General features: G+C 72.4%; 46 protein-coding genes, 1 rRNA gene and 3 pseudogenes (1 of these 50 cut by a window edge). 13 read left to right on the top strand and 37 right to left on the bottom strand.

Annotation, left to right across the window (positions count from 1 at the left end):
• A protein-coding gene (locus tag ABZZ20_RS30035) for a DUF1684 domain-containing protein (RefSeq protein ID WP_356874940.1) crosses the window boundary here: on the bottom strand, nt 1-545 show its 5' portion. Its footprint begins 454 nt before the window's first position; the window shows 545 of its 999 coding nt (coding positions 1-545); the start codon lies at nt 543-545; its stop codon lies off the left edge, out of view.
• A 77-nt stretch (nt 546-622) separates the two neighbouring features.
• Nucleotides 623-1924, bottom strand: a complete 1302-nt coding sequence (locus ABZZ20_RS30030) for a DUF5685 family protein (RefSeq protein WP_356874938.1) — start codon at nt 1922-1924, stop codon at nt 623-625.
• A gap of 282 nt (nt 1925-2206) precedes the next feature.
• Between ABZZ20_RS30030 and sepF the strand changes: the two genes are divergently transcribed.
• Nucleotides 2207-2656, top strand: a complete 450-nt coding sequence (gene sepF / locus ABZZ20_RS30025; protein WP_356874936.1) for a cell division protein SepF — start codon at nt 2207-2209, stop codon at nt 2654-2656.
• 9 nt (nt 2657-2665) lie between these two features.
• Here the strand turns inward: sepF and ABZZ20_RS30020 are convergent, their stop codons facing one another.
• Both ABZZ20_RS30020 and ABZZ20_RS30015 read right to left on the bottom strand, forming a co-directional pair.
• Complete coding sequence (locus tag ABZZ20_RS30020; RefSeq protein ID WP_356874934.1) at nt 2666-3871, bottom strand: acyl-CoA dehydrogenase family protein; 1206 nt, start codon at nt 3869-3871, stop codon at nt 2666-2668.
• Between the two features lie 143 nt (nt 3872-4014).
• Entirely contained in the window at nt 4015-5799 is a 1785-nt protein-coding gene (locus tag ABZZ20_RS30015; RefSeq protein WP_356874933.1) for an MFS transporter, read from the bottom strand.
• A gap of 295 nt (nt 5800-6094) precedes the next feature.
• Between ABZZ20_RS30015 and ABZZ20_RS30010 the strand changes: the two genes are divergently transcribed.
• Together ABZZ20_RS30010 and ABZZ20_RS30005 are read left to right on the top strand one after the other, a co-directional pair.
• Nucleotides 6095-7204 carry a glycosyltransferase family 39 protein gene (locus tag ABZZ20_RS30010; RefSeq protein ID WP_356874931.1) on the top strand — a complete coding sequence of 370 codons (1110 nt, stop codon included), beginning with the start codon at nt 6095-6097 and terminating at the stop codon, nt 7202-7204.
• A 260-nt stretch (nt 7205-7464) separates the two neighbouring features.
• Complete coding sequence (locus ABZZ20_RS30005) at nt 7465-8544, top strand: phosphatase PAP2 family protein (protein ID WP_356874929.1); 1080 nt, start codon at nt 7465-7467, stop codon at nt 8542-8544.
• 438 nt (nt 8545-8982) lie between these two features.
• Here ABZZ20_RS30005 and ABZZ20_RS30000 read toward each other — a convergent pair whose 3' ends face one another.
• Both ABZZ20_RS30000 and ABZZ20_RS29995 read right to left on the bottom strand, forming a co-directional pair.
• A complete protein-coding gene (locus tag ABZZ20_RS30000; RefSeq protein ID WP_356874927.1) occupies nt 8983-9948 on the bottom strand; it encodes a YafY family protein in 966 nt (321 codons plus the stop codon).
• Between the two features lie 471 nt (nt 9949-10419).
• Nucleotides 10420-11004 (bottom strand): annotated as a pseudogene (locus tag ABZZ20_RS29995) (transglycosylase family protein); the annotation flags it as partial.
• Nucleotides 11005-11310: 306 nt separating this feature from the next.
• On the opposite strand from ABZZ20_RS29995, the gene ABZZ20_RS29990 reads away from it, so the two are divergent.
• Together ABZZ20_RS29990 and ABZZ20_RS29985 are read left to right on the top strand one after the other, a co-directional pair.
• Entirely contained in the window at nt 11311-12114 is an 804-nt protein-coding gene (locus tag ABZZ20_RS29990) for a hypothetical protein (RefSeq protein WP_356874962.1), read from the top strand.
• Nucleotides 12115-12361: 247 nt separating this feature from the next.
• A complete protein-coding gene (locus ABZZ20_RS29985; RefSeq protein WP_356874926.1) occupies nt 12362-12832 on the top strand; it encodes a hypothetical protein in 471 nt (156 codons plus the stop codon).
• A gap of 27 nt (nt 12833-12859) precedes the next feature.
• On the opposite strand, the gene der is transcribed toward ABZZ20_RS29985, so the two are convergent.
• From der to ABZZ20_RS29965, 4 genes and pseudogenes are all read right to left on the bottom strand, one after another.
• Nucleotides 12860-14320 (bottom strand): ribosome biogenesis GTPase Der, encoded by a 1461-nt coding sequence (gene der / locus ABZZ20_RS29980; RefSeq protein ID WP_356874924.1) that lies wholly within the window; start codon nt 14318-14320, stop codon nt 12860-12862.
• 75 nt (nt 14321-14395) lie between these two features.
• Nucleotides 14396-14983 carry a lysophospholipid acyltransferase family protein gene (locus tag ABZZ20_RS29975; RefSeq protein ID WP_356874960.1) on the bottom strand — a complete coding sequence of 196 codons (588 nt, stop codon included), beginning with the start codon at nt 14981-14983 and terminating at the stop codon, nt 14396-14398.
• Nucleotides 14984-15183: 200 nt separating this feature from the next.
• Nucleotides 15184-15870 (bottom strand): annotated as a pseudogene (gene cmk / locus ABZZ20_RS29970) ((d)CMP kinase); the annotation flags it as partial.
• Between the two features lie 139 nt (nt 15871-16009).
• On the bottom strand, nt 16010-17098 hold the full coding sequence (locus ABZZ20_RS29965) for a prephenate dehydrogenase (RefSeq protein WP_356874922.1): 1089 nt from the start codon (nt 17096-17098) through the stop codon (nt 16010-16012).
• 218 nt (nt 17099-17316) lie between these two features.
• Here ABZZ20_RS29965 and ABZZ20_RS29960 point away from each other — a divergent pair, with 218 nt between their 5' ends.
• The 3 genes from ABZZ20_RS29960 to ABZZ20_RS29950 all read left to right on the top strand — a co-directional run bounded on the left by ABZZ20_RS29960 (nt 17317) and on the right by ABZZ20_RS29950 (nt 18983).
• Nucleotides 17317-17658 (top strand): DUF952 domain-containing protein, encoded by a 342-nt coding sequence (locus ABZZ20_RS29960; protein ID WP_356874920.1) that lies wholly within the window; start codon nt 17317-17319, stop codon nt 17656-17658.
• An 85-nt stretch (nt 17659-17743) separates the two neighbouring features.
• Nucleotides 17744-18241, top strand: a complete 498-nt coding sequence (locus tag ABZZ20_RS29955; protein WP_356874918.1) for a Rieske (2Fe-2S) protein — start codon at nt 17744-17746, stop codon at nt 18239-18241.
• A gap of 28 nt (nt 18242-18269) precedes the next feature.
• Complete coding sequence (locus ABZZ20_RS29950; protein WP_356874916.1) at nt 18270-18983, top strand: nucleotidyltransferase domain-containing protein; 714 nt, start codon at nt 18270-18272, stop codon at nt 18981-18983.
• Nucleotides 18984-19114: 131 nt separating this feature from the next.
• Here the strand turns inward: ABZZ20_RS29950 and ABZZ20_RS29945 are convergent, their stop codons facing one another.
• From ABZZ20_RS29945 to ABZZ20_RS29885, 13 genes are all read right to left on the bottom strand, one after another.
• The gene (locus ABZZ20_RS29945) at nt 19115-20137 is read right to left on the bottom strand and encodes an ADP-ribosylglycohydrolase family protein (protein WP_356874914.1); all 1023 of its coding nucleotides are present in this window, start codon (nt 20135-20137) and stop codon (nt 19115-19117) included.
• Nucleotides 20134-20865, bottom strand: a complete 732-nt coding sequence (locus tag ABZZ20_RS29940; protein WP_356874912.1) for an NUDIX domain-containing protein — start codon at nt 20863-20865, stop codon at nt 20134-20136. Before ABZZ20_RS29940 ends, ABZZ20_RS29945 begins: the two co-directional genes overlap by 4 nt.
• A complete protein-coding gene (locus tag ABZZ20_RS29935; protein WP_356874910.1) occupies nt 20862-21959 on the bottom strand; it encodes an AAA family ATPase in 1098 nt (365 codons plus the stop codon). The genes ABZZ20_RS29940 and ABZZ20_RS29935 overlap by 4 nt, the downstream gene beginning before the upstream one ends.
• A complete protein-coding gene (gene pnuC / locus ABZZ20_RS29930) occupies nt 21956-22552 on the bottom strand; it encodes a nicotinamide riboside transporter PnuC (protein ID WP_356874908.1) in 597 nt (198 codons plus the stop codon). Before pnuC ends, ABZZ20_RS29935 begins: the two co-directional genes overlap by 4 nt.
• A gap of 121 nt (nt 22553-22673) precedes the next feature.
• Nucleotides 22674-23873 (bottom strand): pseudouridine synthase, encoded by a 1200-nt coding sequence (locus ABZZ20_RS29925; protein ID WP_356874906.1) that lies wholly within the window; start codon nt 23871-23873, stop codon nt 22674-22676.
• The gene (gene scpB / locus ABZZ20_RS29920; RefSeq protein ID WP_356874904.1) at nt 23873-24502 is read right to left on the bottom strand and encodes an SMC-Scp complex subunit ScpB; all 630 of its coding nucleotides are present in this window, start codon (nt 24500-24502) and stop codon (nt 23873-23875) included. Before scpB ends, ABZZ20_RS29925 begins: the two co-directional genes overlap by 1 nt.
• The gene (locus tag ABZZ20_RS29915) at nt 24499-25545 is read right to left on the bottom strand and encodes a segregation/condensation protein A (protein ID WP_356874902.1); all 1047 of its coding nucleotides are present in this window, start codon (nt 25543-25545) and stop codon (nt 24499-24501) included. The genes scpB and ABZZ20_RS29915 overlap by 4 nt, the downstream gene beginning before the upstream one ends.
• Before the next feature lie 871 nt (nt 25546-26416).
• Complete coding sequence (locus ABZZ20_RS29910) at nt 26417-26917, bottom strand: hypothetical protein (RefSeq protein ID WP_356874900.1); 501 nt, start codon at nt 26915-26917, stop codon at nt 26417-26419.
• Nucleotides 26902-27939: a ParA family protein gene (locus ABZZ20_RS29905; protein WP_356874898.1), complete on the bottom strand. Its 1038-nt coding sequence runs from the start codon at nt 27937-27939 to the stop codon at nt 26902-26904. Before ABZZ20_RS29905 ends, ABZZ20_RS29910 begins: the two co-directional genes overlap by 16 nt.
• A gap of 448 nt (nt 27940-28387) precedes the next feature.
• Nucleotides 28388-29503 (bottom strand): alanine dehydrogenase, encoded by a 1116-nt coding sequence (ald, locus tag ABZZ20_RS29900; RefSeq protein ID WP_356874896.1) that lies wholly within the window; start codon nt 29501-29503, stop codon nt 28388-28390.
• Nucleotides 29504-29655: 152 nt separating this feature from the next.
• Nucleotides 29656-31701 (bottom strand): tetratricopeptide repeat protein, encoded by a 2046-nt coding sequence (locus tag ABZZ20_RS29895; protein ID WP_356874894.1) that lies wholly within the window; start codon nt 31699-31701, stop codon nt 29656-29658.
• A gap of 187 nt (nt 31702-31888) precedes the next feature.
• Nucleotides 31889-32518 carry an NUDIX hydrolase gene (locus ABZZ20_RS29890; RefSeq protein WP_356874892.1) on the bottom strand — a complete coding sequence of 210 codons (630 nt, stop codon included), beginning with the start codon at nt 32516-32518 and terminating at the stop codon, nt 31889-31891.
• 76 nt (nt 32519-32594) lie between these two features.
• The gene (locus ABZZ20_RS29885; protein ID WP_356874890.1) at nt 32595-34232 is read right to left on the bottom strand and encodes a CTP synthase; all 1638 of its coding nucleotides are present in this window, start codon (nt 34230-34232) and stop codon (nt 32595-32597) included.
• 497 nt (nt 34233-34729) lie between these two features.
• On the opposite strand from ABZZ20_RS29885, the gene ABZZ20_RS29880 reads away from it, so the two are divergent.
• Both ABZZ20_RS29880 and ABZZ20_RS29875 read left to right on the top strand, forming a co-directional pair.
• The gene (locus tag ABZZ20_RS29880; protein WP_356874888.1) at nt 34730-36535 is read left to right on the top strand and encodes a glycoside hydrolase family 15 protein; all 1806 of its coding nucleotides are present in this window, start codon (nt 34730-34732) and stop codon (nt 36533-36535) included.
• Between the two features lie 107 nt (nt 36536-36642).
• Entirely contained in the window at nt 36643-38025 is a 1383-nt protein-coding gene (locus ABZZ20_RS29875) for an FAD-binding oxidoreductase (RefSeq protein WP_356874886.1), read from the top strand.
• Between the two features lie 9 nt (nt 38026-38034).
• Here ABZZ20_RS29875 and ABZZ20_RS29870 read toward each other — a convergent pair whose 3' ends face one another.
• Both ABZZ20_RS29870 and ABZZ20_RS29865 read right to left on the bottom strand, forming a co-directional pair.
• A complete protein-coding gene (locus ABZZ20_RS29870; protein WP_356874884.1) occupies nt 38035-39660 on the bottom strand; it encodes an FAD-dependent oxidoreductase in 1626 nt (541 codons plus the stop codon).
• 15 nt (nt 39661-39675) lie between these two features.
• Entirely contained in the window at nt 39676-41244 is a 1569-nt protein-coding gene (locus tag ABZZ20_RS29865) for an APC family permease (RefSeq protein WP_356874882.1), read from the bottom strand.
• Between the two features lie 183 nt (nt 41245-41427).
• Between ABZZ20_RS29865 and ABZZ20_RS29860 the strand changes: the two genes are divergently transcribed.
• Nucleotides 41428-43050, top strand: a complete 1623-nt coding sequence (locus ABZZ20_RS29860; protein ID WP_356874880.1) for a PucR family transcriptional regulator — start codon at nt 41428-41430, stop codon at nt 43048-43050.
• Nucleotides 43051-43094: 44 nt separating this feature from the next.
• Here the strand turns inward: ABZZ20_RS29860 and ABZZ20_RS29855 are convergent, their stop codons facing one another.
• The 5 genes from ABZZ20_RS29855 to ABZZ20_RS29835 all read right to left on the bottom strand — a co-directional run bounded on the left by ABZZ20_RS29855 (nt 43095) and on the right by ABZZ20_RS29835 (nt 48353).
• Nucleotides 43095-44216 (bottom strand): glycosyltransferase family 4 protein, encoded by a 1122-nt coding sequence (locus ABZZ20_RS29855; RefSeq protein ID WP_356874878.1) that lies wholly within the window; start codon nt 44214-44216, stop codon nt 43095-43097.
• Between the two features lie 266 nt (nt 44217-44482).
• Nucleotides 44483-46246 carry a DNA repair protein RecN gene (gene recN, locus ABZZ20_RS29850; RefSeq protein WP_356874876.1) on the bottom strand — a complete coding sequence of 588 codons (1764 nt, stop codon included), beginning with the start codon at nt 46244-46246 and terminating at the stop codon, nt 44483-44485.
• Between the two features lie 37 nt (nt 46247-46283).
• A complete protein-coding gene (locus ABZZ20_RS29845; protein WP_356874875.1) occupies nt 46284-47231 on the bottom strand; it encodes an NAD kinase in 948 nt (315 codons plus the stop codon).
• Nucleotides 47228-48043 (bottom strand): TlyA family RNA methyltransferase, encoded by an 816-nt coding sequence (locus ABZZ20_RS29840; protein ID WP_356874873.1) that lies wholly within the window; start codon nt 48041-48043, stop codon nt 47228-47230. Before ABZZ20_RS29840 ends, ABZZ20_RS29845 begins: the two co-directional genes overlap by 4 nt.
• Before the next feature lie 7 nt (nt 48044-48050).
• Entirely contained in the window at nt 48051-48353 is a 303-nt protein-coding gene (locus tag ABZZ20_RS29835; protein WP_356874871.1) for a hypothetical protein, read from the bottom strand.
• A gap of 65 nt (nt 48354-48418) precedes the next feature.
• Between ABZZ20_RS29835 and ABZZ20_RS29830 the strand changes: the two genes are divergently transcribed.
• Nucleotides 48419-48766, top strand: a complete 348-nt coding sequence (locus tag ABZZ20_RS29830) for an SCP2 sterol-binding domain-containing protein (RefSeq protein ID WP_356874869.1) — start codon at nt 48419-48421, stop codon at nt 48764-48766.
• Between the two features lie 33 nt (nt 48767-48799).
• Here ABZZ20_RS29830 and ABZZ20_RS29825 read toward each other — a convergent pair whose 3' ends face one another.
• The 4 genes from ABZZ20_RS29825 to ABZZ20_RS29810 are packed head-to-tail and all read right to left on the bottom strand — an operon-like array spanning nt 48800 to nt 52836.
• Nucleotides 48800-49663: an ABC transporter ATP-binding protein gene (locus ABZZ20_RS29825; RefSeq protein WP_356874867.1), complete on the bottom strand. Its 864-nt coding sequence runs from the start codon at nt 49661-49663 to the stop codon at nt 48800-48802.
• The gene (locus ABZZ20_RS29820) at nt 49660-50721 is read right to left on the bottom strand and encodes an iron chelate uptake ABC transporter family permease subunit (protein ID WP_356874865.1); all 1062 of its coding nucleotides are present in this window, start codon (nt 50719-50721) and stop codon (nt 49660-49662) included. The genes ABZZ20_RS29825 and ABZZ20_RS29820 overlap by 4 nt, the downstream gene beginning before the upstream one ends.
• Nucleotides 50718-51764 (bottom strand): iron chelate uptake ABC transporter family permease subunit, encoded by a 1047-nt coding sequence (locus tag ABZZ20_RS29815; RefSeq protein ID WP_356874863.1) that lies wholly within the window; start codon nt 51762-51764, stop codon nt 50718-50720. The genes ABZZ20_RS29820 and ABZZ20_RS29815 overlap by 4 nt, the downstream gene beginning before the upstream one ends.
• Nucleotides 51765-51801: 37 nt before the next feature.
• Nucleotides 51802-52836, bottom strand: coding sequence for an HAD-IIA family hydrolase (locus ABZZ20_RS29810; RefSeq protein ID WP_356874861.1), 1035 nt, complete (start codon nt 52834-52836; stop codon nt 51802-51804).
• A 109-nt stretch (nt 52837-52945) separates the two neighbouring features.
• Here ABZZ20_RS29810 and ABZZ20_RS29805 point away from each other — a divergent pair, with 109 nt between their 5' ends.
• Nucleotides 52946-54217 (top strand): DUF1015 domain-containing protein, encoded by a 1272-nt coding sequence (locus ABZZ20_RS29805; protein WP_356874859.1) that lies wholly within the window; start codon nt 52946-52948, stop codon nt 54215-54217.
• 76 nt (nt 54218-54293) lie between these two features.
• On the opposite strand, the gene ABZZ20_RS29800 is transcribed toward ABZZ20_RS29805, so the two are convergent.
• The 3 genes and pseudogenes from ABZZ20_RS29800 to rrf form a co-directional block, all read right to left on the bottom strand.
• A complete protein-coding gene (locus tag ABZZ20_RS29800; protein WP_356874958.1) occupies nt 54294-55175 on the bottom strand; it encodes a tetratricopeptide repeat protein in 882 nt (293 codons plus the stop codon).
• A 138-nt stretch (nt 55176-55313) separates the two neighbouring features.
• Nucleotides 55314-55889, bottom strand: a pseudogene (locus ABZZ20_RS29795) (RNA helicase); the annotation flags it as partial.
• An 895-nt stretch (nt 55890-56784) separates the two neighbouring features.
• Nucleotides 56785-56875 (bottom strand): 5S ribosomal RNA (gene rrf, locus ABZZ20_RS29790); the annotation flags it as partial.

Genomic DNA, 56875 nt, shown 5'->3' with positions numbered 1-56875 from the left:
CCCGGCTCGCTGCCGGGGCCGAGCTCGCGCTCGCCCCCGTCGGCGTTCGCGACCTGGACGATCCGGTCCTCGCCGTACGGGCCGCGGAGCCCCGGCAGCGCGAAGTCCGGGTCGTACGGGACCACCTCGATGCCGGCGAAGGTCAGGCGCGCCTCGGCAGCGGGGTCGAAGGCCCGTACCGCACGCTCCCCCTCGCGCCGGATCACAAGGATCCGGACGTCCCCGGCAGCGGCGAGCCGGGAGTGCGCGGGCGGAGCCTCGTGGGCGGCCAGGACGGCGTCACCGGCGAACGGCTCACCGTCGGGGCTGGGGCCGTCCTCGGCGAAGGCGGTCAGGACCACCCCGGCCTCGGTGGGGCGCCGGCGCCCCGGAACGGCCGGAATTCGCTCTTCCGAGTGATCGGAGATCCTGGGGGTCCCCGCGGACGAAGTCCGGGGAAGGGTGCCGACGAGGGAGAGGGGGCCGCAGGGGGCGGGCACGACCGCCACCCGGTGCTCGTGCCGTTTCCGCCAGGCGGACTTCGGATCATCTGCGTCATCGCTCATGCCGCTCACCCCTTCCACACGGACCCGGGCGGGAACCTTCCTGTAAGCCGTCCGGACCATGGAGAACTGAAAGGGCTTCAGCAGTCGCAGCCGCAGTCGCAGCCGTCGCAGCAGCAGCCGTCGCAATTGCAGCAGTCGCAGCCGCTGCAGTCGGGACAGCAATTGCCGCAGTCGCAGGCTTCGCACCAGGCGTCCCGCTTCTTGCGGGACCACGGGCCCTCGTGCTCGGCGCAACACAACTGGCAGGTGCAGAACAGGCCGAGGGCCACCGCGCAGCCCGCGAGCAACCCGCGGCGCGGCTTCTGCGGAGGCAGGCCGCCACCGGGACCCCCGGGCGGGCCGGGTATCCAGGGGCCGCCGGGCCCGCCCGCACCGCCGCCGTACGGGTTGCCCCCCTGAGGGTCCCCGCCCTGATCCCCGTACGGGGAGCCGCCGTACGGGGAACCCTGGCCCGGGCCGTAGCCCTGCGGCGGAGCCCCGAAGCCGCCCTGCCCGGCGGCGTTCGTGCCCACGTGCCCGCAGCCGGTGACCCCGAAGGCCCGGTCGACCGAGGTCCTCAGTTCGTGCACCAGCAGCCGGTGGGCAAGCCCCGCGTCCGCGAACTCGACCTCGCGCAGCGCCAGCCTGATGCCGTGCAGGGCGTCGTCACACAGCCGCCGGGCCTCGGCGAGCGGGGTTCCGGTGGCCGTCAGCGGGTTCCAGGCGCCCGCCGCAGCGTCCGCAGCCCGGTCCTCCACGGCGTCCAGCAGGTGTGCGAGTCGCCCGAAGTAGCGCCCCGCCTCGGCGAGCGCGGTGGCGTTGCCTGGCCGTCCGGCCAGCTGCGCGGTATGGGCGAAGGCGGCGGCCGTCGCGGTCTCCGTGGGCTCGGTGACCACGAGCACCGAGGTGCCGGGACCGGCCAACGTCTCGATCCCGGCCTGCCGGTCCACGGCGTCCACGAGGACCGCCGTGTCGAAGCCGAGCGAGGCCCCGGTGCGGGCGCCGGCGCGGTCCCAGCCACGGGCCACCTTGCGCGCGGCGGCGGCGATCGGCGCACGGGCCAACAGCCCGTCCCGGTCCGCCACGTGGTCCCGTACCTTCGCCGAGGCGAGCACGAGCGAGACGGCAGCCGCCAGTCGCGCGCCCTCGCCCTTGGCCACCGCGGCCGTCCGCATCCCGCGCAGCGGACAGGGGCCGGCGGTACGCCGGGAGCCGGGAGCCGGTCCCGACTGAGCCTCCGTCAGAACGGAGACGAGCAGACCGTCGTAGTTGGTGACGATCCGGGCGAACTGCCCGTGGTCCCCGCGAAGTGCCAGGCACAGCCCGCAGAGATGGGCCATCCACTCCGCCTTGAACCGCTCCCCCAGCCGGTGCGTGCAGGGTCTGACGATGCCGAACAAACTGGTCCCCCGTGTGTCATGCGCGTGCGTGGGAGGCATCGTATCGAGCCGGATCGTTCACCCGTACGTCCCCATCTGCCACCCGGACGGCGGCTGCGGTCGTATTTTCACTCAGACAGCAGTGGTATCCACCAGGAACCTTGACGGGGCAACGGATGTTCTGCACCAGTACCGTCACGAAACCCCTGCGCGGCGACTATCCACTTGGCGCGTTGTCAGCATCATGGACGACCATAGGGGCAGCGGAGAGAAGACAACCGACCGCGATGAAAGGAGGCGTCCATGGGTTCGGTACGCAAGGCGAGTGCCTGGTTGGGTCTCGTGGAGGACAACGACGACGAGCGTTACTACGACGACGACTACGCGGAGGCCGCCCAGGGTTCCGTCTCGGGACCGGGCGACCAGTGGGTCACCGACCCCCGGGTCAGGGTCGCGTCGGACTCGGCCGTCGAGCAGGGCCGACGTATCGCGACCGTCACCCCGGACGGCTTCCGTGACGCGCGCGGCATCGGCGAGCTGTTCCGCGAGGGCGTCCCGGTGATCGTGAACCTGTCGTCCATGGACCCGGCCGACGCCAAGCGCGTGGTCGACTTCGCGGCCGGCCTGACTTTCGGCCTGCGCGGTTCTATCGAACGGGTGGCGACCAGGGTCTTCCTGTTGACCCCGGCCGACACCCAGATCGTGAACGGCGAGCCCGCCGGCCGCTCGCGCGACTTCTTCAACCAGAGCTGAGCAGGGCGATCACCGGAAGGCGTCGAGCCCGGTGAGCGCCTTGCCCAGCACCAACTGGTGCATCTCGACGGTGCCCTCGTAAGTGAGCACCGATTCCAGGTTGGTGGCGTGCCGCATGACGGGGTATTCCAGGGAGATCCCGTTGGCGCCGAGGATGGTCCGCGCGGTGCGGCAGATCTCGATGGCCTCGCGGACGTTGTTCAGCTTGCCGAAACTGATCTGCTCCGGCCGCAGGGTGCCCGCGTCCATCCGCCGGCCCAGGTGGTGGGCGAGCAGAATGCCCTTGTGGAGTTCCAGTGCCATGTCGGCGAGCTTGGCCTGAGTGAGCTGGAAGCCGCCGATGGGCTTGCCGAACTGCTCCCGCGTCCGCGCGTAGTCGAGCGCGGCCTCGAAGCTGGCGCGCGCCGCTCCCATGGACCCCCACACGATCCCGTACCGCGCGTGGCTGAGGCAGCCCAGCGGACCCTTGAGCCCGGTGACGCCCGGAAGCACCGCGTCCGCGGGCAGTCGTACGTCGTCCATGACCAGCTCGCTGGTGACCGAGGCGCGCAGCGACCACTTGTGCTTGATCTCGGGCGCCGAGAAACCCGCGGCATCGGTGGGTACGGCGAAGCCGCGGATCCCTTCGTCGGTCTGCGCCCACACCACGGCGACGGACGCCACGCTGCCGTTGGTGATCCACATCTTGCGACCGTTCAGCACCCAGTCGGCGCCGTCGCGCTTCGCGTACGTCCGCATGGCAGCGGGGTCGGACCCGACGTCGGGCTCGGTCAGCCCGAAGCAGCCGATCAGCTCGCCGGCCGCCATGCCGGGGAGCCAGCGCTGCTTCTGCTCCTCGGAGCCGTACTTCCAGATCGCGTACATGGCGAGCGACCCCTGCACGGAGACGAGGGACCGGATGCCGGAGTCGGCGGCCTCCAGCTCCAGGCAGGCGAGCCCGTACTGCACGGCACTGGCGCCGGCGCAGCCGTACCCCTGGAGGGACATCCCGAGCGCCCCCAGCGCGCCGAGCTCGCGGGCGAGCTCCCGGATGCCGGGCAGCTCGCCGCTCTCGTACCAGTCGGCGACGTACGGGAGCACGCGGTCCGCGGCCCAGTCGCGGACGGTGTCGCGGATGGCGAGGTCCTCGGGGGCGAGGAGCTCGTCGAGCCCGAGCGGATCGGTGGGTACGAAGGGCGTTCTCGACGCGGACACGAAGGGCCTCCCGGCGCGCATGAAGTCATGGCTAGCGCTGCTAGTTTGTCCCGGCCTCCGCCCGTGGTCCACCCCCGCCCTCACGGGCCCCACCGCATTCGGGACCCGCGGTAGCTGGGGAGGGCCCTGGAGCCGGCCCCGACCAGGGCGCCGCACACGTGCGGTCAGCCGGCGCGGCCGGGGACCGCCGTGTCGCGGTCCGGCGTCATCGCCGCGGCCGGGATGCGGAGAGCGTCCGGGCCCGCCTGCGCGGGGAGCCGTACGGGCTCGGTTCCGCCCTCGGCGGAGTCCTGGCACTCCATGACCCGCGGCAACTTCAGCGCCATCAGGGCCCCCGCCAGCAGCAGCCCGGCGCTGACCACGAGCGTGACGTGCAGCCCGTGCACGAACGAGTGCCGCGCCGCGGCGTACAGCGACTCCCCCGCGGCGCCCCCGAGGGAAGCCGCGATCTGGTACGCCTCGCCCAGGGAGTTCGCGGCGCCCGCCGCGTCCGAGGACGACACGCCGGGCACATGCAGGAGCCCCGGCGCATAGGCCGCGTTCATGACGCTGCCGAGCAGCGCGATGCCCATCCCCGCGCCCAGCTGGTACGAGGTCTCGCCTATGGAGGCGGCCCCACCCGCCGTGTCCGCCGGAGCCTCGCTCAGCATCGACTCGTACGCCGCGAACAGCGTGGTCTGCAGCCCGAAGCCGAGCAGGATGAACCCGACCGTGAGCAGGAGGGGCCGGTCGTGCTGCCCCATGAACGTCAGCAGCAGCACGGCGAAGGCCGTCAGCACGAACCCCAGCGACACCATCGTGCGCGGCCCGATCCGGGCCAGCGTGTACGACCCGGTGGCTCCGGCGGCCATGGCCGCGAAGGTGAGCGGCAGCAGCCGCAGCCCCGTTTCCAGCGGGCTGAGGTGCAGGACGAGCTGGAGGTACTGGACCGCGATCAGTTCGAGCCCGACCAGCGCCAGCATGGCGAGGACGATGCACCCGACGGACGTGGAGAAGGCGGCGCGCGAGAACATCCGCATGTCGATGAGCGGGTGCGTGCGCCGCCTCTGCCGCCGTACGAAAAGGACCAGCAGCGCCGCGCCGAACAGCAGCGGCACCAACGCCTCGGGGTCGAGGAGCACGCGTTCCGCGCCGATCCGCTTGACCCCGAGGACCACGCCGAGCACACCGCCGGCGGCCATCAGCGCGCCGAGCACGTCCCAGGGTCCGTCGCAGGCTCCCTTGGACTCCGGCAGCAGCCAGCGCCCGAGCGGCAGGATCAGGGCCATCAGCGGGATGTTGATCAGGAAGACCGAGCCCCACCAGAAGTGCTGGACCAGGAAACCGCCGAGGACCGGCCCACTGGCCGCGCCGATGGCTGCCACGGCGGTCCAGATCCCGATGGCGAGGGCCCGCTCGCGCCGGTCCGGGAAGACCTGCCGCAGGATCGACAGGGTGGCGGGCATGATCATCGCACCGCCGATGCCGAGCAGGGCGCGGGCGGCGATGAGGACCTGGGCGTTGTCGGCGAGGGCGGCCAGCGCGGAGGCCGCGCCGAAGAGCCCGTAGCCGAGCAGGAGTATGCGGCGGCGGCCGACCCGGTCGCCGAGGGTGCCGAAGAGGATCAGCAGGGACGCACAGACCAGCGGGTAGGCATCGACGATCCACAGCAGTTCGATCGAGCCGGGGCGCAGGTCCTCGGTGACGGAGGGGACGGCGACGTGCAGGATCGTCGCGTCCAGCGCGACGAGGACCAGGCTGACGCAGAGCACCGCGAGGACGACCCAGCGGTTGGCCCCGCCAGAGATGGCGTGCAGCCTCCCCCGGACTCCGTCCGGGGACGTTCCCTGCCGGAGGGACGACGTCTCGGTGACGGCGGTGCCGCGCTCTGCGGTCCCGCGGTCAGCGGTCCTGCGGTCGGCGGTCCTGCGGTCGGCGGTCCTGCGGTCGGCCGCGTTCGTCCCCGACATGCATGTACCTCCCAGATGATCGCTCGCACTCGGCGGACCAGCGTGGTGCGGAGCCACGGTGGTGGTGCGCCGCGGCGTCCTACGGGGTCCGGCATCGACACGCGAGTGAAGGGTCAGCGTACGCGAGTTCGCTTGTCAGACACGTGGTCAAGCTCTCATCGCGGCGGCGACCGCGGTGTGGTGTGCGCCACTCGACCCACCCCGCCCTCCCCCACCCTTCCCCCGCGTACACGCACGGTCACGACCCGTGGTTCTGCACCGGAGGCACGCCCCGGCGCCACCGATAATCATGCCCGTGGAAGATCTTGGATTTCGCCGGGCCGCGCCCGCCCTGGCCGTCTTCGCAACGGTCCGGCTCCTCGGGCTGACCGTGCTCGCGGCCTGGGGGGCAGTGGTCGGCAGCAGCCCGCACACGCTGCTGTCGGCGCGCTGGGACTCGCTCTGGTACGCCCGCATCGCCGCGGAGGGCTACGGGTACGAGGTGGCCCTCCCGAACGGGGACGTCCACTCGAACCTGGCCTTCTTCCCGCTGCTGCCCTGGCTGGAGCGGCTGGTCGCAGCGCCGACCGGGCTGTCGTACGGCTCCGCGGGCCTGGTGGTCTCGGCAGTGGCCGGGCTCGCGGCGGCCTGGGGGATCTTCGCGATCGGCGATCACCTCTACGGGCGCCGAGCAGGCGTGTTCGCCGTCGGAGTCTGGGCCGCGCTGCCCGTCGGCATCGTGCAGTCCATGGCGTACAGCGAGTCGCTGTTCACGGCACTGGCCGCATGGGCCCTGTACGCGACCCTGCGCGGCCGGTGGCTGACGGCCGGTCTGCTCGCGGCCGGGGCGGGTCTGACCCGCCCGGTCGGCGCCGCGGTCGTGGCCGCGGTGTGGGTGGCGGCGGCCCTGGCCGGGCGGCGCGGGGAACGGTCCTGGCGGATGGCGGCAGGGGCCGCACTGGCCCCGATGGGGGCGGCGGCGTACGTCCTGTGGGTCGGGGCGCGGACCGGTGGCGGGCTGCTCGGCTACCTGGACGTGCAGGGCGGTTGGGGCAACGGCTTCGACGGCGGCTGGGCCTTCGCCCGGTTCGTCGGGGCGAAGCTGGCCTCGTCCGCCGTCCTGGCCGGGGTCGGGCTCGTCGCGGGTGTCGTCCTGGTGCTGTGGCTGTACTGGCTGTGCCTGCGGCAGCGGCAGCCGGCCGCCCTGCTGGTGTACTGCGGGATCGTCGTGGCGCTGGCGCTGTGCGCGTCGGGGTACTTCGGCTCCAAACCCCGGCTGCTGCTGCCAGCGTTCCCCCTGCTGCTCCCGGCGGCGGTGGCGCTGGCCCGGTCGCGGACGGGGCGAGCGGTCGTGGTGCTGGGGGCGGTGGCACTGGCCTCGGCGACGTACGGGGCCTTCTGGCTGAACGGTTCGGGGCCCCCGTAGCGGCCGGAGTCGGATCGGTCCGGCACCCGGATCACGGAATGGATCATTCCGATCCATGTTTGAGCAAAGTAATTGAGCTGTACCGATAAAGCACCGCTAAGTGTGCGAAACAATGGCCAGGCCAATGGATCAATACGGCTCCAACTAATGCTGAAATCCGGCGAATTAAGTCCCGCGTGAGACCAACTCCACATCACATGGTCATCACAAACCGCGCGATTCGACCGGGCCGCCCATCGGCGCGCGGTAACGTCGATTGAGTGCGTACCGACCAAATCCTGACCCGTCTGGAGCGGGTCTTCGCCCGGCTGGACCGGGAACCAGAGCGACCGGCTCATCTGCAAACGCCGCAGATGAGCCGGCACCGCGTCGTGCTCCTCGGATCGACCCTCGCGTTCTACCTCGCGATCGTGGTGGCCGTCCTGACCACGTCCTGGCTCGTCCGCCTGGACTGGCAGGTCATGTTCTTCCGCCCCTACGAACAGTGGCCGCAGCTGCACGCCTTCCTCGACTACCTCGTGGTCCTGGGCCAGCGCGGACCCACCGCGGTCATGGTCGCCGCATGGCTCGGCTGGCGCTCCTGGCGGCAGCACACCCTCCGCCCGCTGATCACCCTCGGCGTGGCGCTGCTGCTGCTCAACATCACCGTCGGCGCCGTCAAGCTCGGCCTCGGCCGGCTCGGCCCGCACTACGCCACCCGCATCGGCTCCGCCGAACTCTTCGCCGGCGGCGATATATTTCCTTCCGGCCACACCGCCAATGCCGTCGTGACCTGGGGAATCCTGGCCTACCTGGCCTCCACCACGGTCACCCGGCGGGTGCTGTCCGTGGTGTCCGCCGTCGTCTCCCTGAGCGTCGGTGCCACCACCGTGTACCTCGGCACCCACTGGGTCAGCGACGTGCTGCTCGGCTGGTCCGCGGGCCTGCTGATCATGCTGGCGCTGCCCTGGTTCGAGCCGCTGATCGCCGGCGCCGAAGCACGGGTCTTCGAGCTGCGCGAGCGGCTGCGCCGCCGCCTGGAAGTCGGGAACGTCCCCGCGCCGGTCGCCGGTGTGCTCACCCCGTTGCTCTCCGCGGGCGGCAAGTGGCAGCTCGTACCCGCCGCCCGGACCGTCGACCCCGAGGAGCCCGCCGCCCCGCCCGCCGCGGCGACCACGCCGGCAACCACCGGCCCCGGGCACACCCCGGCGTCCCGGCCCGCCGCACACCTGTCCGGCCGACCGCATCTGATCAGGTCCGAGCGGACCCCGGTCACGCCCGTCGGCAGCCGCCGTCCGGCCCACACCGAGCGGCCCGCCACCGCGGCACGGGCCGCGGCCCGGCCGGCCACCGGCGGCTGAGCCGCAGCTTCCCGTACGGGACGTCGCGGGGCGGTACGCACCACCTCACCCCGCACCATCGAGGCGGGCCGGGTCACCACCCGGCCCGCCTCGGTCGTTTCCCGGTCCTTCCGATGCCCTGGCCCCCGGCACACCTGGCACCCCTGGCCCCTGGCCCCTGGCCCCTGCCCCCTGGTCGTGCGGAGGACCGGAACGTCAGCGACGCGCCCGGACGTTCGTCCGTACCGGGTCACACTTGTGTCACGGAATGTCGACAGTCCTTCGGCCGCGGCGACTTCGCCCGAACCCGCGCGGAAGTACGTCCGCGCCATTCTTTTTCCGGCCCGCGACACGCCCGTCGGACATCGTCTTTCGCATTCCGTCCGGAAGCCCCGGAATTCGTCCCGCGGATTGCCGTGACCCACCCGGTACGGCCGGGGTGAACACCCCTCAGTTTCCTTACATCTTCTCCACGGCCCGTCCCAGAAGGTCCCTGGCCGCTCTGATCCGGTCCGTCAGCTCCGGCGGCTCGATCACTTCGAACTCACAGCCGAGCAGCATGACGTGAATGACCAGGACATCGAGGTTCACGGCGCCGGTGTGCAGCAGGCAGCTCTCCGCGTCGATCGGCTCCAGGACCCCGTCGGTCGGCCCCACGACCCGGGCCGCCGCCTCCGCCGACACCTTCAGTCTCAGCACCGCCTTGGCCGCGTACGCACCCTGCGCCACGCCGCGCGACACGTACGCGGCGAGGTCGTCGGCCGGGGGCGGGCGCGGGGTGAAGCGCGGCCCGTGCGGCGGTCTGGGCTCGATCCGGTCGGCGCGGAAGGTCCGCCAGTCCTCCCGGTCCACGTCCCAGGCGACGAGGTACCAGCGCCGCTCGGTGCACACCAGCCGGTGCGGCTCCACCACGCGGCGGCTGAGACTGCCCTCGTGGTCCCGGTACCCGAAGCGCAGCCGCTCGCTGTCCCGGCACGCGGCGGCGAGCTCGGTCAGCACGGAGGGGTCCACGGTGGCCCGGCCCGGCCCGCGCAGCATCGGCACGGTGAACTCGTTGAGCGCCGACACCCGCCGCCGCAGCCGCCCCGGCAGCACCTGCTCCAGCTTGGCCAGTGCCCGTACGGAGGCCTCACCGATCCCCTCGACGCCATTGCCCGCGGCGGTCCGCAGGCCCACCGCGACGGCGACGGCCTCGTCATCGTCGAGCAGCAGCGGCGGCAACTCGGCCCCGGCGCCCAGCTGGTATCCGCCGCCTGTCCCGGGACTGGCGTTCACCGGGTAACCGAGCTCCCGCAGCCGGTCCACATCGCGCCGCACCGTCCTCGGGGTCACGCCGAGGCGCTCGGCGAGATCCGCCCCGGTCCATTCGCGGTGGGCCTGCAACAAGGACAACAGGCGCAGCAGTCGTGCGGAGGTCTCCAGCATGCCGAGCAGTCTGCCAGCGCGGACGCGGCGTCCGGCAGCCGGTCGTTCACGGTCCGCTCCCCGCTCCCCGCTCCCGGCCGCGCCGCCCCCGCCTTCCGGCCGACGGGCCGCAGCCCGAACCCTGGGAAACACGGACGAGGGAGGCGGGGCCCGCTGGGACCCCACGCAGACCCGCCCGCGCCGGCCGGACGGCTCGGTCACCGCGGCGGACGCGGCCCACCCGCCGAACCGAACAGCACGCCCGCCAGGCCGGACGGCCTACCCACCAGGGCAGCCGCGCTGAGCCGACGGGCCGGCCGATCTACCCGCCGGAACAGGCGGCTTGGCCACCGAGCCGGACGGCTTGGTCGTCGGGCCGGGCGGCCTGCCCGCCAGGGCGGGTGGCTTGGTCGTCGGGCCGGGCGGAGCCCCCGGACCAGACGGCCTGGCCGGCGGGGTCGATGGCGGGGGCGGCGGGTTGGGTGAGGCGGGCAAGGCCAGCAGCATGCCGGCCACGAGTGCTTGCGGCTGCGACCCGATCACCGCACGATTCGCCTCGTACAGCGCCTGCCATCCGCCCGCCACCCGGCGCCGCCGGGCGATCGAGTCCAGCGTGTCCCCGGGCCGGACCACGTGCATGCGCCCCTCCAGCCCGTACCGCTTCGAGCACACCGGCCAGGCGTCCCACCCCTGGGACCCGAGCACGTCCTCCGCCACCCGGATCTGCTGTTCCCGGCTCGCCAGGTCGGCCCGTGCCGCGAACCCCAGGCCTCCGTACTCCTCCCACGTCGGCTGCCAGAACTGCAGCCCGCCGTAGAAGCCGTTGCCGGTGTTGACCGCCCAACGTCCACTGCTCTCGCAGTCGGCCACGCAGTCCCAGGGCCACTCCCCGCCCGGCCCGCAGTCCCCCGGCCCGTCCCCGATGACCCCCGACGAGCCGGGATGCGCCGTCCCCGCGGGCCCGGGCGCGGGGGGCGGTGGGGCCGCGCCGGCCCCCGACGGGAGTACGAGGACGAGAGCCAGCGCGGCGGCGGCAGCGACCGGAATGATGGCCTGCCGGATCCGGAAGTCGGGCATCGGATCACGCTAAGCAGCCCCGCCGCGTCCGCTACGACCGCCACGCGGATCGTCCCCCGCCGCACCCGGCCGGCCGAGCCGCCGCCCCGCCCGAAACGGCCACGACCGACCACCAACTGAGCACAACCAGAAAACAGTTCACAGGAAAACAAAGCCGCGGTGCGACCGTTCACTCCTCCGGAGGCCCGGTTCGATTGCGTTCCCTCCAACGGCGTGACCCCAGCAGCCGATCGCCCGTTGAGCCCGGCGAGCCGGGAACCGCCCGGCCCCCGCTCGCCTAGTCCGAGGAGCCACCCCGTGCCCCGCATGCTCGACGTCAGTGATGAGGTCCGTGCCGAGATCGGTGACGAAGAAGCCGAGAGGCTGCTCACCGGCGACGACGCACCGCGCAGCTACGACTGCACCTCCTGCCGCACTCCCGGGGACCCCGAGACCGACCGCACCAGCACGGTGCTGTTCGTCGGCGAGGAGACCGCCGTTCTGGCCTTCGCCCACGCCGGCTGCATCCCCTCCCAGGTCGTGAGCGTCTCCGAGGAGCAGTTGCAGGGCGCCGTCCGCAGCATCACCGGCGACGGCCCCGCCCCGGCCCCCGGAGTATCGTCCGTCGCCGCCCCGCAGAACGTGCCCGGCGGCCAGGCGGTCCTCGGCATCACCAGCGGCTTGGTCCTGATCGGCGGCGAGCTGCACCCCGCCCTCGTGGTCGAGCCGACCGCGCCGATCGCCCGTCCGGGCACCAGCGGCCCCGGTGACGACTTCCTGCCGCTCCTCATCGAGCAGGGGTTCATCCCGGTCACCGACACCGGCGAGCTGCCCTCCCCGCTCGCCGGCTGGTCGGTGCTGCTGGCCGCGGGCCAGTTGCACGCCGTACTGCAGCCCGGCGCCGAGGGCGGTCAGGTCGCCTGGTGGCAGGCGCACCAGGCCCTCTCGGTCACCGACGGCTGGCGGGCCGCCGTCAACAAGACCCAGCGCGTCCTGGTCTACGCCGCCCCGGTCGGCTCCATCGGCCAGCAGCCCCGTGAGGACCTGCTCCGCGACGCCCTGGACAGGGCCGCCGCCGGCGGCAAGCTCGTGGCGGCCTCCATGCCGCTGGCGGGCACTTCCGGCGCCTGACACCGGCGCCTGACACCGGCGGGTGTCCCGGAACGGCCGCGCGCGCCCCTCACGGGGCGGCGCGGCCGTCCGTCGGTGGGGGTGCCCCAGCGGTTGCGCCGGGGGTGCGCGGTTCGTCCCGCGCACCCCCGGCGATCTGCGTTTTCTCCCCCTTCGCCCGCATCCGCAGGGCGCTGGGTTCGTTGGCTGATACGTGCATTCATACGACCCCTCCCGCGCCCTTGCCCACGCAAGCACCGGCTCCCCGATGCTCCCCGTACAGGACCGGGAGAGCGTTCCGGCAGCCGTCTCGCACACCCCGATCTACGACGCGCTCTACTCGGAGTACCTGCGCTCCTTCCGGACCCTGCCGGGCGACCGCACGGGCGAGGAGGACCTCGGCTTCACGGCGTTCTCGTACGGGGGCGCGTACATGGGCGGCGGCTCCCCGTACGGCAGTGGAGGCGGCAGCTCGTACGGCACGGGCGGCTCCGAGTACGGGGGCGGCTCGTACGGCAGCGGCTGGAACGGCTCCGCGTGGCAGACCGACCCGTGGCCGGCCTCGTACGCCCCGCCGCCGCAGGCGCCGCAGCCCGCGTACGCGTACGCGTACGCGGGGACGGCGGCGGCCGGCAGCGGCGACCACGGCGGCTCCGACTACGCCAACGGGCGGCAGTACCAGACCGGGATGCACCACATCCCGGCGGCCCTGCCGCCCGCTCCGCGCCGGGGCTACTGACCCCGGACCACCGCTGCTCCTTCGCAGCTACTTCTTCTTGTGCTGCGCGCCGCGCTTCTCACGCACCCGCACGGAGATGTGGATCGGGGTGCCCTCGAAGCCGAACTCCTCGCGCAGGCGGCGCTCGATGAAGCGCCGGTAGCCGTGCTCCAGGAAGCCGGAGGCGAAGAGGACGAACCGCGGCGGCTTGCTCCCCGCCTGGGTGCCGAACAGGATGCGGGGCTGCTTGCCGCCGCGGATCGGGTGCGGGTGGGCCGCGACGACCTCGCCGAGGAAGGCGTTCAGCCGGCCGGTGGGGACGCGAGTCTCCCAGCCCGCGAGGGCGGTCTCGATCGCCGGAACCAGCTTTTCCATGTGGCGTCCGGTCAGCGCCGAGACGTTGACGCGGGGGGCCCAGGCGACCTGCTGCATCTCGGTCTCGATCTCGCGTTCGAGGTAGTAGCGGCGCTCCTCGTCGAGCTCGTCCCACTTGTTGTACGCGATCACGATCGCGCGGCCCGCCTCGACGGCCATGGTGATGATGCGCTGGTCCTGGACGCTGATCTTCTCGGTCGTGTCGATCAGGATGACCGCGACCTCCGCCTTCTCGACGGCGGCGGCCGTGCGCAGCGAAGCGTAGTAGTCCGAGCCCGTCTGGAGGTGGACCTTCTTGCGGATGCCGGCGGTGTCGACGAACTTCCAGGTGACGCCGCCGAGCTCGATCAGCTCGTCGACCGGGTCGCGGGTGGTGCCGGCCAGCTCGTTGACGACGACCCGCTCCTCCTTCGCGACCTTGTTCAGCAGGGAGGACTTGCCGACGTTCGGGCGGCCGATGAGCGCGATGCGGCGCGGCCCGCCGACGGGGGTGCCGCCGAAGGTCTGCTCGGGCGCCTCCGGGAGGGCCTCGAGAACGGCGTCGAGCATGTCGCCCGTGCCGCGGCCGTGCAGCGAGGAGACCGGGTGCGGCATACCGAGGCCGAGCGACCACAGGGCGGCGGCGTCGGACTCGCCGCTCTGGCCGTCGACCTTGTTGGCGCACAGGACGACGGGCTTGCCCGCCTTGCGCAGGAGTTTGACGACGGCCTCGTCCGTGTCGGTGGCGCCGACCTTGGCGTCCACGACGAAGACGACCGCGTCGGCGGTCTCGATGGCGTACTCGGCCTGGGCGGCGACGGAAGCGTCGAGGCCGAGGACGTCCTGCTCCCAGCCGCCGGTGTCGACGACCTTGAAGCGGCGGCCGGCCCACTCGGCCTCGTAGGAAACGCGGTCGCGGGTGACGCCGGGCTTGTCCTCGACGACCGCCTCGCGGCGGCCGATGATCCGGTTCACCAGGGTCGACTTTCCGACGTTGGGACGCCCGACGACGGCAAGCACGGGCAACGGCCCGTGGCCCGCCTCCGCGATCGCGCCCTCGACGTCCTCGACGTCGAAGCCTTCCTCCGCGGCGAGCTCCATGAACTCCGCGTACTCGGCATCGCCGAGCGCTCCGTGGTCGTGCTGGTCGTTCATGAAGTCCGTTCCTCGTCGTTCGTGGTGATCGGTGGTCCCCGCGCAGCGCGGTTCCACTACTAGGTCAAGTCTCGCTCAGCGCCCGGTGAGGCGCTTGGCGTCGGCCAGGTGGGCGGTCAGCCTGCTCTGTATGCGGACGGTGGCCTCGTCCAGGGCGGTACGGGTCCGGCGGCCGGTTCCGTCGCCCGCGTCGAAGGCCGAGCCGAAGACGACGTCGACCTTGCTCTTGAAGGGCGGCAGACCCCGTACCAGTCGTCCTCGGCTCTCGGTGCTGCCCAGCACGGCCACGGGTACGACGGGCGCGCCGCTGCGGACCGCGAAGTAGGCGAGACCCGCACGCAGTGAGGCGAAGTCGCCCTCGCCCCGGGTGCCCTCGGGGAAGATCCCCAGGGCTCCGCCGTTCTCCAGCACCGCGAGCGCCTTCGTGATCGCGCCCCGGTCCGCGCCGGCGCGGTCGACCTTGACCTGGCCGATCCCCTTCAGGAAGGGGCCGAGCGGGCCGACGTACGCCTCCTTCTTGATCAGGAAGTGCAGGGGCCGGGGTGTGGTGCCCATGACCATGGGGCCGTCGATGTTGTGCGCGTGATTCACGGCGAGGATGACCGGCCCCGAGGCGGGCACGCGCCAGGCGCCCAGTACGCGCGGCTTCCACAGCCCGTACATGAGGCCTATGCCGATCCGCCGGCCGACCGCCGCACCCTTGAGGGAGGGCGTGTCGCTCACTTGCTCGCCGCCCGCTTCTCGGTGCCCTCGGCCGCGCTGCGCCGCTCCTCGATACCGGTCGCGCTGCGCCTCGGCTCCGCTTCGGCCGGGTGCCCCTCACTCGTTCCTCGCTCGGAACCCCCGACCTGCGCTGCATCTCGGCTGCGCCGCTCCTCGACGAGGGTCACGACGCACTCGATGACCTGGTCGAGCGTCAGCTCGGTCGTGTCGACCTCGACGGCGTCGTCGGCCTTGGCGAGCGGGGAGGTCTTGCGGCCGGAGTCGGCCGCGTCCCGCTTGATCAGGGCTTCCTTGGTGGCCGCGAGGTCGGTGGCCTCCTTGCCGCGCAGCTCACCGTTACGACGGGCGGCGCGGGCCTCGGCGGACGCGGTCAGGAAGATCTTGAGGTCGGCGTCGGGCAGGACGGTGGTGCCGATGTCCCGCCCCTCGACGACGATCCCGCCGTCCGCCTCGGCCGCGATGCTGCGCTGCAGCTCGGTGATCCGGGTGCGCACCTCGGGGACGGCGCTGACGGCGCTGACCTTGGAGGTGACCTCCTTGGTGCGGATGGGACCGGAGGCGTCCAGCCCGTCGACCGTGATGGTCGGGGCGGCCGGGTCGGTACCGGAGACGATGCCGGGCTTGCCCGCGGCCACGGCGATGGCGTGCGGGTCGTCGGTGTCGACCCCGTTGGTGATCATCCACCAGGTGATGGCCCGGTACTGGGCACCGGTGTCCAGGTAGCGCAGCCCGAGCTTGGCGGCCACGGCCTTGGAGGTGCTGGACTTGCCCGTGCCGGAGGGACCGTCGATGGCGACGATCACGGCGGACGGAGCTGCGGTTTCCACGGTGCGGGCACCTTCCTGGTTGCGCGTACGTGTCCGGGCGCGCCAAAGCGCCCCTCCCCAAGGTTACCGGCCCCCGGCACGGGCGCTGCCCAGTGCCGGGGAGCAGGCGGCAGCAGCGGGGCGGCGGCCCGCTGTCGGCCTACTGCTGGCGCAGTGCCCAGCCCCGCTCGCGGAGCTCCGCCGTCAGGCCGGCCGCGGCCCTCGGCTCGACCATCAGCTGCACCAGACCGGCCTGCTGGCCCGTGGCGTGCTCGATCCGGACGTCCTCGATGTTGACCCCGGCCCGCCCGGCGTCGGCGAAGATCCGCGCGAGCTCGCCCGGCTGGTCACTGATCAGTACGGCTACCGTCTCGTACGCCATGGGCGCCGCGCCGTGCTTGCCCGGTACCCGTACCCGGCCCGCGTTGCCCCGGCGCAGCACGTCCTCGATGCCGGCCGCACCGCCGCGCCGCTTCTCCACGTCGGCGGACTGCAGTCCGCGCAGCGCGTCGACCGTCGCCTCCAGGTCGGAGGCGATCCCGGCCAGGACGTCCGCCACCGGCCCCGGGTTCGCGGACAGGATCTCCACCCACATCCGCGGATCGGAGGCGGCGATCCGGGTCACGTCGCGGATCCCCTGCCCGCACAGCCGCACCGCCGTCTCGTCCGCCTCCTCCAGCCGGGCCGCGACCATGCTGGAGACCAGTTGCGGGGTGTGCGAGACGAGCGCCACCGCCCGGTCGTGCGCGTCGGCGTCCATCACCACCGGTACGGCCTTGCACAGGGCCACCAGTTCGAGCGCCAGGTTCAGCACCTCGTGGTCGGTGTCCCGGGTCGGGGTCAGCACCCAGGGCCGGCCCTCGAACAGGTCTGCCGTCGCGGCCAGCGGCCCCGACTGCTCCTTGCCGGCCATCGGGTGGGTGCCGATGTACGCGGTGACGTCCACGCCCAGGGCCGCCAGCTCCCGCCGCGGCCCACCCTTGACGCTGGCCACGTCCACGTAGGCGCGGGCCACGTCGCGGCCGATCGCGTCGGCCAGCGTCGCGGCCACGTGGGCCGGCGGCACGGCGATGATCGCGAGGTCGACCTGACGGTCGGGGGCTTCGTCGGTGCCGGCGCCGAGCGAGGCTGCCGTGCGGGCCTGGGCCGGATCGTGGTCGGCCAGGTGGACGGTGATCCCGCGGGCGGACAGGGCGAGCGCCGCGGAAGTGCCGATCAGTCCGGTTCCGATGACGACGGCGGTTCTCACGGGGCGCTCCAGGGGTGCGTATCGGCAAGTCACGGCCAGGGTAGCCAGCCGGGGCGGCCGGACGGCACGAGGGCACGAGGGCACGAGGACCTTCCGTGGGAGGGCGGCCCAAGCCCGGGCGGGACGATCGGGGTCCTGGTGCGGACCGTGTCACCCCATCCTTACCGAACTACCACGGGGTGGGGGAACTCGACGTCGACTGGGGTAGAACGATCGGCATGATCTTCCACATCGTGCCGCTCGCTGACTGGTCCGCCGCACCCGAGCTCCCGTACGCCCCGTCCTCGCTCGACGCGGAGGGCTTCGTGCACTGCTCGGCGGACCGCCCGACGGTCCTCGCGATCGCGGACGCGCACTACCGGGACACGCCCGGCCCGCTGCTGGCCGTCGAACTCGACGAACGGGCGCTGACCTCGGAGGTCCGCCGTGAGGGTGAATCAGGTGGCAGGTACCCGCACGTCCACGGGCCGCTGGACCGGGCGGCCGTGGTGCGCGTCTGGGAGGTCGTCCGCGCGCCGGGCGCCCCGGCGGAACTGGCCCCGTGGGAGCCCGCCCCCTGAGCCGGGTGGTGCGGCGGACTTCCCGTGCGGCCCGCGGCACGCCAGGATGCTCCTCGCCGTCCCGCACCCGAACGAGGAGCACCCCATGAGCGACCGCACGCCGACCACCCGCCGCACGGTGCTGGCGGCCGGAGCCGCCGCTGCCCTGGCCGGCGGCACGCTCACCGCGTGCGGCGGCAGCAAGGAGAAGGCGCCGGCGGGCGAGTCCGGCAGCGCCTCCTCCCCGCAGGCGGCGCAGTCCCCCGCACCGGAGGCCACGGCCACCCCCTCCGCCTCGGCCCCGTCCGGGACCGGCAAGGCCCTCGTGCAGGCCTCGGCGGTGCCGGTGGGCGGCGGCACGGTCCTCAAGGCGGAGAAGCTGGTGGTCACCCAGCCCTCGGCCGGGTCCTTCCGCTGCTTCACGGCGGTGTGCACGCACCAGGGCTGCATCGTGTCCACGGTGGCGAACGGCACCATCGACTGCCCCTGCCACGGCAGCAAGTTCCACGTCGCGGACGGCACGGTCGCCCACGGTCCGGCCACCCGCCCGTTGACGGAGAAGGCGATCACGGTGGCCCCGGACGGCGGAATCTCGCTCGCGTAGCGGAGCCGCCGCCGCCTACGCTCCGCGGATGAACGAGCCGACGACGCCCGAGGAATCCCCGCACCTCACCCTGGTAAGCGAGCACACGGTCTACGCGTGCGTGATGGGCTCCAGGGCGTTCGGCCTGGCGACGGAGGCCAGCGACACCGACCGTCGGGGCGTCTACCTCGCCCCGACGCCGCTGTTCTGGCGCTTCGAGAAGCCGCCCACGCACGTGGAGGGCCCTCGGGAGGAGGAGTTCTCCTGGGAGCTGGAACGCTTCTGCGAACTCGCCCTGCGCGCCAACCCGAACATCTTGGAGTGCCTGCACTCCCCCCTCGTGGAGCGGTTGACCCCGGTGGGCGAGGAACTCCTCTCCCTGCGGGACGCCTTCCTCTCCCGCCGGGCCCACACCACCTTCAGCCGGTACGCGGCGTCCCAGCGCGCCAAACTCCTCGCGGACGTCCGCATCCACGGCGCCCCGCGCTGGAAGCACGCCATGCACCTGCTGCGCCTGCTCCTGTCCTGCCGCGACCTCCTGCGCACGGGTCGCCTCACGATCGACGCCACCCCGCACCGCGAGCGGCTCCTGGCGGTCAGACGGGGCGAGCTCACCTGGGCCGAGGCCGACGCCTGGATGTCCCGCCTCACGGACCAGTCCGAGGCCGCCCTCGCCACGAGCCCCCTCCCGGACGCCCCGGACCGCCTCCGCGTCGAGGAGTTTCTGACCCGCACCCGACGCACGTCAGCCGTGACCCGCTGAAGCCGCGCCGCCGCACACGGGGGCGCCGCGCGCCCCGTCCGCCGCTGTCCGCGCGGGCAGCGCGGAAGCGGTGGAGTCGGGCGCCGCGGTCCGTGGCGAAGAGCAGCGGGCCGGGCCGGCCGGCCCGCGGGTCACGCGTCCCAGAGGGTGCCGAAGGCGAGGAGTTCCTCGCGGTACTCGATGCGGCCCTCCCAGTCGCGGGGCCAGACGTCCGCGCCGAGGTGGGCGCCCGCGAAGGCACCGGCCAGGCAGGCGATCGAGTCGGAGTCGCCCCGTGTGCAAGCCGCCCGGCGCAGGGCCGTCAGGGGGTCCTGCGGGAAGAGGAGGAAGCACTGGAGGGCCGTGGCCAGGGCCTCTTCCGCGATCCAGCCGTCGCCCGTGGTGAGGCACGGGTCCGTTTCCGGGGACGGCGACCTCATGGCCGAAGCCAGACGGTCCAGGACCGCGAGGCATTCGTCCCAGCCGCGCGCGATGAAGGATTCCGGGGAAGCGTCCGAGGCGGTGCGCATCCACAGGTCGCCGAGCCAGCGCTCGTGGTAGTGGGTGCGGTGGTGCAGGGCGTACGAGCGCAGTTGACCGACCAGGCCCGTCACCTCGGTGCCCTGGGCGAGGAGGTACACCGCCCGGGCCGTGAGGTCGGAGGCGGCCAGGGCCGTCGGGTGACCGTGGGTCAGGGCGGACTGGAGCTGAGCCGCGCCGGCGCGTTCCTCCTCCGTCCAGCCGGGGACCAGGCCCACCGGGGCCACCCGCATGTTCGCCCCGCAGCCCTTCGAGCCGATCTGGCTCGCGTCGCGCCAGTCGCGCTCCGGGGCGTTGAGGAGGCTGCACGCCCGCAGGCAGGTGTTGCCGGGGGCGCGGTTGTTCTCCGGGGAGTGGTACCAGTCGACGAACTCCTCCCGGACCGGGCGGGTCAGGCGGAGCGGTCCGACGTGCCCGCGTTCCGTCGCCGTCCGTATGCCGCGCGCCAGCGCCAGGGTCATCTGGGTGTCGTCCGTGACGATCGCCGGGCGGGGCAGGGCCATGTCCCGCCACGGGCCGGTCTTCGCCAGGATCGACGGGACGTCATGGAACTCCGTGGGGAAGCCCAGGGCGTCACCGAGGGCCAGGCCGAGGAGGGCGCCCGTCGCCGCGCGTTTCGTGGGCGTCACAGTCATGTCGCGTGTCCTTCCGTGGGGCGGAGCAGCGGGGGGTGGAGGGTGGTCGCCGGGCCCGCCCGGTACAGGGCGGCCGGTTTGCCGCGGCCCCCGGTCAGGCGAGCGGCTCCCGGTACGGCTTCGACGAAGCCGGGGGTGGCGAGGACCTTGCGGCGGAAGTTGGGCCGGTCCAGGGTGGTGCCCCAGACGGTCTCGTAGACGGACCGGAGTTCCCCGAGGGTGAATTCGGGTGGGCAGAACGCCGTGGCCAGGCAGGTGTACTCCAACTTGGCTCCGACCCGGGACCGGGCGTCCGCCAGGATCAGCGCGTGGTCGAAGGCCAGGTCGGTGGCCTCCCGCACCGGCGTCCAGCGTGCCTGGGCCGCGTCGCCGCCGCCCTGGGCCGCCGGCTCCGGCATGTCCGGGACCAGGGCCGTGAAGGCCACCGAGACCACCCGCATCCGCGGATCGCGGTCCGGTTCGCTGTAGGTGCGCAGCTGCTCCAGGTGGAGCGAGGCGACCACCGCCTCCGGGAGGCCGGTCTCCTCGGCCAGTTCCCGGCGGGCCGCCGCCTCCGCGGACTCCCGGGGCAGGACGAAGCCGCCCGGAAGCGCCCAGGCCCCCTCGTACGGCTCCTGCCCGCGCCGGATCAGCAGGACGTGCAGCGCCCCGCCCCGTACCGTGAAGACCGCCAGGTCCACCGTCACCGCGAACGGCTCGAAGGCGTGCGGGTCGTATGCCGCGTTCACCTGCGCTCCGGGAGCGGGTCAGTGAAGTGGTGGCCCTCCGCCAGGAGTTCGTCGACCGCGGCGACGGCCGTCGCCAACCGCATCGCGCGGTCCCCGCGCACGGTCAGGAAGCGCCGCCCGGTCCGGTGGAGTTCCTCCCGGAACCGTTCCGTCATCCACGGTCTGAGCTGCGGGCCGTCCCGCAGGCCGTCGTCCTCGAAGGGCACGTCCGCGTGGTCCGTGAGCAGGTAGAGGTCCCGGTGCCGCTGTGCGGCGATCTCCTCGACCTCCTCGCTGCGCCCTCCCATGTAGCGCTCGTGCCAGATGCCGGTGGCGAAGGAGTCCGTGTCGCAGAACAGCACCGGCGAGCCGGCCCTGGCCGCCCGCTCCTCCTCCGTGTCCTGCCGCCGTGCGATCACCGGGAACTCCGCCGACGTGAAGGACACGTCCGCCCAGGTCGCCGCCGGGTCCGCCGCGCGCGCCGCGGCGAGCTTCTCCTCGCTGTAGGTGCGCCCGTACTCCGCGACCCAGCCCGTCCCGGCCCACACCCCGCCGCGCGCCCGGTAGTGGGATGCCAGCGCCCGGGACAGGGTCGTCGTCCCCGTGGACTCGGCGCCGAGCACGACGACCCGCCGGGCCAAGGAGGCCCGTACGCCCGGCCCCAGGTACTCCCAGCAGCCGACGGGGTCCTTCCGGACCGCCGTGCCCGACACCGGGAAGCGGCTGCGGTCCGGGTCCACGCAGACCTCCTCGGCCCCGAACCGGCGGGCGAGTTCCGTCCCGTACGCCTCCGAGGTGAAGACGGCGTCCACCGGCCCGGTCACGGCGGCCCGGAAGATCGCCATGTGCGCCTCCCAGATCGCCGGGTCGTGCAGGTCGACGGGGACGTCGTCGACCGCGCCGACGACGTCCGCCTCCGGGTGGGCCTCGCGCATCCACGCCACCCGGTCGGCGAGCGGCACCGACTCCACCGAGGCGGCGCACACCAGCACGGTCAGCCGGTCGCACCGTTCCTGGGCGGTGCGCACGAGGTGGTGGTGCCCGGCGTGCGGCGGGTAGAACTTGCCGAGGACCAGGCCGTGCCCGTAGCGCCCGTGGCGCCCCGTGCCGCTCATGCCGCCGCCTCCGCGGTCGTACGGGCGCCCCGCGCCGGCAGTGTGCGGTGCCAGCCGAGCAGGCCGACCACGCAGAGCGCGAGGAAGCCGGCGTACAGGGCCGAGGTCAGGTGCAACCCCTTGTAGGCGTAGAGCGGGATGTACACGAGGTCGGCGGCGATCCACAGCCACCAGGACTCGACGAGCTTGCGGCACTGCCCGTACGTGGCCGCGAGCGAGAGCCCGGTGGTCAGCGCGTCCCAGAACGGGACGGTCGAGTCGGTGACCCGGCCGAGCAGGAGCGTCAGCCCGAGCACTCCCACCGTCCCCGCCGCGGCCAGCGCGACCCATTCGGCGCGCGTGGTGCGGCGTACCGGCAGGGCGGCGGCGGTTCCTGGTCCACCCCCGTGGGTCCAGGACCACCAGCCGTACGCGGCGAGGGCGATGTAGACGATCTGCAGCCCGGCGTCGGCGTACAGGCCGGACCGGGCGAAGAGCACGATGAAGAAGATGTTGTTGGCGATGCCGATGGGCCAATTGGCGACGTGCTGCCGGGCGACGAGCCAGACGCACAGGGCCCCGGTGGCGGACCCCAGAATTTCGGTCCAGCTCATGGCGGCCGACCCCCCCTCCCTTTAAGAGTCATGTTGACTATAAACAGGGACGGGGGTCCGGGCAAGCGAAGAGCCCGCAGTGCACGGGGCACTGCGGGCTCTGCACGGCCGGGAGCGATCGCTACAGGCCGACCTCACGCATCAGCATGCCGACCTCGGTGTTGGTCAGGCGGCGCAGCCAGCCGGACTTCTGGTCACCCAGCTCGATCGGGCCGAAGGAGGTCCGCACGAGCTTCTCGACCGGGAAGCCGGCCTCCGCCATCATGCGGCGGACGATGTGCTTGCGGCCCTCGTGGAGGGTCACCTCGACCAGGTAGTTCTTGCCGACCTGGTCGACGACGCGGAAGTGGTCGGCGCGGGCGTAGCCGTCCTCCAGCTCGATGCCGTCCTTGAGCCGCTTGCCGATCTCGCGCGGCAGCGGACCGGTGATGGCAGCGACGTACGTCTTCTTCACGCCGTACTTCGGGTGCGTGAGGCGGTGGGCCAGCTCGCCGTGGTTGGTGAGCAGGATGATGCCCTCGGTCTCCGTGTCGAGCCGGCCGACGTGGAAGAGACGGGTCTCACGGTTGGTGACGTAGTCACCGAGGCACTGGCGACCGTCCGGGTCCTCCATGGTGGAGACGACCCCGGCGGGCTTGTTCAGCGCGAAGAACAGGTACGACTGGGTGGCCACCGTCAGGCCGTCCACCTTGATCTCGTCCTTCGGCAGGACGCGCTTGCCCTGCTCCAGCACGATCTCGCCGTTGACCTCCACGCGGGCCTGCTCGATGAGCTCCTCGCACGCGCGGCGCGAACCCATGCCGGCACGCGCGAGCACCTTCTGCAGGCGCTCGCCCTCCTGCTCGGCACCCGGGAAGGTCTTCGGGGTCTTGATCACGGGCTTGTCGGCGTACCGGTCGCGCACGCGCTCCTCGATCCGCGCCTCCAGCTCGCGCGGGCGGGACTGGCCGCTGCGGCTGCCCGGACCGCGGCGCGGGCCGCCGGCCCCGCCGACACCGGGGGTCTTGGAGGTCTTGGGGCCGCCCTTGGCACCGCCGCGCGCAGCCGCGCCACGGGCACCGCCGGATCCGCCCCGGCCGCCGTCCGCCGCACCGCGGGCACCGCCGCCGCCGGCCTTGGGGCCGCCGCGTCCGCTGCGCTCGCCCTCGGGGCCGACGTCGTAGCGGCGCTCCTCGGGGCGCGGGCGACGGGGACGCTGGGCGCCCTGGTTGTCGTCCCGCGAGTTGCCGGAGCCGGAGCCGCCGCGGTAGTTACCGCGTCCGCCGCCACCACCGCTGCTGTTCCTGTTGCCGCCGCCGTTGCCGTTGCCGCTGCTTCGCATCAAAGTTCCGTCGTCTTGTCGTCTTCATCGGTATCCGGTGCGTCCGGATCGAACGACGGAACACCCTCTTGCGTCTCGGCTTCGATCGCGTCCGCCTCGGGGAGGAAGGGCGCGAGCTCCGGGAGCTCGTCCAGGCCTCGCAGGCCCATCCGCTCCAGAAAGTAGTTCGTCGTCCTGTACAGGATCGCACCTGTTTCGGGTTCCGCGCCCGCCTCGGCCACCAGACCGCGCTGGAGCAGGGTCCTCATGACCCCGTCACAGTTCACTCCGCGCACCGCCGAGACCCTCGAACGGCTCACCGGCTGGCGGTACGCGACCACCGCCAAGGTCTCCAGTGCGGCCTGCGTCAGCCGGGCCTGCTGACCGTCCAGGACGAAGCGCTCGACGGCGCCCGCGTACTCGGCCCGGGTGTAGAAGCGCCAGCCACCGGCGACGAGCCGCAACTCGAAGCCCCGCCCCTGGCGGGTGTACTCGTCGGCCAGCTCGCGCAGGGCGTCGGCGACCTCGCGCGGAGTGCGCTCCAACACCTTCGCGAGGTGCGCCTCGGTCGCGGGCTCGTCCACGACCATGAGGACGGCCTCCAGGGCGGGCTTCAACGCCGTCCCCGCCGGCTCTGCGACGTCCGTCATTCCTTGACCTCCACGATCTGGTCGAACTCGTCCGTCACCGTCGGCATTCCGTCGCCGTCCCCACCGCTCCAGCGCACGGTGAGGGTCTTCAGGGCGTCCTCCTGGTCGAGGACCACCGCCTTCTCCCGGTACAGCTCCAGGAGGGCCAGGAAGCGCGCGACCACGGTGAGGGTGTCGTCCGCGTCCTCGATGAGCTCCTGGAAGGTGGCCTCGCCGCGCGCCTTGAGCACCGCGACCACCACGGCCGCCTGCTCCCGCACGCTGACCAGCGGTGCGTGGATGTGGTCCACGTAGACCTGGGGCTTGGCCTTGGGCTGCATGGCCTTGACCGCCAGCCGGGCGAAGCCCTCGGCACCGATGCTGATGACGACCTCGGGGAGGAGCTCGGCGTGGTGGTCCTCCAGGCCCACGGTGCGGGGGTAGCGCTTGTCCTCGTCCTCGGCCCGCCGCTCGAAGATCTCGGCGATCTGTTTGTACGCGCGGTACTGGAGCAGCCGGGCGAAGAGCAGGTCGCGGGCTTCGAGCAGGGCGAGGTCGGCTTCGTCCTCGACCTCGGCCGCGGGCAGCAGCCGGGCGGCCTTGAGGTCCAGCAGGGTGGCTGCGACCACCAGGAACTCGGTGGTCTGGTCGAGGTCCCAGTCGGGGCCCATGGCACGGATGTGCGCCATGAACTCGTCGGTGACCTTGGAGAGCGCGACCTCGGTGACGTCGAGCTTGTGCCGGGAGATCAACTGGAGGAGCAGGTCGAAGGGGCCCTCGAAGTTGGCGAGCCGCAGTGTGAACCGCCCGTCACCGTCCGCGCGGGCCGCGCCCGGCTCGGCCGGGGCCTCCCGGCCCGGCGCTGCGTCCCCTTCCAGCCCGCCAGGGGGCCTCTCGGCGGGCGGGGAGCCGGTGGCGGGCTCCGCGACCCCTCGGGCCTGCGTACGCGGCCCAGCGGGCTCGTCAGGGCCTCGGGGGGCCGCTCCCGCCGGAGCGGCGGGAACGCCCGGTCCGCGGCCCAGGCTGCGGCGGGCGGGGCGGCCGGGTTCGGGGGGAGGGGGCATTGCGGTCCAGGGTGGTGCGGAAGGGGTGGCGGTACGGCCGGAGCCAGCCCCAAGGCTGCCACGCTTTCCACCCCCCGAACCCCCGGGACCCGCCCGACGGGCAAGGGGGCGGGCCCTGCGGGCCGGGATCGGGGGTGCCGCCCGCGGGCAAGGGGGGCGAGGCCCGCGGGCCGGAAGCGGACTGCCGCCCGGCGGCCCACGGGGGCGGGCCCTGCGGGCCGGAGCCGGAGATGTCGCCCGGCGGGCAAAGGGAGGGGATGCACGGGCCGGGAGCCAGAACATCCCGACCGGCGGGTTCCCGAACCGCAGGCCCGGGAGCCCGCCCTCCCCGGCTTCCGACCGCCGGTTGCGGGCCCTGAGGTCGACTGGGGCACCGGTCTACTACGGGTGGGAGGGCCCACCGGCCGCAAAGCCCCCTGCACGTCGGCATCGGCACCGGTCGCGACAGATCACGGTCACTGCACGCCCAAGGAAAGCACCGGTCACTACGGGTGGGAGGGCCCACCGGGGGGGATCGCCCCGACAGGTCGGTCACAACGGCGGTCACAGCGGGTAGGCGGGGCGGGACGTTCGTGAGGGCGTCTTGGCCTGCGGGCATAACGACCCGCAGGCCGCATCCGGCAGCAGGCCCGGCGGGCATGGGCGGCTGGGCCCACCCGCGGGGACCACCCCGCATCCGACCGCCACCGCCCCGCCGAAGCCAGGCACACCACCACCGCGCAGCGAACCGCCACGGCCCTGCCGAAGCCGGCGACACCACCACCCTGCGGGGGGGGGGGCGAACACCGCCCCGCCGAAGCCCGGCAGACCACCGCCCGGCCCAAGCCGGCGGCAGACGACCACCGCCCCACCGGAGGCGGCCCGGAAGGGGTCAGCGGCCGCGGAGCCTGCGGACCAGGATGCTCGCGTCGCCCCGGGATTCGAGGTCCGCCAGGACCACCGCCACCGCCTCGCGGACGATGCGTCCGCGGTCGACGGCCAGCCCGTGTTCCCCGCGCAGCACCAGCCGCGCGTGCTCCAGGTCCATGAGCTCCTCGGCGGAGACGTAGACCGTGATCTTCTCGTCGTGCCGTTCCCGCCCGCTGGGCCGGCGGTTCGCCCCCCGGCCCTGGCCCTTCCCGCGCCGGACCTCCGGAGCGGTGGAACTGACAGAACCTTCCTGCGGGCGCCGGGGTGCTCCCACCACCGGCTCCGTACCGGCTGCGGCCTCCCGGCTGCGCCCCTCACCCGCCGTGCCCTCCACCGACGCCGCCGCGTGTTCCGCGCCGGGCGTCTCCTCCGATCCCCGCCTCGGCGAGGACGACTGCAGTGCCATCCCCCCGGTCGTGCGGAACAGTTCGTCGGCTCCGGGCAGACTCACTCGGCGTGACACCGGGCGAGCACCTCCCTGGCCAGCTGGCGGTAGGCGGCGGCCCCGACGGAGTTGGAGGCGTACGTGGTGATCGGCTCGCCGGCGACCGTGGTCTCCGGGAAGCGCACCGTCCGGCCGATGACCGTGTGGTAGACGTGGTCGTCGAAGGCCTCGACGACGCGCGCCAGCACCTCGCGGCTGTGCACCGTACGGGAGTCGTACATCGTGGCGAGGATGCCGTCGAGCTCCAACTCGGGGTTGAGCCGCTCCTGCACCTTCTCGATGGTCTCGGTCAGCAGCGCCACACCGCGCAGTGCGAAGAACTCGCATTCCAGGGGGACGATGACCTTGTGAGCGGCCGTCAGGGCGTTCACGGTCAGCAGGCCGAGCGAGGGCTGGCAGTCGATCACGATGTAGTCGTAGTCGGCCAACAGGGGCTTCAGTGCCCGCTGGAGCGTCGATTCGCGCGCGACCTCGCTGACCAACTGCACTTCGGCGGCGGACAGGTCGATGTTGCTCGGCAGCAGGTCCATGTTGGGGACCGCCGTCTTGAGCAGCACCTCGTCGGCCGACATGCCCCGCTCCATGAGCAGGTTGTAGACCGTCAGGTCGAGTTCCATCGGGTTCACGCCGAGGCCCACGGACAGTGCGCCCTGCGGGTCGAAGTCGACGAGCAGCACACGGCGCCCGTACTCGGCGAGTGCGGCGCCCAGGTTGATGGTCGACGTGGTCTTGCCCACGCCGCCCTTCTGGTTGCACATCGCGATGATCTTCGCCGGACCGTGGTCGGTCAGCGGACCCGGGATCGGGAAGTACGGCAGCGGCCGTCCGGTCGGGCCGATCCGCTCACGGCGCTGGCGGGCAGCGTCGGGGGCGAGAGTGGCCGCGTACTCGGGGTCGGGCTCGTACTCCGCGTCGGGGTCGTAGAAGTGCCCTTCGGGCACCTGGTCGTAGTCGGCGAAACCAGTGGGCGTGTCGCCGCTCCGGTCGCCGGCCCTGGAGTTCACGTCTAGGCCGTCCATGCTCTTTTGGGGCGTCGTCATGTGCTGGTGGTTTGCGAAGGTGCGGACTGCGACGGAGCCGACAGCTTCGAGCCCGGCGGGTCCTTGGCCCCGGTCAGGCGTCCCTGCTCGACCACCCCCAGGAGCAAATGTCGACTCATTCACAAGTCGTCTTACCTCCTCGGACGTGACCAGGACACTTATCGATAGGTCAGCGTGGCACCATGCCGACGGTTGGCGACTCTATGGCGTGTCACCACTCAGCGGCAACACAATCCGTCGGACCGGCAACGATGTGTCGGCAACCGAACACCACTCTGTCAAGGGCGTCCGGCCTGTCGCGGTGAAGTTTCGCAGGTGTGCGAATGGGTTAAAGGGTTACGTTCGAGGCGAGTTGAACGGCGACCGCCCTTACCACGCAAACGCGTCCGGCCGGACCTTGGGGCAAGGTCCGGCCGGATACGTGAGATTGACGTCAGTCGTTGACGCTTCAGCCGAGCAGCGTGCTCAGCTCAAGGGTCTCCAGGCCGTGGGCCTCGGCAACGGGACCGTAAACGACCTGTCCGTCATGGGTGTTGAGACCCAGCGCGAGCGCGGGGTCGCGACGCAGCGCCTCGACCCAGCCGAGGTTCGCGAGCTGCACGATGTAGGGCAGCGTGGCGTTGGTGAGCGCGTAGGTGGAGGTGTTCGGCACCGCGCCCGGCATGTTGGCGACGCAGTAGAAGACCGAGTCGTGGACCTTGAAGGTCGGCTCGGCGTGGGTGGTCGGACGGGAGTCCTCGAAGCAGCCACCCTGGTCGATCGCAATGTCGACAAGGACACTTCCGGGCTTCATCTTGGCGACGAGCTCGTTGGTGACCAGCTTCGGGGCCTTCGCACCCGGGATCAGCACCGCGCCGATGACGAGGTCGGCCTCGACGACGGCCTTCTCCAGCTCGAAGGCGTTGGAGACGATCGTCTTGATCTTCGTGCCGAAGATCTTGTCCGCCTCGCGGAGCTTGTTGATGTCGCGGTCCAGCAGGGTCACGTGGAAGCCCATGCCGATGGCGATCTGCGCGGCGTTCCAGCCGGAGACGCCACCGCCGATGACCACGCACTCGCCGGCGTGGGTGCCGGGGACACCGCCGGGGAGCACGCCGCGACCGCCGGCCGAGCGCATCAGGTGGTAGGCGCCGACCTGGGGGGCCAGCCGGCCCGCGACCTCGGACATCGGGGCGAGCAGCGGGAGCGCACGGTTGGCGAGCTCGACCGTCTCGTACGCGATGGCGGTGGTGCCGGACTCCAGCAGGGCGTCCGTGCACTCGCGGGAGGCCGCCAGGTGCAGGTACGTGAAGAGGGTCTGGTCCTTGCGGAGACGGTGGTACTCCTCCGCGATGGGCTCCTTGACCTTCAGCAGCAGGTCCGCGGTCTCCCAGACTTCGTCGGCCGTACCGAGGATCTCGGCTCCGGCGGCGACGTACTCGGCGTCCGTGATCGAGGAGCCGACACCGGCGTTCTGCTCGATGAAGACCTGGTGGCCGTTGCGGACCAGCTCATGCACGCCGGCGGGCGTGATGGCGACCCGGAACTCGTTGTTCTTGACCTCGCGGGGGATGCCGACCTTCATCGTCGATCACGGTCCTTGGCTCAGGGGATATTACGGGGCACTTCCATACATACCCGCCCACAAGAACGCGCAACGGGATGCACCACGGAATGTCGTGGTGGAGCCAGTCTAATGAAGGATGAGTCGCTGTCTAGCCTTGCAAACCAATAATCTCAGTCGGAACCACTACGGATTTCGCAGGCTGCGGGGTCGTCTCCCAGCAGTCTCTCGGCTGCCGAGCGGTGCAGCCGTGCGGCGGCCGGGTCACCGAGCCGGTCAAGGGTGTCGGCCAGCCGCACCTGGAGGGCGGCCTGAAGGCGCAGGTCTGCGGCCTTGCGTGCGAGCTCCACCGCCTCGCGGCAGGTGTGCAACGACTCCTCGGGCCGCCCTGCGTACTCCTGGATTCGCGCCATCTCACTCAATGCCTTTGCCTGGCCCGGCACATCGGCCAGCTTCCGGTAGCCCGCGGCGGCGGCCCGCCAGCTGCGCAGCGCGTCCCCGTAGCGGCCTGCGTACGTGTGCACGTTGCCCAGCCGTCCGTACAGCCGGGCCTCGTCCGCCCGTTCCCCCCGCGCGAGGGCCTGGGACAGGGCCCGGCCGAACCAGTCGGCGGCCCGGTGCCAGTCCGCGAGCTCCTGGTACGCACCGCCTACGGATTCCATCGCGCGGCCGGTCGCGTACGGATCGTTGGCCGCCCTCCCCGCGTCCAGCGCCGCCCGGTAGCGCTCCAGCGCCTCCTGGGTCCGGCCGGTCTCGGCGTCCAGATCGGCCAGGTTCAGCAGGGCCGCGGCCTGCTCCCGGTACAGGTTGCGCCGCTCGGCCACGTCCAGCACCAGGCGGTGCAGGCCGTACAGCTCGGGGGCGGCCTCGGCGGTGCCGCGGTGCTCGACGAGGGCCCGTACGAGCGCGGCGACCAGGCGACGGGCCAGCGTGTCCAGTCCGCCGTCGGCCACGGCCAGGGAAGCGGACGCGGACAGCGCGGGCAGACGGGTGTCGAGCCAGGTGGCGGCGGCCCGCCGGTCGGGGAAGCGCAGCGCGCGCGGGAGACCGTCGAGCTTCTCCCGCGCGTCCTCCGCGTCGTCCTCGGCCATGACCCGACACGAGTGCAGCAGCCGTACGGTGCGCTCCAGCATCCGGGCCCGGGCCAGTTGGACCTCGGCGGGGCGCTCCTTGGTCTCCAGCAGGGTCTGGAGCAGCGGTGCGATGCAGCCGGGCAGGAGGAAGAGCCCGTCGGGGGCGTGACGGACGAGGCCCAGTCCGGCGAAGTCCTCCAGGGTGGACTGGGCCGCGGCCACCGAGCAGCCGGCGAGGGCGGAGGCGGTGTGCGAGTCGATCACGCCGGCGGGGGCGAGCGGCAGCAACCGCAGGGTCCGCTGGGCGGGCTGCGGAAGGGACTCGTAGACGAGTCGGAAGCCGCGGTCGAGCGGACTGCTGGTACCCGGGGGCATGTCGTGCAGTTGCTTCGCCACGTCGGCGACGGCGGCCTTGGGGTGCGCGGCGAGCCATCCTCCGACCAGGGCCAGCGCGGCGGGTTGCCCTACGCACTCCTCGGCGAGGGTTTCGGCGGCACGCGGGTCGGCGGTGACGCGGGTGTCGCCGATGAGCTGGGCCAGCATCGCGACGGCGGAGGGGGTGTCCAGCCCGCCGAGGGTGCAGGGGCGTACGTCCGGAATTCCGGTGAGGGGCCCCTCGGCGGTGATGACGACCAGGCACTCGGGGGTGTCCGGTAGCAGGGCGTCGACTTGGTAGGGGTCGACTGCGTCGTCGACCAGGACGATCACCTTCCGCCCGCCGAGGGCGGCGCGCAGGGTGGAGCTGAGCTCGTCCTCGGCGGCGCCGGGCGGGGTGGGGTGCCCGAGCCCTTCCAGCAGGGTCCGCAGGGCGCGCTCGGTCGCGACGTTCTCCCCTCCGGGGGAGGTCAGCCGGACCTTGAGCACCCCGTCGGGGTAGTCGGCGGCGACCTCGCGGACGAACGTCTCGGCGAGGGCGGTGCGGCCGGATCCGGGACGGCCGGCGATGAGGAGCACCCGCGCCCGGGGGGACTTGGCCTTGCGGCCGGAGAGGGTGTCGAGCCCGGTCCGCGCGATGTCCTCGCGCAGCTCCTTGAGCTCACGCCGCCGCCCGACGAAATCCGTCACGGATCCGCTCCTCTCCCTGCCTTCGGGTTGCGAGCGTAGTTCACGCAGAGCGACGACCCGTGTGGAGCGCGGCGGGCACATCGCCCGATCGGATCAGCCGATGGTCACACCACCGGCCCCCGCAGGTCCCGGCCACGGAACGGCCGCCTCCGCCGGGCCCGTCGCGCACACCGGTGGCCCGCCCGCACCGCCGCCCGCCGGGAACCGCCCGGGCCGCCCTCCGGGCCGCCGCTGCGGATCTCCCCCGGGCCTCCAGCCCTGCCGTCGGCTACGCCTCGTACGGGCGGGCCGGCCAGGGGGCCGAAGAGGGGCGCAGCGCGTCCAGGCCCTCCGGGGCGGCAAGGGCCGCGGTCAGGGCCAGGGCCCCCGTGACCAGGCCCGGGTTGGCGAACTCGCCGGCCAGGATGCCGCGGACCAGCTCTTCGAGCGGGACCCGGGCGATCTCCATGTCCGCTTCCTCTTCGGAGGCCTCGTACCGCTCCCCGTCGGCCTCCGAGAGACCGCGGGCCAGGAAGACCCTGATCGCCTCGTCCGATCCGCCGGGGGAGGCGAAGAAGTCCGCCAGCACCCGCCAGTCCTCCGCCTTGACGTGGGCCTCCTCGTACAGCTCCCGCTGCGCGGCGTGCAGCGGGTTCTCACCGGGAACGTCGAGCAGCCCCGCCGGCAGCTCCCACAGCTTCCACCGCACCGGGTGCCGGTACTGGCGCAGCACCAGGACCCGGCCTTCCTCGTCGAGCGCCAGTACGCACACCGACCCGGGGTGGACCTGGTAGTCACGACGCACCACCGACCGGTCGGGCATCCGTACCTGCTCGGAACGGACCGCCGTCTTCGCCCCCTCGAACGGCGTCCGGGAGGCGATGACCTCCCACGATTCCTGTGTGTCTGCGATGCCCATGAGCAGTACCTTCCCGAGAACGTGACAGCCGGGGCACGATCCGTGCCCCGGCTGTCTACGTTATGCGGTCAAGCCGTCACTTGGCCGACTGCTGGCGCTCCACCGCGGCCTTGATCAGGCCCGCGAAGAGCGGGTGCGGGCGCGTCGGGCGCGAGCGCAGCTCCGGGTGGGCCTGGGTGGCCACCAGGTAGGGGTGCACCTCGCGCGGGTACTCGACGTACTCGACGAGCTTGTTGTCCGGGGAGGTGCCGGAGAAGACGAGGCCCGCCTTCTTCTCCAGTTCGCTGCGGTAGGCGTTGTTGACCTCGTAGCGGTGACGGTGGCGCTCGTCCACGTACGCCTGGTCGCCGTAGACCTCGCGCACGATCGAGCCCTCGGCGAGCTTCGCCGGGTACATGCCCAGGCGCATGGTGCCGCCCAGGTCGCCCGCGCCCTCGACGAAGGCCAGCTGCTCCTCCATGGTCGAGATGACCGGGTGCGGGGTGGAGGCGTCGAACTCGGTGGAATTGGCGTCCTCGATGCCGGCGAGGTTGCGCGCGGCCTCGATGACCACGCACTGCAGGCCCAGGCACAGGCCGAGCAGCGGGATCTTGTTCTCGCGGGCGTAGGTGATCGCGCCGACCTTGCCGTTGACACCGCGGTCGCCGAAGCCGCCGGGCACGCAGATCGCGTCCACGTCGTCGAGCTGCGCCGCGGCACCGGCCGGGGTCTTGCAGTCGTCGGAGGTGACCCACTTGATCTGCACGCGGGCCTTGTTGGCGAAACCGCCGGCGCGCAGCGCCTCGGTCACCGACAGGTACGCGTCGGGCAGGTCGATGTACTTGCCGACGAGCGCGACCTTGACCTCGTGGTCGGGGTTGTGGACGCGGTCCAGCAGGTCCTCCCAGACGGTCCAGTCCACGTCGCGGAACGGCAGGTCGAGCTTGCGGACGACGTACGCGTCGAGGCCCTCGGTGTGCAGCACCTTCGGGATGTCGTAGATCGACTTGGCGTCGATCGCCGCGACGACGGCCGCCTCGTCCACGTCGCACATGAGCGAGATCTTGCGCTTGATGGAGGTGGGGACCTCGCGGTCGGCGCGCAGCACGATCGCGTCGGGCTGGATGCCGATGTTGCGCAGGGCCGCGACCGAGTGCTGGGTCGGCTTGGTCTTCAGCTCGCCGGAGGGGCCGATGTAGGGCAGCAGCGAGATGTGCACGACGAACACGTTGTCGCGGCCGACCTCGTGGCGGACCTGGCGGACGGTCTCCAGGAACGGCAGCGACTCGATGTCGCCGACGGTGCCGCCGACTTCGGTGATGACGACGTCGACGTCGTCGGTCGCCATGCGGCGGATGCGGTGCTTGATCTCGTTGGTGATGTGCGGGATGACCTGCACGGTGTCACCGAGGTACTCGCCGCGCCGCTCCTTGGCGATGACCGTCGAGTAGACCTGACCGGTGGTGACGTTGGCCGAGCCGTCGAGGTCGACGTCGAGGAAGCGCTCGTAGTGACCGATGTCCAGGTCGGTCTCGGCGCCGTCGTTGGTGACGAACACCTCGCCGTGCTGGAACGGGTTCATCGTGCCCGGGTCGACGTTCAGGTACGGGTCGAGCTTCTGCATCGTGACCCGCAGGCCGCGCGCCTTGAGCAGGGCACCCAGGCTGGAGGCCGTCAGGCCCTTGCCGAGGGAGGAAGCGACACCCCCGGTGACGAAGATGTGCTTGGTCGTCATGGATTTGGGCGGCATCGCCAAGAGGGGGCTCCCGTGGTCGCGAAGTGAGGTGCGTCCGGCGCCGGCCACCGTCGAACCGGAGGGTCTCAGGGGGCGCCGAAGCTGCGGTTTCGGGGCTCCTGATTCGCACAGGCAGACCACCGGTCCACGGGGTACCAGCCTATCAGCGCCCGGGCCGGTCCGCCTCCGGCCACGCGGCGCTACGGCCCCTCGACCCTGCGCCACCACCGCGCCGCGGCCGGTCACGCCGGCTTTCGCCCAGGTCACCCGTTTGGTCGACCCACATTGTTCCGGGTCTTAAGGAGATCACTAGGGTGCCGTCATATCCTGCTCGAATATCGCTTCACATCGCCGCCGAGCAGTCCGACATACGGCGCCACCCGGCCGTATCCGGAATCATGAGCTCAGTGCGGGGATCCACACCCACGGGAGACCGCGCAACCGCGCAATGCAAGCGCCCTTCGGGGCGGACGTGGCCGTTCGACTGGAGATGCAACGTGTCCGGGCGCATCGAGGATTACGCACTGATCGGGGACATGCAGACCGCCGCGCTGGTCTGCCGGGACGGATCGGTGGACTGGCTGTGTCTGCCGCGTTTCGACTCCCATGCCATCTTCGCGAGCATCCTCGGTACCGAGGATCACGGCTTCTGGCGTATCGGCCCGGCCTTGCCCGGAGGCGACGGAGCCCTGCGCGCCGACCGCCGCCGCTACCGGGGCGACTCGCTGATCCTGGAATCGGAGTGGGACACACCGCGCGGTACGGTCCGCGTGATCGACTTCATGCCGCCCCGCGAGGACCACGCCCCGCAACTCATCCGCATCGTGGAGGGCGTCAGCGGGCGCGTCCCGATGCGCTCGACGCTGCGCATGCGGTTCAGCTACGGGCGGGTCGTCCCCTGGGTGCACAAGGTGGACGGGCGCACCGTCGCCGTCGCCGGCCCGGACTCGGTCTGGCTGGACACCGACGCCCAGACGTACGGCAAGGACCTGACGACCTACTCCGACTTCACCGTCGGCCCGGGTGACCAGGTGGCCTTCTGCATCAGCTGGCAGCCCTCCCACAAGAGCGCCCCGGAGGCTCCCGACGCTCCGGGGGCCCTGGAGGCGACCACCGCGTTCTGGCGCGAATGGGTCGACCACTGCACGTACCACGGCCCTTACCGCGAGGCGGTGGTCCGCTCCCTGATCACCCTCAAGGCGCTCACGTACGGCCCCACCGGTGGCATCGTCGCCGCGCCCACCACCTCCCTGCCGGAGGAGATCGGCGGGGTCCGCAACTGGGACTACCGCTACACCTGGCTGCGCGACGCCGCCATCACCCTCTCCTCGCTGCTGCGCACCGGCTACCGCGAGGAGGCCCAGGCCTGGCGCGAGTGGCTGCTGCGCGCGGTCGCGGGCGACCCGGAGAACCTGCAGATCATGTACGGGATCGCCGGCGAACGGGAGCTCGGCGAGACCGAGCTGGATTGGCTGCCGGGGTACGAGAACTCCCGCCCGGTCAGGGTCGGCAACGGCGCCGCGCACCAGCTCCAGCTGGACGTGTACGGCGAGGTCACCGAGGCCCTGCACCTGGGCCACATGACGGGTCTGGCCCGCAACGACTACGCCTCGGTGCTCCAGCTGAAGCTGATCCGCTACCTGGAGGCCCATTGGGACCAGCCGGACGAGGGCATCTGGGAAGTGCGCGGCCCGCGCCGCCACTTCGTGCACTCGAAGGTGATGGCCTGGGTGGCCGTGGACCGGACGATCAAGCTGATCGAGAGCGGGGACGCGGACGGCCCGCTGGATCGGTGGCGCGAGCTGCGCGACGAGATCCACCAGGACGTGTGCGAGAAGGGCTACGACAAGGAACGCAACACCTTCACCCAGTCCTACGGGTCGAGGGAGCTGGACGCCTCCCTGCTGCTGATTCCGCAGATGGGCTTCCTGCCGCCGGACGACAAGCGGGTCATCGGCACCATCGAGGCGATCCAGCGCGAGCTGTCCACGTCCGACGGGTTCATCCTGCGCTATCCGACGACCGGCGAGGAGGCCGGCGTGGACGGTCTGGAGGGCGACGAGGGGGCCTTCCTCGCCTGCTCGTTCTGGATGGCCGACGACCTGGCGATGATCGGCCGGGTCGACGAGGCCCGCAACCTCTTCGAGAAGCTGCTGTCGCTCCGCAACGACTTGGGGCTGCTGGCGGAGGAGTGGGACCCGAGGCTCCAGCGGCAGGTCGGCAACTTCCCGCAGGCGTTCAGCCACGTCCCCCTCATCGACACGGCCCTGCGGCTGACGGCGAGCGGGGCGTACGGGGGCTGACCCGGCGGGACCCGGCGGGACCCCGCCGGCCGCTCCGCCGCGCCCGGCAGGAGGTGTCCGCCTACGCTGGAATGGTCGTACGCCAAGCCTCCGGAAGGACGGCAGCCATGGCACCCCTGTCAAAGGCCGGCACGGCCCTCGCCGCGCTCCGCGAGGATCTGGCCGGCGAGGTGTTCGCCCCGGGCGATCCGGGATACGACGGGGCCCGGACCATCTTCAACGCGATGATCGACCGCAGGCCCGCCGTCGTCGCCCAGTGCGAGAGCGTGGCGGACGTCGTCACGGCCGTGCGCTTCGCCAGGGACCTGGACCTGCACGTCGCCGTGCGCGGCGGCGGCCACAGCGTCGCCGGGATGTCCCTCAACGACGGCGGCGTGGTCGTGGACCTGCGCCGGATGCACGAGGTGAGCGTCCACCCGGCGGCCAAGGCGGTACGGGTCGGGGGCGGGGCCGTGATGAGCCACCTGGACCGGGCCTGCCAGCCGTACGGGCTGGCCACCACCGGCGGCCGGGCCTCCACCACGGGCGTGGGGGGCTACGTGCTGGGCGGCGGTACCGGCTGGGTGGACCGGAAGTTCGGGCTGGCCATCGACAACCTGCTGGGCGTGGAACTGGTGACGGCGGACGGCTCGGTCGTGGAGGCGACGGCGGAGGAGAACCCCGAGCTGTTCTGGGCCCTGCACGGCGGCGGCGGGAACTTCGGCATCGCCACCTCGCTGACCCTGCGCCTGCACGAACTGCCGGTGTTCTCCGTAGCCATGGTGTTGGCCCTGCCCGAGCACGGGCCCGAACTGGCCCGCGCCTACCGCGACATCATCGAGAACGGTCCCGACGACGCAGCCGGCGGCGTCATCTACATGACCGGCCCGCCGGCGGAGTTCGTCCCCCCGCACCTGGTCGGCACGCTCCTGATCGGCGCGCTGATCACCTACACCGGCCCCGAGGAGGAGGTCCGCGCGCTCGCACAGCCGCTGTTGTCCGTCCCGCACGAAGTGGAGATGGTCACCGCGCTGCCGTACGCGGACTTCCAGTGCCAGTTCGACGACCCTCCCGACCTGCGCAACTACTGGTCGGCGGAGTACCTCACCGGGGCCCCGGACGAGCTGCTGGACGTGTTCTGCGCCCGCGCGGACAGCATGCCGGTGCCGTCGGGCTGCCAACACGTGCTCTTCCCCCAGGGCGGCGCCATCGCCGCGGGCCCGGCCGAGTGGCCGGTCCCGTACCGTGACGCGCCCTGGGTCGTCCACCCGTTCGGCATCTGGGAGGACCCGGCCGACGACGAACGGGCCATCCGCTGGGTCAAGGACGTCCGCGCCGACGTACAGCCGTGGAGCACCGGGGCGGTCTACCTGAACTTCACCGGTGACGAGGGTCCCGAACGCCTGGTGGCGGGCTTCGGCGCCGAGAACCTGGCCCGGCTGGGCGCGGTGAAGCAGATGTACGACCCGGACAACGTCTTCCGCTTCAACCACAACATCAAGCCCGCCTGAGCGACAGGGTCAGCTGAGGGCGGCGATCACCTCGCGCGCCGCCCGCTCCCCCTCGGTGGCCCCGCCTTCCATGAAGCCCTGGAAGTCGTAGCTGCAGTGCTCGCCGCCGATGTGGATCCGACCCTGCGCGGTGCCCTCGTACTTGGCGTACCGGTGCAGGTAGCCGACCGGCCAGTACGAGTACGCGCCGAGTGAGTACGGGTTGCGGTGCCAGGCGGACAACTGCGCCCGCCCGTTCCAGACGGCCTTGGTGCCCGGGAAGAAGGCGTCCACTCCGGTCAGCACGCGGCCGGCGAGGGAGCGTACGTACGGATCGGACTCGGTGGCGAACGGGGTGGCCGGGGTGAGCGCCCCGGCCAGGCTGCCGCCGCCGTACTGGAGCAGGATGCCCCCGTTGCCCGGCTGGACCTTGGTGGTGTCCCAGGTCTGCTGGACGTCCGAGTCGGTGAAGCAGTCGCCGGCGGAGACCCCGGGCCAGGGGCCGGTGCCGCGCCAGGGCCGGGCGGTGAACTGCATGTTGAGCTTGGTGCAGAAGCCCATCCGGGCGTCGCGCAACAGGTTCTTCATCAGCGGGTCGAAGCCGGCGCCGGAGAGGTCGATGCGCTGGAGGATCGGCAGCGGCAGGCACAGGACGGTGTGGTCGGCGACCACCGTCCGCGTCGCGCCGGCGTCGTTGAAGGTCAGCGTCTGCGTGCCGTCGGAGGCCACGCGCACGGCGACCAGTTCGCGGCCCATCACGAGCGAACCGGCGGGCAGGGCCTGGGCGATGGCGTTCGGTAGCTGGTCGTTGCCGCCGGTGATGTGGTAGCGCTCGTTGGACAGGCCCCAGACGTTGAAGTTGCCCGGGTTGGGCTGGTAGCCCATCAGCAGGACCAGGGCGAGCGCGGACTGCTGGTCGGTGTCCGCCCCGTACTCGACGTTGTAGGCGACGTCGATGAAGCGGCCGAGCTGCGAGCCGTGGCCGCCGGGGATCCGGGTCTCGATCCATTCGTACAGCGTCATGTCGTCGAGGGCGGTGCCGGCCGGGGTGGAGGAGTTCCAGGAGACCTCGCCGGCCTCCTGGAGGTCGCGGTGCAGCGCTTGGTAGACGGCCTTGAAGTCCTCGTCGGCCTGGGCGCGCGAGTAGTAGACCCCGTTGAACCAGAGGACTTCCTCGGCCCCGTTGGGACCGCCGCCGAGGAAGTCCTCGGTGGGCAGGTTGAAGCGGCGGCACAGTTCGAGGATCTTCTTGTGGCTGGTGTCGATCAGCTCGCCGCCGATCTCGGAGGTCTGCCCGTACGCCCAGTGGGTGCGCTGGGACCACATGCGGCCCCCGACCCGGCTCGGATTGGCCTCGTACAGGGTGCAGTCCACCCCGGCGTCCCGGAGGGTGAGGGCTGCGGTGAGCCCGGAGATGCCGGCGCCGACGACGGCGACGCGGGCGGGGGTCACGGGCTTGGGGGCGGGGGCCGTTTCGACCGCACGGGCGGTCGCGGAGGAGGCCAGGGCGCTGCCGAGGCCGAGCGCGGCGGCCCGGCCGAGCAGTTGACGGCGGCCGAGACCGCGGACCTCGGCGACCGGCAGGGCGAGCCGGCGGGCAGCGGCGTGCTCGGCGGCCAGGCGCTGGAGCGCGTGCATCAGGGGCGTACGGGCCATGGCGGCGGCTCCTTCTCAGACGTTCGCGGCGGACGGGGCGGAGGGCGCGGGCGGGGCGGAGGGCGCGGGTTCTTCGGCGCGTTCGGCGGAGTCCTCCAGGACGACGCGGCCGATGATCTCGTAGCGCTCGGGGGCCTTGTACTTCAGCCAGAGTCCGAGCCCCAGCCCGCCGAAGAACACGACTCCCACGATCCACGGGATCAGCGTGAAGAAGAACGAATCGGCGGCGAGGCCGGCCGCGGTCTTCATGTTGACCAGCAGCAGCACGACCACGGCGGTCATGCCGAACCCTCCGAGCAGCGGCGCCGTGAACGTGCGGAACCAGTGCCGGTCCTCCGGGTGGTTCTTGCGGAAGTAGCCGATCACGGCGAAGGAGCACAGGGTCTGGACGATGAGGATCGCCATCGTGCCGAGGATCGCGAGCAGCGTGTACAGGTGGATGTACGGGTCCTGCCCCGTCAACCAGAACAGCGCGACCAGAGCGGTGGCGATGGCGGTCTGGACGACGGAGGAGAGGTACGGCGAGCCGTGCTTGGCGTGCGTCCGACCGAGCGCCGGGTGCAGGAAGCCCTCGCGGCCGATGGCGTACAGGTAGCGGGCGGCGCACTGGTGGAAGGCCATGCCGCAGGCGAAGGAGCCGGTCAGCAGCAGCCACTGGAACGCGTCGACGGCCCAGGCGCCGATGAAGGTCCGGGTGGGGGCGAAGAAGAGGTCGAGGGGGCTGGTGGAGGCGGACAGCGCGACGGACTCGGCCAGACCGTTGCCCGCGATGGTCATCCACGAGACGTAGATGTAGAAGAGGCCGACGCCCACCACGGAGATCAGGGTGGCCCGCGGGATCACCCGCTTCGGATCGCGGGACTCCTCCCCGTACATCGCGGTGGACTCGAAGCCGACCCAGGACCAGAAGGCGAAGAAGAGGCCGAGGCCGGCGGAGGTGCCGGTGAACGCGTGCTTGGGGTTGACGGGCTCGACCGGGATGCCGTCGGGGCCGCCGCCCGCGATCAGGACGGCGGTGGCGACGGCGAACAGGACGGCGATCTCGGCCACGAGCATGACGCCGAGCGCCTTGGCTGTGAGGTTGATGTCGAAGTGCGCGAGGGCCGCGGTGACGGCGAGCATCCCGGCCGCGTAGACGATCCAGGGCAGGTCGACGCCGAGCTGGTCGTGGACGGTGGTCTTGGCGAAGTAGGAGAAGACACCGACGATCGAGGCCTCGAAGACGATGTAGGCGAGGACCGCGAGCATGCCGGAGGCCATGCCGGCGATCCGGCCGAGGCCGTGCGAGATGTAGCCGTAGAAGGCGCCGGCGGCGGTGATCCGCTTGGCCATGGCGACGTAGCCGACGGCGAAGACGGTCAGGACGACGGTGGCGAAGAGGTAGCCGGCCGGGGCTCCGGTGCCGTTGCCGAAACCGACCGCGATCGGAAGGTTGCCGGTCATGGCGGTGATGGGCGCCGCGGTGGCGACGGCCATGAACACGACGCCGACGAGGCCGACGGAGTTGGCCTTCAACCGGTGGACCTGCGGGGCCTGAGGGCTTCGTGGTGCGTCGGGTCCTCTGCCGGTGGTACCTACGCTCATGGCGACCTCGTTCCTGTCGGGAGGGGCGCCACTCAACCCGTACGTGACGCAGACCACAATCGGCACGCGGTCCGATAATCTCCTTGCAGAGCAGACGAGTTGTCGGGCCGGACGGGGGCATATCGGGCCCCGTAACCGCCCGGTGATGTGCGGGGAACAAGGTGGCCGGTAGCGTCCCGCGCTATGGACAACCAGGGCGGGATCACCGTTCAGCGGGCACTGGAGCTCCCCGGACTGCGCAGCGGACTACCGGAGGTGGTGGCCTGCGCCGACCGCCTCGGACGGACCGTCCGCTGGGTGCACGCGGGCGAGGTGCCGAACATCGCGTCCCTGCTCAAGGGCGGGGAACTGCTGCTGACCACGGGACTGGGCCTCGGCACCCGACCCGCCGAGCAACGTGCCTTCGTACGCCGCCTCGCGGACCGGGGGATCGCCGCGCTGGTGGTCGAGCTGGGCCCGCGCTTCACCAGGCTCCCCGCGACGTTGGTCGAAACGGCGCGGGCGGCGGGGCTGCCGCTGGTCCAACTCCACCGGGAGGTCCCCTTCGTCGCGGTGACGGAGGAGATCCACACCGAGATCGTCAACCACCACTACGCCCTGCTCCAGCGGGCCGAGGAGGTCCACCGGCGCTGCACCGAGGCGCTGCTGGGCGGCGGCGGCATCCCCCAGGTGCTGCGCATCCTGGCCGACTTCACGGGCAACCCGGTGTTCCTGGAGACCCCCGACGGCCAACTGCTGTACGCGGCCGGCCCGGCCTCCGGGGAGGCGGCGGCGGACCCGCTCCAGGTCTGGGAGGGCCTGCGGGGCCAGCGCCAGGCGGAACCTTCGGCCAACGCGGTGCTGGTCGACGTCCCCGGCGGCGGCCACGGCACGGGCTCGGTCCGTGCCCGGGTCGTCCTCCTGGCCGTCTCGGCCCCGCTCCTTCCCGTACACCGGATGGCGGCCGAGCGGACGGCGGGCGTACTGGCCGTCGTCCTGATGCAGGCACGTCAGGAAGAAGAGCTGGCGGCGCGCGGTCGCGGCGACTTCCTGACGGACCTGGCGGAGGGGCGCATCAGCGCCGAGGACGCCCCGGGGCAAGCCCGCGTCCTGGGCTTCAAGCCCGGGGCGGGACCGTTGCTCCCCGTCGTGATGCGCCTGTCCTCCGACCTCGGACCGTCCGGGAACTGGGCGGTCCTGGCCCGCGCGGTGCTGGAGGAGTTGTCCTCGGTCGGCGTACCGGTCCTCCTGGGCGTGCGCCCGGTGGAAGGGCGGGTGCCGCTCCTGGTCTCGCTGCGGAACGAATCGGAGCGCACGGCAGTGGCCGACCGGGTCGCGGCGGCGTTGCGGGCGGGCGTGGAACGAGCCGGCCTCGACCGGGCGGCGGCCCCGCCGGCGGTGGTGGTCGGCGTCGCGGGCGGCTGGGCGGCGGCGTCCTCGGGGCTGCGTCACGCGGCGGAGACCGCCACGGCGGCCCACGGCCTCCCCGCCCGCGCCTGGTACGACGCCCGGCGGCTGGACATCGACCTGCTGCTGTGGCGGCTGCGCGAACACCCCGACCTGGCGGCCTTCGTGGACCGCGCGATCGGTCCCCTGCGCGTACACGACACCACTTCCCGGCCGCCGCTCCTGCCCACCCTGGAGACGTACCTGGCGCACGCCGGCCGCAAGGCGGAGACGGCGCGCGAGCTCCACCTCAACCGCCAGACCCTCTACAACCGTCTGGCCCGCATCGCGGAGCTCCTCGGCACGGACCTGGACGACCCGGAGACGGTCCTCTCCCTCAGCCTGGCCCTCCGCGCCCGCCGCCACGTCTCCCCTGCCTGACGCGCCGCTCGCTCGCACGCCTCGGCGCCGGCGGCGCGCAGCGACTAACGGCGCTGGCGTTCCATCAGTTCGTCGTACACCGACAGGATCTGCGCCACCGTGTCGTCCTCCGACGGCCAGGTCGCCGCCTGTACCCGCCCCGCCTCGGCCAGCGCGGCCCTCCGCGCCGGGTCCGCCAGCAGGTCCGCCACCGCCGAAGCCAGCGCCCCCGGATCCCCGTACGGAACCAGCACCCCCGCCTGCCCGACCAGCTCCGGCACGCCCCCGACCGCCGTGGCGACCAGGGGCACGCCCGCCCGCAGCGCCTCCTGCGCCAGCATCGAGCGCGCCTCCCACCGGCTCGTCAGCACCGCCAGGTCCGCCGCCGCCAGCAGTTGTGCCGCATCCCGGCGGCGCCCCAGCAGGCGCACCGGCAGACCCTCCGCCTCGATCCGCCGGGTCAGCTCTGCGCGCTGTGGGCCCTCCCCCGCGATCACCACCAGCGGTACCGGGTCGAGTACGCGCCACGCCCGCGCCGCGTCCAGCAGCAGGGAGTACCCCCGGCGTTCCACCAAGCTCCCGACCGCGATCAGCAACGGCCGCTCCACCGCGCCCAGTTCTGCCCGCGTCTTGCCCGTGTCCGCTGTGGGGTCCGGGCCCGCCGGGCCCATCGGCACGGCCACCGGTGCCAGGCGTGCGTCCCGTGCGCCGCGCGCCCGCGCCAGGTCCACCTGCTCCGAGGAGGCGCCGAGGACCACCGCTGCGGCCCGCGCCACACGCCGCTCCAGTACCCGGCCCAGCCGTCCGAACGCCCCTTCGACCGTCGGCCCGCCGCCGTTCCAGGTCACCACGAGCGGTACCCGGCGCCCCCGCAAGGCCAGTGCGGCCCGCATCCCGGCCCGCACGCCGTGCGCGTGCACCACGTCCGCCCCGGCGCACACGGTGCGCAGCGCACTCACCGCGTCAGGGGTGAACTGCGCCCCGGCGCCGGTGAAGTCGTACTCGCCCTCCGCTTCGACGGGCGCGCACACCGTCACCCGCACCCCGCGTGCGGCGAGCCCGGTCGTGAGCGACCGGACGTGCGCGCTGCTGCCCGTGCCGGCGCCGCCGAGCACTTGGACGGTGCGTAGCGGCGGTCCCCCGTACGGCTGCGCGGGGACCGGGATCGAGACCGGGGAGCTGCTCACGGGCCGAAGCTCCAGGGTGAGGGAGGCAGAGACTCCGCCCAGGATGCCAGTCCGCACGCGCGTTCCGGGACCATACGGGTGCGGATCCCGCAGGAGATACCGCGACACACCCCCGAGCCTCACTCACACGGCGTAGCGCGCGTCACCCCGGCGTATCCGAAGAGGGCCCGGAACGTCACCGTCCCGGGCCCTCTTCGACTGCCTCATGGCCGCCCCCGTCGTGCGCCCGCCAGTGCTGCGGTCGGAAAGGTTCACCGGCCACAGCACTAGGCGTCCGCGCGCGCCGCCGCCAGTAGTTCTTCGGCGTGCGCCCGCGCAGAGGCCGAGTCCTCGTGCCCCGCCAGCATGCGGGACAGTTCGCGGATGCGGGCCTCGCCCTCCAGGACGGTGACACCGCTCCTCGTCACCGATCCGTCGTTGGTCTTCTCCACCAGCAGTTGCCGGTCCGCGAAGGCTGCCACCTGCGGCAGGTGCGTGACGACCACGACCTGCGCCGACTTGGCCAGCTTCGCGAGCCGTCGCCCGACCTCGACCGCCGCCTTGCCGCCGACGCCCGCGTCGACCTCGTCGAAGAGGTAGGTCGGCACCGGGTCGGAGCCCGCGAACACGACCTCCACCGCGAGCATGACGCGTGACAGTTCACCGCCCGAGGCGCCCTTGGCGATCGGCCGCGGCTGGGCTCCCGGGTGCGGGGCCAACAGCAGTTCGACCTCGTCCGTGCCCGAGGGCCCGTACGCGACGGGACGGCCGTTCACCTCCACGCCGTCGGGGTCCTCCACCTGCCGGATGTCGATCGTCACCCGCGCGTGCGGCATCGCCAGCGACGCCAACTCCTGGGTCACCGCCGACGCGAACCGCGTCGCCGCCTCCACCCGGGCGTCCGTCAGCGCCTGAGCCAGCAGCGACAGTTCGGCCTGCAGCCCGTCCCGCTCGGCGGTGAGCTCCGTGATCCGCTCGTCGTCGCCGTCCAGCTCCAGCAGCCGCGCCGAACTGCGCTCGGCCCACTCCAGCACGGAGTCGATCGAGTCGCCGTACTTGCGCGTCAGTTGGGTCAGGGCCGCCCGCCGTTCCTCCACCGCGGCCAGTCGCAGCGGATCGGCGTCCAGGTCGTCGGCGTAGCCGGCCAGCTCTCCGGCCACGTCGGCCAGCAGGATCCCGAGCTCCCCGATCCGCTCCGCGAGCACGCCGAGGGCCGCATCGTGCGACCGTACGGATTCCAGGGCCCGGTGTGCGCCGGCGACGAGCGTGTTCGCGTCGACGCCCTCCGGGTCCTCGACGTCGCCGGCGAGCGCCGCGTGCGCGAGCTGTGCCGCGGAGGCCAGGGACTCGGCGTGGCCGAGCCGCTCGGCCTCGGCCGCCAGCTCCACGTCCTCGCCGGCCAGCGGCTCCACGGCCGCGATCTCCTCCAGGCCGAAGCGCAGCAGGTCGGCCTCCTGGGCCCGCTCCCGGGCCCGGGTGGTGATCTCGTCGAGTTCGACGGCCACCGCGCGCAGCCGCCGGTAGGCGGCCCCGTACTTCTCCAGCGGGACGGCGACCGCGTCCCCGGCGTACCGGTCGAGGGCCTGCCGTTGCCGCGCCGGCCGCAGCAGGCCCTGCTGGTCGGTCTGCCCGTGTACGGCGACCAGGTCGTCCGCGAGCTCGCCGAGCAGGCCGACGGGCACGGAGCGTCCGCCGACGTGGGCGCGGGAGCGCCCCTCGGCGGACACGGTCCGGCTGATCAGCAGGGCGCCGTCGTCGAGCTCGGCCCCGGCCTCCTCGGCACGAACGGCGGCGGGCGCGTCGGGGCGCATGACGATGCGGCCCTCCACGACCGCCGCCTTGGCCCCGATCCGTACCAGGGCCGGGTCGGCGCGACCGCCGAGCAGCAGGCCGAGGCTGGTGACCACCATCGTCTTGCCCGCGCCGGTCTCGCCGGTCACCGCGGTGAAACCGGGCGACAGCTCGACCACCGCGTCGTCGATGACCCCGAGCGACCGTATCCGCATCTCCTCAAGCACGGGACGACGATACCGAGGTTTCGCGGGTGCCATGTGACGTCACCCGTCGGGAGTCTCCCGAACGGATGTGCTATTGATGGGGCGCTCCGCGCCATCCCGACACCGGCAGCGCGAACTTCGCGACGAGCCGGTCCGTGAACGACGCGTGGTGCAGCCGGGCGAGGCGCACCGGCACCGCACCCCGCCGGACCTCCACCCGAGCCCCGGCCGGCAGCTCCAGCATCCGCCGCCCGTCGCACCACAGCACCCCGTGCGGAACCCCGGTCTGCACCTCCACCGCCAGCACCGAGTTCGGCGAGGTCACCAGCGGCTTCGCGAACAGCGCGTGGGCGCTGATCGGCACCATCAGCAGCGCCTCCACCTCCGGCCAGACCACCGGCCCGCCCGCGGAGAAGGCGTACGCGGTCGAGCCCGTCGGGGTCGCACAGACGATCCCGTCACAGCCGAAGCCGGACACCGGGCGTCCGTCGACCTCCAGCACCACCTCAAGCATCCGCTCGGGGGACACCTTCTGGACGGCGGCCTCGTTCAGCGCCCAGTCCCGGTGGACCACGTCGCCGTTCGTCCGGACGAGCACGTCGAGGGTCATCCGCTCCTCGACCTCGTACGCCCGCGTCACCACTCGGTCCACGACCTTGTCCAGGTCGTCCCGCTCGGCCTCCGCGAGGAACCCCACCCGGCCCAGGTTCACGCCCAGCATCGGCACCCCCGAGCCGCGCGCGAACTCCGCGCCGCGCAGCAGGGTCCCGTCGCCGCCCAGCACGATCAGCAGCTCACAGCCTTCCAGCACCTCGGGGGTGCACTCGCTGACCAGCTCCACCTCGGGCGGTAGCGGCAGGTCCCTCGCCTCGTACTCCACGACCCGCACGCCCAGCCCGCTCTTCAGCAGCCCCTGCACGACCAGTTCGGCGCTGCGGATGGCAGCGGGCCGCCCGGTGTGCGCGAGCAGGAAGACGGTGCGTCCCGTCGTAGAACCCGATGTAGCCGACGTATCCGATGTATCCGCTGAATCTGTCACTGCGGCCCCTCCGCCACTGCACGGTCAACATCCGCCGGGTCGAGTGCCGGTGCCCCCGCCCGCAGCCACAGAAAGTACTCGACGTTCCCCGACGGACCGGGCAGCGGACTCGCGGTCACCCCGAGCACGCCGAGCCCCAGCTTCGCCGCCTGCGCCGCCACCTCGCGCACGGCCTCCGCCCGCAGCTCCGGGCTGCGGACCACACCGCCGCTGCCGAGCCGGTCCTTGCCGACCTCGAACTGCGGTTTGACCATCAGCACCAGGTCCGCGTCCGGCGCGCAGCACCGCACCAGCGCGGGCAGCACCAGGCCGATCGAGATGAATGACAGGTCACCGACGACCAGATCCACCGGAGCGCCGTCGAGCTGCTCGACCGTCAGCTCGCGGACGTTCGTACGGTCCTTGACGGTGACCCTCTCGTCGCTCTGCAGCGACCAGGCGAGCTGCCCGTAGCCGACGTCCACGGCCATGACGTGGGCCACTCCCGCGCGCAGCAGGACGTCGGTGAACCCGCCGGTCGAGGCACCGGCGTCCAGGGCGCGGCGGCCCTCGACGACCAACCCCTGTGGCTGGAAGGCCGCCAGTGCCCCGGCCAGCTTGTGGCCGCCCCGGGACACGTAGTCGGGGTCGCTGTCGTCCTTCAGGACCACCAGGGCCGCGCTGGTCTCGACCTGGGTGGCCGCCTTGGTCGCGGTGGCGCCGCCCACGGTCACCCGGCCCGCGGCGATCAGCTGGGCGGCGTGCTCGCGCGAGCGGGCCATGCTGCGGCGTACCAGTTCGGCGTCCAGGCGGCGGCGTGCCACTCCTGCCACGTTCGGTTCAGCTCCTGTTTTCGTACGGTCCGGGGACGGGCGGTGCGTCCAGCGCGGTCAGCGCGTCGCGCAACCCCCTGTGCACATCCTCGTACACCGCGACGTGTCCGTCCGCCGTGAGGTGGTCGGCATCGGCCAGCCGCTCCAGTTGGGCGTCCACCCCGCCGTGGCCGGTGGGCGTGCGCACGAGGCCCAGCGGCTCGGGCCCGGCGGTCGCTTCCGCGGCGGTTCCCGCGGGGGCGTCCCGTACGTCCCGCCCCTCTGGCGCGTCCGGTACCTCCACCAACGCGTCGGTCATGTCGTCGGTCATGCCCCGACGCTACCTCGAACCACCCGGGCGACGGCGCACGGCTCTGCGGTACGGTCGAGATCACGATGGCTACGATCGAGGAGTGCCGAGCCGCACTCGACCACCTCTCCGGCAACTTTGCACGGGCCGACGGCGACGTGCGCGGCGCAGCTGCGCTCGACCGCTCCCTGAGCTGCCACATCACCGACCTGGACCGGACCTTCACCGGCCGCCTCGACGGCGGCCGGATCCGGGTGGACGCGGTGTCCCCGGGCCCGCCCTCCGCCAAGGCCGACATCCGGCTCGCGATGACCGGCGACGACCTGGTGGCGATGGTGGCGGGCGAGCTGAAGTTCGCCAAGGCCTGGGCCTCGGGCCGGGTCAAGCTGGAGGCCGGCTTCCGCGACCTGCTCCGGCTCAAGAACCTGCTGTGACCCGGCCGCCGCGGCTCGCCCCACGGCCTGACGTCACGCGCCGGGCCGGGACTCCACCGCGGCGCGGACTCCCGTCGGCCGTCCGGCCGGGGACTTGCGGGCCGCCGGGATGACCAGCGGCGTCCCCGTCTCCGGATCGTCGATGATCTGGCAGCGCAGCCCGAACACCTCCTCCACCAGCTCCGCGGTGACCACCTCGGCCGGCGGTCCCTCCGCCACGACCTCGCCGCCCCGCATCGCGATCAGGTGCGTGGCGTAGCGGGCCGCGTGATTGAGGTCGTGGAGCACGGCGACCAGGGTCCGCCCCTGGTGCTCGTGGAGTTCGGCGCACAGGTTCAGCACGTCGATCTGGTGCTGGATGTCCAGGTACGTGGTCGGCTCGTCCAGGAGCAGCAGCGGCGTCTGCTGCGCCAACGCCATCGCGATCCACACGCGCTGGCGCTGCCCGCCCGAGAGCTCGTCCACCGCCCGGTCCGCGAGCTCGGCGACCCCGGTCGAGGCCATGGACTCCAGGACGATCCGCTCGTCCTCGGGTGACCACTGCCGCAGCAGCCCCTGGTGCGGGTACCGGCCGCGCGAGACAAGGTCGGCGACGGTGATCCCGTCCGGGGCGATCGAGGACTGCGGCAGCAGGCCCAGGGTCTTGGCGACCTTCTTGGCCGGCATCGACCCGATGGCCTGCCCGTCCAGCAGGACCCGCCCGGCGGAGGGCTTCAGCATCCGCGACAGGGCGCGCAGCAGGGTGGACTTGCCGCAGGCGTTGGGCCCGACGATCACCGTGAAGGAGTGGTCGGGGATCTCCACCGACAGGTTCTCGGCGATGACCCGCTGCTCGTAGCCGAGGGTCACGTTCTGCGCGGTCAGCCGCTGCACGTGCGTACTCCTTGGGTTGCTCATACACGTCCCGCCCTGCGCTCGGTGACGAGCAGCCAGAGCAGGTAGACACCGCCGACCAGCCCGGTCACCACACCCACCGGCAGCTGGTCGGCGCCGAAGGCGCGCTGCGAGGCCCAGTCGGACACGAGCAGCAGGACGGAACCCATCAGCGCGCCGGTGAGCAGGTTCGACCCGGAGGAGCGGGTCAGGCGCCGGGCCAGCTGGGGCGCGGCCAGTGCGACGAAGGCGATGGGGCCGGCAGCCGCGGCGGCAGCGGTGGTCAGCAGCACCGCCGCCAGCATCAGCAGCATCCGCGTACGTTCCACCCGTACCCCGAGGGCGTACGCGGCGTCGTCGCCCATCTCCATCATCCGCAGGGCCCGCCCCTGCCCCAGGACCAGTGGGAAAAGCACCGCACAGGTCACGAGCAAGGGCCACACCTGGCTCCAGTCCCGGCCGGCGAGCGAGCCGGTCAGCCAGACCATCGCCCGAGTGGCCTCGACGAGCTGGGCCTTGGTCAGCAGGTAGTTGATGGCGGCGACGAGCATCGCGGAGGTACCGATGCCGACCAGCACCAGCCGGTAGCCGTGGATGCCCCGCTTGTACGACAGCACGTAGACGAGGATTCCGGCGAGCAGCCCGCCCACCAGAGCGCCCACCGCGACCGCGGTCGCACCGCCCTTGAACAGGACGATCACGGTGAGCGCGCCGACCGCCGAGCCGTACCCGAAGCCGAGCAGGTCCGGGGAGCCGAGCGGGTTGCGGGAGACGGACTGGAAGACTGCCCCTGACATGCCGAGGGACGCACCGACCAGCAGGCCGACCAGCACCCGCGGCAACCGGAGGTCGTTGACGATGAAGTCGTGCGCGGGAGTGCCGTTGCCCCACAGGGTCTGCACGACGTCCCACGGCGCGATCTCGAAGTCGCCGGTGCCGATGAGGACCACGGACATCACCAGCGCGGCGACGGCGAGCAGCAACCCGATCGCCAGCGCACGCGGCTCCACCCGCAGGGACAGTCCGCCGGGGCCGCGCAGGGGACGGGACGCGGGCTTGTCCGCCCGGAGTTCGACGGTCAAAGCTGGGCCATCCTCTTGCGCCGGACCAGGTGGATGAAGACGGGGCCGCCGATCACCGCGGTGACGATGCCCACCTGGAGCTCGGCGGGCCGGGTGACGACCCGGCCGATGACGTCCGCACCCAGTAGCAGAGCGGGTGAGAGGACCGCCGAATAGGCGAGCACCCATCGCATGTCGGGCCCGGTGACGATCCTCGCCAGGTGCGGGATCATCAGCCCGATGAAGACGATCGGCCCGCAGGCCGCGGTGGCCGCCCCGCACAGCAGCGTGATGGCGACCACGGCGCCGATCCGGGTCCGCGCCAGGTGGGCGCCGAGGGCCCGCGCGGTGTCGTCGCCCATGGCCATCGCGTTCAGCGGCCGGCCCAGCGACAGGGCGATCACCGCGCCCACCAGCAGGAAGGGCGCCACGTGGCGGACGGTGTCCATGGTGGCCGAGGCCAGGGAACCCACCGTCCAGAAGCGCAGCTTGTCCAGCGCCTTGGTGTCCATCAGCTGTACGGCGTTGATGTAGCCGACCAGGGCCGCGCTGGCCGCCGTACCCGCGAGCGCGAGGCGCACCGGTGTCGCACTGCGGCTGCCGCCGAGCACGTAGACCACGACGGAGACGACGGCGGCGCCGAGGAAGGCCCACCACACGAACTCGCTGAGGGAGGAGGCCCCGAGGAAGCTGATCGCCGAGACCACGGCGGCCGCGGCGCCCGCATTGACGCCGAGGATGCCGGGCTCGGCCAGCGGATTGCGGGTCAGCGCCTGCATCACCGCACCGGAGAGGCCGAGTCCGAGCCCGACCATCAGCCCGAGGAGGGTCCGCGGAACCCGCAGATCGCGCACCACCACGTCGGACGGGGTTCCCGCGTAGTGGAACAGACCGTGCCAAACCTGGTCGAGGGGCATCTGTTTGGCGCCCACGGCGATGCTCGCCACCGCAATCAGGGCCAGCACCGCGAGGGCACCGAGCAACCCGACGAGGCGCGCCGCTTGCCGTGGGCGGACGGCGGCGACCGGCGCCGCGCTCGGTTCGGGGGGACTCTCGACCAACACGAAAGTTAGGTTAGCCTACCCTCCACCCATATTTTGCTCAGAGCCCGATCCTGGCCAGCGCCTTCCCCGCGTCCAACGTGCAGGAGCCATCGCCCGCCTGGGTCCAGGCCGCCGCGCACAGCGCCCGCAGCCCGTCGATCGGATCGCCCTCGCCCCGCAACTCCAGTACGTCCGCCATCACGAGCGCGGTCCAGCCCCCGCACCGGAAGCAGCCCTCCCCGTCCTCGGCCACCTCCGGCTGCCCCGTCAGCAGTCCGCGCAGATCACGGTCCACATAGGTCGGCCGGTGCTTCGGCTCGGCCCGCAGCAACCGTGCCGCGTCCGTCACCCCGGTCAGCACCAACAGCGAGTCCACCTCCCCGTTGGTGGCCCCCTCGATGTCCGTGTCCAGTCGGTCCCCGACCACCAGCGGGCGCTCCGCCCCGGTCCGCAGCACCGTCTCCCGGTGCATCGGGGGCAACGGCTTCCCCGCCACCTGCGGTTCCGCGCCCGTGGCGATCCGTACGACCTCCACCGCGGCCCCGTTCCCGGGACCGATCCCCCGCGCTCCCGGAATCGTCAGGTCGGTGTTGGAGGCGTACCACGGCACCCCGCGATTGATCGCGTACGAGGCCTCCGCAAAGCGCGCCCACGGCAGGTCGGGCCCGCCGTACCCCTGGGCAACCGCTGCCAGCCCCTCCTCGTCGGCCGACTCCACCGGCACCAGGCCCCGCTCGCGCAATGCCACCCGCAGCCCCTCGCCGCCGATCACCAACACCTTCGACCCCGGTTCCACCTGTTCCGAGATCAGCCGGGCCACGGCCTGCGCCGAGGTGATCACCTCACCGGGTTCGGTCGGAATGCCCAGCTCGCCCAGGTGCTCGGCCACGGCGTCCGGAGTCCGCAGCGCGTTGTTCGTGACGTACGCGAGGTGCATCCCGTCGGCCCGGGCCGCGGCCAGCGACTCCACCGCGTACGGGATGGCCTCACCACCCGCGTACACGACACCGTCCAGGTCCAGCAGGGCCGTGTCGTACGCCTGGTGCAGGCTGCGCTCGCTGCCCGCCGGACTGGTCCTGCTCTGCCGGGTCATTCCGTCGGCTCCCTATCCGCTCGATCCTCGACCGAACTCGACTGCATGTGTCCTGCGGTCTTCCTCACCCGATCATCCCGCATCGCGAGACGCGTCTTACCATGCACCAATGACCACAACTGGTACTGCGGACGACGGGCTGCGCCTCATTCCCTTCCACGGACTGCGCTACGTCCCGGAGCGCGTCGGCAGCCTGGCCGCCGTCACCTCACCGCCGTACGACGTGGTCGTGCGCCCCGACGGAGTCGACCACCTCGAATCCGCCGACCCGCACAACATCGTCCGCCTGATCCTCCCCCAGGCCGACAGCCCCGAGGCACGCAACGAGCAGGCCGCACACACCCTGCGCGACTGGCTCTCCCGGGGCATCCTCAGCGCCGACCCCGAACCGGCGCTCTACGTCTACGAGCAGCGCAAGGGCGGCCTGCTCCAGCGCGGCCTGATCGGCGCCCTCGCCCTGTCGAAGGCCGACGCCGGTATCGTCCTGCCGCACGAGGACGTCATGCCGCACGTGGTCACCGACCGGGCCGGCCTGATGCGGGCCACGTCCGCCAACCTCGAACCCCTCCTGCTCACCTACCGCGGCGACGACGCCGAGCTCGGCGCCGCGGAGGTCGTCGAGCGGACCTCCCGGCGCACGCCCCTGCTGTCCACCACCACCGAGGACGGCTTCCAGCACCGGCTCTGGGCCGTCACGGACCCCGCCGACCTGACCGCGGTCACCGCCGGCCTCGCGCACCACCAGGCCCTCATCGCCGACGGCCACCACCGCTGGGCGACGTACCTGCGCCTCCAGGAAGAACACCGGTCCCCCACCCCGTGGGACTTCGGCCTGGTCCTCCTCGTCGACACGGCCCGGTACCCGCTCCAGGTCCGCGCCATCCACCGGATGCTGCGCCGCCTCCCGGTGGCGGACGCCCTGTCCGCGGTCACGGGCCACTTCCGGGTCCGCCCGGTGGACGGCCCGCTGCCGCTCGCCATGGAGGCCCTCGCGGACGCCTCGGAACGGGGCAACGCCTTCCTCCTGGCCGGTGACGGCACCTTCCACCTGGTGACCGACCCCGATCTGGACCTCCTCGAACGCACCGTGCGCCGCGACCGCCCCGAGGCCTGGCGCCGCCTGGACGCGACCGTGCTCCACGCGACCCTGCTCGACGCCCTGTGGCAGATCCCCGACACCCCCGACCAGATCACGTACATCCACGACGCAGCCGCCACCGTCGCCATGGCCCAGCGCCACGGCGGCACCGCGGTCCTGTTGCACCCGGTACGGGAGGAAGTCGTCCGGGACCTGGCCCGCCAAGGCGTCACGATGCCCCGCAAGTCGACCTCCTTCGGGCCGAAGCCGGCCACGGGCCTGGTCCTGCGCAGCCTGGACTGACCGCCTCCCGGGCCGGGCCCGGACATGAGGAAGGGCGGTACCCCCGGTGGGGTACCGCCCTTCCTCATGTCATCGCTCAGGCCTGGTCACGGCCCTGTTCCTGCTCGTCGTCCTCGTCCACGACGACGACCTCGTCGGTGACGTCGACGTCGGAGTCCGCCTCGGACGCCTCCAGGGGCTCGTACTCGTCGTCGTCCTCGTCGTAGTACTCGGCCTGGTCGGACGCGCGCTCGGCGGCAGCCACTTCGGCGTCGTCCTGCTCGTCGTCCTCGTCGTCCGCGTCCTCGTCGACGTCCACGTCCGCGTCCACGTCGAGCTCGTCGGACTCCAGCGCGTCGACGAACTCGACCCCGTCCAGCTCGGCGAGCCGGTCGGAGGCGTCCATCGCCCCGTCCTTGTCCGCCTCGACCGTCTTGGCGAACCACTCGCGCGCCTCGTCCTCGCGACCGGCCGCCAGCAGGGCGTCCGCGTAGGCGTAGCGCAGGCGTGCGGTCCATGGCTGCACGCTGTTGGAGGCCAGCTCCGGGCTCTGCAGGGTCACGATGGCGGCGTCGAGCTGCCCCATGTCCCGCCGCGCACCGGCGGCGACCAGACGCATCTCGACCTGGCCGGCCTTGTCCAGCTTCTGGACCTCGGGCTCGCCGGCCATGGCCAGCGCGCGCTCGGGGCGGCCGAGGCCGCGCTCGCAGTCGGCCATGACGGGCCACAACTCGACGGACCCGGTCATGCGCTTGGCTGCGCGGAACTCCGCGAGCGCCTCGCTGTACTTCTGCGTGGCGTACGCAGCGAAGCCGGCGGCCTCGCGCACGGCGGCGACGCGGGAGGCCAGCCGCAGGGCGATCCGCGAGTACGCGTACGCCTGCTCCGGGTCCTCGTCGATCAGCCGGGCCACCATGACCAGGTTCCGGGAGACCTCCTCGGCCAGCCCCTTCGGCAGGCTCAGGAGCTCCTGGCGCACATCGGCGTCGATTTCGAGGCCGGTGACGTCCTCGTCGATGGGGAGACGCTTGACCGGATCCCGGTCGCGGTCGGCACGGTAGTCGCGGTCGCCACCACGGTCATCGCGGCCACCGCGGTAGCCGCCGCGGTCGCCACCACGGTCGTCACGCCCGCGGAACCCGCCACGGTCGTCGCGACGCGGGTAGGACGGACGGTCCCCACCACGGTCGTCACGACCACCACGGAAACCACCACGGTCGTCATCGCGGCGCGGGTAGGACGGACGCCCACCGCGGTCGTCGTCGCGGCGCGGGTAGGAGGGACGCTCGCCACGGTCGTCACGGCGGAAGCCACCACCGGCCGGACGCTCGCCACGGTCATCACGGCGCGGGTAGGACGGACGGTCGCCACCGCGGTCGTCACGACGCGGGTAGGAGGGACGGCCGCCACGGTCGTCGTCGCGGCGCGGGTAGGAGGGACGCTCGCCACGGTCGTCACGGCGGAAGCCACCGCCGGCCGGACGCTCGCCACGGTCATCACGACGGAAGCCGCCACCGGCCGGACGGCCGCCACGGTCATCGTCGCGACGCGGGTAGGACGGACGGTCCCCACCGCGGTCGTCACGACCACCACGGAAACCTCCACGGTCGTCATCGCGGCGCGGGTAGGAGGGACGCCCACCGCGGTCGTCGTCGCGGCGCGGGTAGGAGGGACGCTCGCCACGGTCGTCACGGCGGAAGCCACCGCCGGCCGGACGCTCGCCACGGTCATCACGACGGAAGCCGCCACCGGCCGGACGGCCGCCACGGTCATCGTCGCGACGCGGGTAGGACGGACGGTCCCCACCGCGGTCGTCACGACCACCACGGAAACCTCCACGGTCGTCATCGCGGCGCGGGTAGGAGGGACGCCCACCGCGGTCGTCGTCGCGGCGCGGGTAGGAGGGACGCTCGCCACGGTCGTCACGGCGGAAGCCACCGCCGGCCGGACGCTCGCCACGGTCATCACGGCGCGGGTAGGACGGACGGTCGCCACCGCGGTCGTCACGACGCGGGTAGGAGGGACGGCCGCCACGGTCGTCGTCGCGGCGCGGGAAGCTGGGGCGCTCGCCACGGTCATCACGGCGGAAGCCACCACCGGCCGGACGCTCGCCACGGTCATCACGGCGCGGGTAGGACGGACGGTCGCCACCGCGGTCGTCACGACCACCGCGGAAACCACCTCGGTCGTCATCACGACGCGGGTAGGACGGACGGTCCCCACCACGGTCGTCACGACCACGGAAGCCGCCGCCAGCGCCGGCGGGACGCCCACCACGGTCATCGCGACGGAAACCGCCACCACTGGACGGTCGACCACCGCGGTCGTCGCGGCGGAAGCCACCACGGTCACCGCCACGGTCGTCACGGCCCCCGCGGTAGCCGCCCCTGTCACCGCCGTCGTTGCGACGAGGCTCGCGCTCCGGACGATCGTCGGGAGAGTTGGACATGGGTGTGACTCCTGTCTTCGGGGTACCGCTAGTCATTCTCGCGCAACCAGCCCATGGCCGCGCTTCGGCGTAAAAGGTAAAAACAAAAAGGACCCTTGGTCCAGCGTTGAACGCTGGACCAAGGGTCCTTTGAAAGATTGTTCGGCGGCGTCCTACTCTCCCACAGGGTCCCCCCTGCAGTACCATCGGCGCTGAAAGGCTTAGCTTCCGGGTTCGGAATGTAACCGGGC

This window comes from Streptomyces sp. NPDC006430, from assembly GCF_040612395.1.
Classification (GTDB): Bacteria; Actinomycetota; Actinomycetes; order Streptomycetales; family Streptomycetaceae; genus Streptomyces.
Note: the sequence above shows the minus strand (reverse complement) of the source record. Positions and strands in the feature narration are given on the sequence as shown.

Excerpts from the sequence above, each read along its gene's own strand:
- sepF (WP_356874936.1), top strand. The coding sequence starts at position 2,207 with ATGGGTTCGGTACGCAAGGCGAGTGCCTGGTTGGGTCTCGTGGAGGAC.
- ABZZ20_RS30020 (WP_356874934.1), bottom strand. The coding sequence starts at position 3,871 with ATGCGCGCCGGGAGGCCCTTCGTGTCCGCGTCGAGAACGCCCTTCGTA.
- ABZZ20_RS30015 (WP_356874933.1), bottom strand. The coding sequence starts at position 5,799 with ATGTCGGGGACGAACGCGGCCGACCGCAGGACCGCCGACCGCAGGACC.
- ABZZ20_RS30000 (WP_356874927.1), bottom strand. The coding sequence starts at position 9,948 with ATGCTGGAGACCTCCGCACGACTGCTGCGCCTGTTGTCCTTGTTGCAG.
- ABZZ20_RS29990 (WP_356874962.1), top strand. The coding sequence starts at position 11,311 with ATGCTCGACGTCAGTGATGAGGTCCGTGCCGAGATCGGTGACGAAGAA.
- ABZZ20_RS29985 (WP_356874926.1), top strand. The coding sequence starts at position 12,362 with ATGCTCCCCGTACAGGACCGGGAGAGCGTTCCGGCAGCCGTCTCGCAC.
- der (WP_356874924.1), bottom strand. The coding sequence starts at position 14,320 with ATGAACGACCAGCACGACCACGGAGCGCTCGGCGATGCCGAGTACGCG.
- ABZZ20_RS29975 (WP_356874960.1), bottom strand. The coding sequence starts at position 14,983 with ATGTACGGGCTGTGGAAGCCGCGCGTACTGGGCGCCTGGCGCGTGCCC.
- ABZZ20_RS29960 (WP_356874920.1), top strand. The coding sequence starts at position 17,317 with ATGATCTTCCACATCGTGCCGCTCGCTGACTGGTCCGCCGCACCCGAG.
- ABZZ20_RS29955 (WP_356874918.1), top strand. The coding sequence starts at position 17,744 with ATGAGCGACCGCACGCCGACCACCCGCCGCACGGTGCTGGCGGCCGGA.
- ABZZ20_RS29950 (WP_356874916.1), top strand. The coding sequence starts at position 18,270 with ATGAACGAGCCGACGACGCCCGAGGAATCCCCGCACCTCACCCTGGTA.
- ABZZ20_RS29945 (WP_356874914.1), bottom strand. The coding sequence starts at position 20,137 with ATGACTGTGACGCCCACGAAACGCGCGGCGACGGGCGCCCTCCTCGGC.
- ABZZ20_RS29935 (WP_356874910.1), bottom strand. The coding sequence starts at position 21,959 with ATGAGCGGCACGGGGCGCCACGGGCGCTACGGGCACGGCCTGGTCCTC.
- pnuC (WP_356874908.1), bottom strand. The coding sequence starts at position 22,552 with ATGAGCTGGACCGAAATTCTGGGGTCCGCCACCGGGGCCCTGTGCGTC.
- ABZZ20_RS29925 (WP_356874906.1), bottom strand. The coding sequence starts at position 23,873 with ATGCGAAGCAGCGGCAACGGCAACGGCGGCGGCAACAGGAACAGCAGC.
- scpB (WP_356874904.1), bottom strand. The coding sequence starts at position 24,502 with ATGACGGACGTCGCAGAGCCGGCGGGGACGGCGTTGAAGCCCGCCCTG.
- ABZZ20_RS29915 (WP_356874902.1), bottom strand. The coding sequence starts at position 25,545 with ATGCCCCCTCCCCCCGAACCCGGCCGCCCCGCCCGCCGCAGCCTGGGC.
- ABZZ20_RS29905 (WP_356874898.1), bottom strand. The coding sequence starts at position 27,939 with ATGACGACGCCCCAAAAGAGCATGGACGGCCTAGACGTGAACTCCAGG.
- ald (WP_356874896.1), bottom strand. The coding sequence starts at position 29,503 with ATGAAGGTCGGCATCCCCCGCGAGGTCAAGAACAACGAGTTCCGGGTC.
- ABZZ20_RS29895 (WP_356874894.1), bottom strand. The coding sequence starts at position 31,701 with ATGTGCCCGCCGCGCTCCACACGGGTCGTCGCTCTGCGTGAACTACGC.
- ABZZ20_RS29890 (WP_356874892.1), bottom strand. The coding sequence starts at position 32,518 with ATGGGCATCGCAGACACACAGGAATCGTGGGAGGTCATCGCCTCCCGG.
- ABZZ20_RS29885 (WP_356874890.1), bottom strand. The coding sequence starts at position 34,232 with ATGACGACCAAGCACATCTTCGTCACCGGGGGTGTCGCTTCCTCCCTC.
- ABZZ20_RS29875 (WP_356874886.1), top strand. The coding sequence starts at position 36,643 with ATGGCACCCCTGTCAAAGGCCGGCACGGCCCTCGCCGCGCTCCGCGAG.
- ABZZ20_RS29870 (WP_356874884.1), bottom strand. The coding sequence starts at position 39,660 with ATGGCCCGTACGCCCCTGATGCACGCGCTCCAGCGCCTGGCCGCCGAG.
- ABZZ20_RS29865 (WP_356874882.1), bottom strand. The coding sequence starts at position 41,244 with ATGAGCGTAGGTACCACCGGCAGAGGACCCGACGCACCACGAAGCCCT.
- ABZZ20_RS29860 (WP_356874880.1), top strand. The coding sequence starts at position 41,428 with ATGGACAACCAGGGCGGGATCACCGTTCAGCGGGCACTGGAGCTCCCC.
- recN (WP_356874876.1), bottom strand. The coding sequence starts at position 46,246 with ATGGCACCCGCGAAACCTCGGTATCGTCGTCCCGTGCTTGAGGAGATG.
- ABZZ20_RS29835 (WP_356874871.1), bottom strand. The coding sequence starts at position 48,353 with ATGACCGACGACATGACCGACGCGTTGGTGGAGGTACCGGACGCGCCA.
- ABZZ20_RS29830 (WP_356874869.1), top strand. The coding sequence starts at position 48,419 with ATGGCTACGATCGAGGAGTGCCGAGCCGCACTCGACCACCTCTCCGGC.
- ABZZ20_RS29825 (WP_356874867.1), bottom strand. The coding sequence starts at position 49,663 with ATGAGCAACCCAAGGAGTACGCACGTGCAGCGGCTGACCGCGCAGAAC.
- ABZZ20_RS29810 (WP_356874861.1), bottom strand. The coding sequence starts at position 52,836 with ATGACCCGGCAGAGCAGGACCAGTCCGGCGGGCAGCGAGCGCAGCCTG.
- ABZZ20_RS29805 (WP_356874859.1), top strand. The coding sequence starts at position 52,946 with ATGACCACAACTGGTACTGCGGACGACGGGCTGCGCCTCATTCCCTTC.